The following is a 54,728-nucleotide window of genomic DNA, read 5'->3' as shown; positions in this document are numbered from 1 at the left end:
CACTCCTCGACCTCGATCTCGGCGGCACTGGGCATGGCCATCGCCCGCCAGTCCGAAGGCGACGACCGCAAGATCGTGGCCGTGATCGGTGACGGCGCGATGACCGCCGGCATGGCGTTCGAAGCGCTGATGCATGCCGGCGGCATGGAGCCGGAACCGAACCTGCTGGTGATCCTCAACGACAACAACATGTCGATCTCCGAGGCGGTCGGCGGCCTGACCAAGATGCTCGGCCGTGCTACCGGCAGCCGCACGCTCAATGCGCTGCGCGAAGGCGGCAAGAAGATCCTCGGTGACAAGAAGAACAACCCGGCGCGCTTCGTGAAGCGCTGGGAAGAACACTGGAAGGGCATGTTCGTGCCGTCCACGATGTTCGAGGAAATGGGTTTCCACTACACCGGCCCGATCGACGGCCACGACATGCCCGCCCTGCTGTCCACGCTGAAGACGCTGCGCGCCTCCAAGGGCCCGAAGCTGCTGCACGTGATGACGACAAAGGGCAAGGGCTACGAGCCGGCTGAAGGCGATCAGATCGGCTACCACGCGGTGGGTCCGTTCGATCCGGACAAGGGCCTGGTGGCCAAGGCCGGTGCCAAGAAGCCGACCTACACCGATGTGTTCAGCGACTGGCTGTGCGATGCCGCCGCCGCCGAACCGCGCCTGTACGGCATCACCCCCGCGATGCGCGAAGGCTCCGGCCTGGTGCGTTTCAGCAAGGAATACCCGCAGCGCTACTTCGACGTGGCCATTGCCGAACAGCACGCGGTCACCCTCGCCGCCGGCATGGCGACCCAGGGGGGCAAGCCGGTGGTGGCGATCTACTCGACCTTCCTGCAGCGCGCGTACGACCAGTTGGTGCATGACGTGGCCATCCAGGACCTGGATGTGCTGTTCGCGATCGACCGCGCCGGCGTGGTCGGCCCGGACGGCGCGACCCATGCCGGCAACCTCGACCTGAGCTTCCTGCGTTGCGTGCCGAACATGGTGGTGATGGCCCCCTCCAACGAAGCAGAATGCCGGCAGATGCTCAGCACCGGCCTGCAGCACCCCGGCCCGGCAGCCGTGCGTTATCCGCGTGGCACCGGCACCGGCGTGGCTGCCGGCACCGACCTGTCCACCCTGCCGATCGGCAAGGGCGAGCTGCGCCTGCAGGGCAGCCGCATCGCCCTGCTGGCCTTCGGCAGCACGGTGGCCGCCGCCGAGCAGGTCGGCCGCGAACTGGGCCTGAGCGTGGTCAACATGCGTTTCATCAAGCCGCTGGACCGCGAGCTGTTGCTGGCTGTGGCCGCCCAGCACGAGGGCCTGGTGACGATCGAAGACAACGTGGTGGCCGGTGGCGCCGGCTCCGGCGTCGGTGAGCTGCTCAACGCCGAAGGCGTGCTGCGCCCCATCCTGCACCTGGGCCTGCCCGACAGCTACCAGCACCACGCCAGCCGTGAAGACCTGCTGGCCGAAGCCGGTATCGATGCCGCGGGCATCCGCGCGGCGGTACTCAAGCGCTGGCCGCAGCTGGCCGCCGGCACACCGCCGCTCAGCGCGGCCGGCTGAGGCCGATTGCCAATCCGTGGATCCACGCATGGCGTGGATCTACTGCGGAACAGAGGCGCAGACCCACGCCAGATGCAAAGTAGATCGACGCCATGCGTGGATAGCGGGGTCCCAGAACCGGATCTGGCCGGAAGCCCCAACCCTCAGCCGTAGCTGACCGCTTCCACGAAGGCGCCGCTGGCTTCCACCCGCACCGCAGCGCGCTGCCCGGTGTCGACGAAGTGGAGACGTGCAAGGGTCTCGGCGAAATCATAGGCTCTGGCACCGTCGCGGAACTCGATCGGTTCGGGCCGGTCCGGGTGCAGCACGCGCCATTGGCGTTGCTCGCATTGCAGGCGGATCAACATGCAGCTCACTCCTTGAGGCAGCGTATCGACGGTGGCGGGATGGGCGTGCCGGTTACGGCAGACGTCATCGCGACGGATCAGGGGCACGCAGGGGTGCCCTGATTCGCAGAAGATACGACGTTCAAAATGTGAGCTGTATCAGATTATTCTGATTTTCGAGGGGCGCGCTCAATTCACCTGGAACTGCGCCCGGCAGCCGTCGCTGACCCAGATGCCACGGCGGTCCCAGCCCCAAGTCTGGCCTTCGATGCAGGCACTGCGTGAATCCTGGCGGACCAGGCGCACGCCACGGCGGATGCGGGCATCGCAGTATTCCTGGCGGTGACCGTTGGAATGGCAGGTGATCACCTCGCCCCCGCCCCAGCCATTGCCACCATTGCCCCAGCCGTTGCCATGGCCACCACCCCAGCCACCGCCGCGGCGGTACTCGCCGACGAACTCGGCACGGCAGCCCTGGGTGACCCAGACGCCGTAGCGCGATTGCCCCCAGGTCTCGCCTTCCACGCACGGCGAGCCGGACAACTGACGGATCATCCGGGCACGGCCTTCCAGGCGGCATTCATTGCTGCGGTTCTTGATCGATTCGCAGCGTACGATGCCGCCGCCGTCGCGACCGCCATAGCGATCGTCGTCATAACCGTAGCCATAGCTCTGCGCCTGCGCGCCGCCTGCGGCGGCCAACATCGGCAGCAGCGTGCAGGCCAGGGTGCGCCAGGTGAGTGCCTTGCCCATCGGAATCTCCACATGAATACGATGGCGCAAGCATCCGGGATTCGCGGCGCGGCGGACAGGGGGCGCCCCCAAGGCGGTTCTTTCCCCATTCAAACAGCTCAACCGTGGCTGACTGCACCTCGGCCGGGTGGTGTCAACGTCCGAAGTGGAGTGCGTCCACGGAATTGCCAAGCGCCTCGACCCGTACCGTGCTGCACTGGCCGGTGCGGCGGTGGTGCTCCTGGGCCCGCGCTGCGGCGACATCGAAGGCCTCGGCGCCCCGTGCATAACGGGTTGCATCATGCGCCTGCGGGTCCAGTACGGACCAGTGCCGGGCATTGCATTGAACGGTAATGACCATTGGAGACTCCTGCGGAATGGGTCAAGCCGGCGACGGAAGGCCCTGAGCACCGGTACCCCATCAGGCTAGCGATCGCCTCCGGGATGGCCCATCAGATTTGTACGAAAATGCCGCGCCGCGCTGTCAGGGCCCCCGCCATCACATCCCTGAGGCCGTTTAGTGAGTCCCCTTTCGTGACCCTTGTCACGGAGTTGGCGGAGCTTCACACTACCGTCACCAACAGGGGCCCCTTCCACATGCGCACCTTCTTCTCGCAGCAGCGTTGGACGCTGCTGAAGTTCTACTTCGTGGCCAGCTACCTCGTGCTGATCGAGGAACTGATCCGCGCCGCCATGCACTGAGCGCTTGCTGCAGGGCTATTTGCGGCAGACACTGTCGCTTTAGGCACGGAGCCCGCCCGATGAAAGCGCTTCTTCTGATTCCAGCCCTGCTGGTGCTGTCCGCCTGTGCCAACCAGCATCAGGCCGCTGCGCGTGCCGATACGGCGGCCACTTCGCCTGCAACGCCGAAGGTCGGTGGCGACCGCGATGCCCACGGTTGCATCGGTTCGGCCGGCTACCAGTGGTGCGAGCACAGCCAGCGTTGCGAACGTCCGTGGGAACTGGCGCAGGCACAGGGTCTGGCCAACACCGCCGAAGCCATCGATGCCTACTGCGCGAAGCCGGCCAGCCCGGCGCGCAAGTGAGTCGCGCCGCCCATGGCCGAGCTGAGTCCGCTACCCACCCTGGCCCCGGGCCGCTACCGCCACTTCAAGGGCGGCGAGTACGAAGTGCTCGACATCGTCCGCAGCAGTGAGACCCTGCAGCCGATGGTGCTGTACCGCGCGCTGTATGGCGAAGGTGGCCTGTGGGTACGCCCGTACACCATGTTCGTCGAGCAGGTGCCGGGCGAGCACGGACCGCAACCGCGTTTCGCCCGCATCGACGCATGATGGCTCCGCTGCCGGCCTTGGCCGGCAGCGCGCGGCAACGCGGTGGGCCTGCGCTACAGTCGTACCGTCCAGTCGGTTTCTTCCCGCCACGCCGGTATCCGCTCCTGTTCGCGCTGCAAGGCAGCCGACCGCGTGCGCCAATCACTGCTGCGGGCCACCATCGAAGTAGCCTGCCGTAATGGCTTGGCTGCTGGTGGATGAAGCCACCGGCGCGCTGATCGGCGATTTCGAAGCGCGGGCAACCCGATGGAACCAGCGCTGCCTGCGCTTGACGTCCTGGAAGCGTGCGATGCTGGCCGAATCCTGGCGACGCCAACGGTACGCGGCGCGCTGCACGCTGCCAATGGCTTCTGGGCCACGGCCTACCCGCTGGACGCGCAGGAACGTGCCAGCGCATTGACCATGGCCGAACAGGCGCTGAAACTGAGCGCAATGAGCTGGAGCGGTCAATGAATTCCTATCTCTACCTTGCCGCTGCCATCGTGCTGGAAGTGATTGCCACATCACTGCTGAAGGCGTCCGACGGCATGAGCCGGCTGGCGCCGACACTGGGCGCACTGGTCGGCTATGGACTGTGCTTCTACCTGTTGTCGATGACCATGAAGTCGATCCCGACCGGCATCGCCTACGCGATCTGGTCCGGCGTCGGCATCGTGCTGATCTCGCTGATCGGGCTGGTGGTGTTCAAGCAGCGCCTGGATGCACCCGCGCTGATCGGCATCGGCCTGATCTGCGCCGGTGTACTCGTGATCAACCTGTTTTCGCGCAGCAGCGCGCACTGAGCACGCTGCTGCGCGATCAACGCTAGCTGACCTTCTTGGCCACGGTCATGCCGAGCAGGAACAGCACCACGGCGATGATGATGCCGGCCCAGAACAGGAACTTGGCGATGCCGACCGAGGCACCGGCGATGCCACCGAAGCCGAGCACGCCTGCGATCACACCGATGATGGCGAAGATGATGGCCCACTTGATCATGTCAAACCTTTCCCTGCGGGGACTGCGTACTGGATGATCAGGCTAGGCCGTCACCGATGCGGCAGTCGTGAACAGGCCGCGTGCGCGGCGTGAATCAGCGCGGACGAAAGCGCAGCAGCGCGACGGCAAACGCCAGGAACACGCTACCGACCAACCGCTCGAACCAGCGTCGCGCAAAGGGTTCGGCCAGCCAGCGGCGCAGGCCATGGCCACCGGCTGCATACATCACGTACCAGAACAGTTCGCAAGCGGCGAAGGTGGCCACCAGCACGCTGTACTGAAACGCCTGGCCACGTGACGGGTCAACGAACTGCGGCAGGAACGCCGCCGCGAACAGCAGCAGCTTGGGATTGCTCAGGCCCACCAGAAGGCCACCACGGAACACGGTCCAGGCACCAAGCGTCGGCATCATCGGCAGTGCGGCATCCACCGTCACCGTAGGCGCGGGACGACAGCTGTCGCGCCATGCCTTCAGGCCCAGCCAGGCCAGGTAGGCCACGCCCAGATAGCGCAGCACTTCGAACAGCATCGGCGAGGAATGAAGCAATGCGCTCAGGCCAGCAGCGGACGCGGCCAGCACCAGCAGCATCGCCAGCAGGCAGCCGGCCATCGCCGGTACACTGCCGCGGAAGCCGAGTCCGACGCTGCGGCCGAGGATATGCAGCATGTTCGGCCCCGGCGTGCCACACAGAACGAACACCGTGGCGAGGAACCACCACCAGGTATGCAGGGCCATGGCGCACATCCACTTCAGAAGACCGTACGAGCATAGCGTGCGTCTGCAACGCGCGGCACATACAGCACAGCGTGGATGCGGTGGTTACAGAGGCAGGCTCAGGCCGCGTGCTCATCGCGCCGTACCAGTACCTGGTCGATCAGGCCCCATTCGCATGCCTGCTCGGCACTCATGAAACGATCGCGGTCCAGGGTCTGCTCGACCTCCTCGACACTGCGTCCGCAATGCTGCGCATACAGCCGGGTGATGCGCTGCTTGGTGCGCTGCATTTCCTCGGCGTGGATGAAGATGTCCGAAGCCTGGCCCTGTACCCCGCCCAGCGGCTGGTGCACGTGCAGGCTGGCATTGGCCAACGCCGCGCGGTGACCCGGCTCGCCGGCCATCAGCAGGAACGACCCCATCGACCGCGCGGTGCCCATGCACAGCGTATGCACCGGAGCAGAGATGTATTGCATCGTGTCGTACATCGCCAAGCCGCTGGAAATGACTCCGCCTGGCGAGTTGATGTACAGATGGATCGGCTTCTCCGGGTTTTCCGATTCCAGGAACAGCAGTTGCGCGCAGACCAGCGCCGATACGGTGTCATCGACTTCGCCGTTGAGAAAGATGATGCGCTCGCGCAGCAGCCGCGAGTAGATGTCATAGGAACGCTCGCCGCGCTCGCTGCGTTCCACCACCATCGGTACCAGCTGCATCCTGTCCCGCATGTGCCTGCTCCCTATAGCGTTCGATCCAAGCGCTGGTTCAAGCCGCGCGCATCACCGTGCGATGCTCATCGTTGGAAGCCGGCCGGATCAGAGAACGCCGGTCAGTGAGCCGATGCACGATGGTCAGCACCGTCCCTCCACCCTCATCCGCGCGCAGCCGGAAACACACCAGACTGTGCAGATGTGGGGGCTGCGCATCGCGCAAGCGGAAGCCCAGCTCCCGTCCCTCCTCGCAGAGGCAGGGCTGCGGGTCGGCAAGATCGGCCGCAGGCAACCAGCGCTCACGCAGCGCCGGGTCCAACAGTGCGCGCCAGACCCGTTCCGGTGGCGCTGGCAGCCACTGCTCCATCACCAACGCAGGAGCCGCTTCGTTCAGAACGTCGTCCATCAATCCATCTCCTTCAGCAGATCCTGCAAGGCATCCATACGCGCGGGCCAGTAGGCCCGGTATCGCTGCAGCCAGTTGCCGATGTGGGCCAGTCCGCGCGGATCGACCTCGTAGTAGACGAAGCGGCCTTGGCGCTGTTCGCTCACCAGCCCGGCATCGCGCAGCACCGCCAGGTGCTGGGACATCGCAGACTGGCTGATCGCCATGCCCTCGCGCAGCGCGCTGGCATGCTGCCCGCCCTCGGCCAGCTTTTCGAAGATGTGGCGGCGGGTGGGGTCGGCCAGCGCTTTGAAGAGGGCGTTCTCGATCATGACCAATACATTAGCAATCACTAATGTGTAGTGCAACTCCCGCATCGGCTGTGCTGCAATGACGGCTCCCCGGCATGGAGCTGTGCATGAAGACCCTTGGCCTGATCGGCGGCATGAGCTGGGAAAGCTCGGCGCAGTATTACCGGCTCATCAACGAGGACGTGCGGCAGCGCCTCGGTGGCGCACATTCGGCGCAGCTGCTGCTGTGGTCGGTGGACTTCGCCCCGATCAAGCAGCTGCAGCACGACGGCGACTGGGATGCACTGGGCGACCACATGGTCGAGGCCGCACGGCGCCTGCAGGCCGGTGGTGCCGAACTGCTGCTGGTCTGCACCAACACCATGCACCAACTGGCCGACCGCATCGAGGCGGCCTGCCCACTGCCACTGCTGCATATCGCCGACCCCACCGCCCAGGCCATCGTGCAGGCAGGGGCGCGAAAGGTGGGCCTGCTCGGCACCGCCTTCACCATGGAGCAGGACTTCTACCGCGGCCGGCTGCAGGATCGCTTCGGATTGGAGGTCCTGGTTCCCGAAGCCGATGATCGTCGCAGCGTGCACGACATCATCTACCAGGAACTGATCGCCGGCGTGGTCAGCGAACACTCACGACAGGTCTACGCCGGCGTGATCGAGAGACTGGTCGCGCGCGGCGCCGAGGCCATCATCCTCGGCTGTACCGAGATCATGCTGCTGGTACGGCCGGAGGACAGCACAGTGCCGCTGTTCGATACCACTGCACTGCATGCGCGGGCCGCCGTGGACGCGGCGCTGGCGTGAATCAATGCGCGCCGGAACGCGGAATCAGTCCGCGCCCTGCACTTCCAGCGCGGTGATCAGCCATTCGACCACCGCCTGGGAATCGCACAGGAAGAAGATGGCATCGCCGGAGCGCGCTTCGGTAAGCAGGCGATAGACCGTGATCGCCACCGCCGACTGGTTGGCGATGAACACTTCCGGGCTGCGCGGCCCTTCGCTGTGGCCGGCAACCGCGTGCAGCGCCTTGCGTGCGGCCACGGTCGCAACCGGGTCCGCGCTGCGGGTCAGTTCCGGCCCGCGCAGGCCCCAGGCAGTGAACACGTGCTTGCCCTTGAACGTGGTGTCCAGGACCCGCACCTCGGCGCCGCCTGCGTCGGCCGAGCGATGAATGACGGTACTGCTGATCAACGCAACCCCCTGTGGTCGTCGTGGTCCGCGCATCCTCCCGCACAGGCCGCCCGCACACCAGTGACGGCAGCCACAGGCTGCGCCGACAGGCGTGGAAGACATGTAAGAAGGTGTAAACCGATGCGATCGGATGTGCAGCGATGATACGGGATGTAAGCCTCTGCATGGGCCCGTGCGCACTACTAAATCCTTACTGAGCCACTTCCGGAACGATGCGTTCCGACGGCCCCGTGCTGGGTCATTCTTGCCGCCCGAATCCCCCGCTCGAGGCTCCCCATGACCCTTCGCCCGCTGCTGCCGATCACCGGTGCCGTCCTTGCCCTGCTGCTGGCCGCCACCGCCGTGGCCGCCCAGGACCACGACACTGATCACATTCCAGCGCTGCGCTGCGAATCCCAGTTCAACAAGACCGAGCAATGCCCCATTGAGGGCCCGATGCGCCTGGCCAGGCAACTGTCGGTCACCCGCTGCGTGGAGAACCAGAACTGGGGCCAGAGCCGCCGCACGTTATGGGTGACCGACGGCTGCCGCGCCGAGTTCGTCGCCGACGGATACGGGCGCTGGCCGGGACGTGGCCGTGGCCGTGATCGCGACAACGAGGGTGAACGCCTGGTCTGCGAGTCCTACGAGAACAAGGGCAAGGAGTGCCGCATCCGCGTCCGCCACGAGGTGCGGCTGGTCAAGCAGAAATCGGTGACGACCTGCATCGAGGACCGCAACTGGGGATGGGACCGTCGCGGCGTGTGGGTCAGCGACGGCTGTCGTGCCGAGTTCCGGGTGTATTGACTGCCTGCCACGCGCTGGCTGTGGCGCATGCGCGGACACGGCCGACGTGATCGATAGACTGGGCGCAACCAGCCCAGGAGCTTCGATGGTGCCGCCCGATCCTTCCTCGACGACGCTGCATATCCGCGAGGCAACGCCCGCCGACGTTCCCGCGTTGATCGCGCTCGACAGCGTTGCGGCCCACGATCCGCGGCGCGCACGGCAGATCAGCGACTGGCAGGCCAGCGGTGGCATGCACGTGGCCGAACGGTCCGGCCAGCTGGCCGGTTACCTGGTCATCCATCGTCACTTCTTCGGCGAAGCCTTCGCCGAGATGCTCATGGTGGCGCGCGAACAACGCAGACAGGACGCCGGCGCCGCCCTGCTGCGCCATGCCATCGCGCTGCAGGGGCAAGGCAAGCTGTTTACTTCGACGAATGCATCCAACACCAGCATGCAATGCCTGCTCGCCGCCTCGGGTTTCATCGAAAGTGGCATCGTGCATGGATTGGACGAAGGCGATCCGGAACTGATCTACTGCTTTGCCGGCAGCTGATCGAGATACACGGCCACCTTGGCGTCCAGCAGGTCCATCAACAGCGGATCCATGCAGCGATAGTCGTCGGGGATGTCCAGGCAATGCAGGCGCTTGTGTTCCAGCAGTCGCGCGTACGTGGCCTGCAGGCGATGCTGGTGCTTGGCCTCCATCGCGAAGATGACATCGGCCCAGCGGATATCCGCCGGGCCGATGGGGCGTCGTGCGTGCGGGCTGGTACCGGCCGACAGCGCGTTGAAGCCGGGCCGCCGTCGCCACATGGCTTCGGCGGTCGGGCTGCGCAGCTGGTTGCGGCTGCAGACGAACAGCAGGTTGATCATTCCTGTTCCTGCAGTTGGCGGGCGCTGAGGACCGGATAGGTGAAGCCCAGCTGGCGTGCGCGCGCGAGCTTGGCATCGCGCGTATACAGCAGCTTCCAGTTCTTCTCGGGCTTGTAGCTGTAGGCGGTCGTGGCGCGGTCGCCACCATGGTTGCGGGCCTGGCTGCGACGCCAGGCACGGTTTCTTGCAGATTCCATGATGTGTTCTCGTGAGTACCGGGTTCAGCAGCCGCGGTAGTACGAGTGGCGCGCAGCATACACCGCACGCACAAAAAAAACCCACGCATCGCTGCGCGGGCTTCTTGATTCATCACAGTGGTCGGGACGGCCGGATTCGAACCGACGACCCTCTGTCCCCAGGCATCATCACTGGTTGCCCCATCCCGTTGATCTATAAGGGTTTCAGGCCTGCACCGGGCCTCCCAGAAGTGCCGATTGAGGCCCAATTCAATCAATTACTTCCGCGCTGATAGGGTTGCAGCCACCGGGACTAAACATGGCTCCGCATCTGCTGCGGCCCTGCCCTCATCTACGCCCTACGGGCGTCGCTCGGACGGAGCTTGGTCACCGGCGGCGGCTTGGCGGGCTCCAATGACCGCACCCTCCTGCCTCGGACTATTCCGGCGGAGAAAAACCGTGTGCTTGACCCAAAACGAAAAACTTGTACGCGTTCGGGAATCGAACAGCGCCTGGATGTGAGCTGGCCGCCAACTCTAGTGCGTACGAAAGAGATGAGACATTCTTGCCGGGGACCGGCGGATGCCGCAGCGCCATGCCCTTGTCGTCAGTAAAATGAGTGAACTCGTGGACCATCGTGCCAACCTTTGAGGGTTCACCAATGTGATTGGCGGGCAGCATAGATAGGGACCAAAATACAGGGCATGCGTGAATTACGTATGGAGCACCTGACTGCACATAAGCAATGGTGTCTGCCGGCACTTCGTCAGCATTGCACCGGCAGGAGAGGGACACCGGCGGCTTCGGGGGTCACTCCGTCTCCCGAAATTCTCCAGATGATCGCCATCAAAGTGCTATCAACCAGCGCATCATCTTCGTTGACATCTTCACCGGCAACGACGTTGACGTCCGGGCCATGCTCCCCGAAATAGCGCGTATAGTGAACTGAGGGGCTGAACCTCAGCCACAACTCAGTTTCAGATGTTGTATCGACCTCAGTCATCTGCTGGAGCTGGCTCAGCGCATTTCCTGCACCAATCGTTACCCCAGCCAATACACTCTGGAAAATTGCACTTTTTTGGCCGAAGGCGGGGTGCCGGCCGGATCGACACATGCCACAGGTTCAAGAAACTCCCCCGCCCGGGCTTGCTTCATTGTTCTTCCAGTAACGGGTACAACAACCGTGCGGGGTGCGGGATACGCACTTTGCCACTTGCCTGATTGCCGCTTTATGGGCCCAGCTTCCGCATTCCTGCCGTCGGCGGTGCGATAGGAAATCGGGGCTCGCAAGCCAATGGTGTAACCCAGCCCTGGCGACAGACTATAGCCACTTGCAAGATTTATATCTAGGCTGAAACTGCCGCCAGGAGGTATGGACAAAGAACTCGGAGTTTCGGAGAGCGTATCCCTCATTATCCCGAAGAACTGGACTTCGCGCCCATCCTGCTGTTTCACTATGAAGGGATCATCCAACAACATTTTGCGAGCATTGAGCGTCGGCAGAGAAGACTCAGCGACTACCGCAACCTGGTCACCGACATTCGAGAGCTTCAACGCGATTGAAGTTTCTCCCAGGTCGCCCTTCAGCGGAACTATTTCGACTTGTAGCCGAGCGTCGGCCATCGCAACATTGCTGCTACAAAGCGCGATGAACAGCATTGCCACTTTAATGGGTGATTTCATTCCGCCACCCGCCTTCTTCCATGATTCAGGATGCGTTATTAACATACAGATCAGCATTTTCCAACCCGAACCTCAGCCATCGATCTGTAGGACTTCCCCGAACCGCAGATTAAATTTTCGAACCGCCATAAGAATCACGTTTTTGCAGGCACTGACCTCCAGGATCTTTTGCTACCGCGCCTACGCCACTGTGCCGAGCTCGGCCATCATCGCAAAGGCCATCGCCGGCGAGACCGTTGGACTTCAGTGAAGCGTCGAAGAACTACGCCTTTCGCCTGGCAATCGAGCGCATCAGCGGAGAGCCGCGAGTTCCAGGACGTCCGCGAGTCAATCAGCTTGGATCGGCATGCATCAGGTGTCACTCCAGGAGATCCGCAGGCTTGGCGGTGCTCTTCCACACAACCGTCGAGGTTGGTCGGAAGAACAAGTGCAGCACCTTCTCACACACAGCTCGCCGGCGATGACCGAGGTGTATCTGGAAGGCCACGAAAGGCCGTGGACCGAGATCAACACGGGCATCCTCGCCATTCGATAGGATGGCGATAGGGTGCACAACGAAGAAGGGCCTGCACCGTATGGCGCAAGCCCTTTTTCTATCGCTGCTTTTGGTCGGGACGGCCGGATTCGAACCGACGACCCTCTGCCCCCCAGGCAGATGCGCTACCAGGCTGCGCTACGCCCCGACTGATGCTGCGATGTGCCCGCCAGTGCGGCGGGCCGTGAAGTATAGCGGATTACGATGGAAATGGGATCAGCGGCGCAACAACTGCAGCACTTCTTCCAGTTCCATGCGCACCTGCTTGATGATCTGGTTGCTCAGCGCCGATTCCTCGCGGGCATCGGGGCCGTCCAGACGCAGGCGTGCACCACCGATGGTGTAGCCCTGTTCGTACAGCAGGCTGCGGATCTGCCGGACCATCAGCACGTCGTGGCGCTGGTAGTAGCGGCGGTTGCCTCGGCGCTTGGCCGGCTCAAGGCTGGGAAACTCGGTTTCCCAGTAGCGCAGGACGTGCGGCTTGACGTCGCACAGCTCGCTGACTTCACCGATGGTGAAGTAGCGCTTGGCCGGAATCGGCGGTAGTTCGCGGTTACTGCCCGGATCCAGCATAAGCTTCCACCCTCTCCTTGAGCTTCTGGCCCGGACGGAAGGTGACCACCGTACGGGCGGAAATCGGAATTTCCTCGCCGGTCTTGGGGTTGCGACCCGGGCGCTGGTTCTTGCGCCGCAGATCGAAATTACCGAAGCCCGACAGCTTCACCTGACGTCCCTGTTCCAATGCTTCACGCAGCACATCGAAAAACGCGTCGACGAATTCCTTGGCTTCCCGCTTGTTCAGACCGACTTCGTCGAACAGCTTTTCCGCCATCTCCGCCTTGGTCAATGCCATTGCCTGCTACCCCCGAGTGCTGCCCGCTCAGCCGCGGATCCGGGCGTGGTGTTCACGCTCGATGGCAGTGACCGCCTCGGCCACCACCGCTTCCACGTCGCGGTCCGTCAGAGTGCGCGACTTGTCCTGCAAAATCAAGCCCATAGCGAGACTCTTGAATCCCGGCTCGACGCCCTGGCCGACATAGCGGTCGAACAGGTTCAGGTCGCGCAGCAACGGGCCGGCGACCTGGCGGACGGTCGCCGCCAGATCGGCCCAGGCCACCTGTTCAGGCACCAGGAATGCCAGGTCGCGGCGCACCGCCGGGAAGCGCGACAGTTCGCCGGCACGCGGCAGGCGGCGGGCGGTCAGCGGTTCCAGGTCCAGTTCGAAGGCGTAGACGTCGGCTTCGATGTCCATCGCCCTGGCCAGGCGCGGGTGAACCTGGCCGATCCAGCCGATCGCCACGCCATCGCGCAACACCTCGGCCGAACGCGCCGGGTGGCCGTAGGCGCGGGTGGACGGACGGAACTCCAGCTGCGCGCCACTGGCGGCCGCCAGCGATTCGAGGTCACCCTTCAGGTCATGGAAATCGACCTTGCGGGTCGGCAGGCCCCACTGCACCGCCTGCGCATCACCGCAGACCGCAGCGGCCACGCGCGGGGTTTCCAGCGGTGCCGGCTGGCTTTCGCCAAGCGACGCATCTCCGGCCTGCTGGGCGAACACCCGACCCAGCTCGAACAGGCGCACGCGGCCGAGCTGGCGAGCGGCATTGCGGCCCAGGGTGGCAACCAGGCCCGGCAGCAGCGACGGGCGCATCACCGCCAGTTCGGCCGACAGCGGGTTGGCCAGCGGCACCAGGGCGTCGCGCAGCTGCCACTGGGCCAGCAGTGCGTCGTCGACGAAAGCGAAATTGACGGTTTCCTGCAGGTCGCGGGCGATCAGCTGGCGGCGCACGCTCAGCGCGTCCAGCTGGGTCTCGCTCGGCATCGCCACGCGCGAGGCACCGCCCGGCAGCGTGGTCGGGATCTGCTCGTAACCGTGGATGCGGGCCAGTTCTTCGATCAGGTCCTCTTCGATGGCGATATCGAAGCGGCGGCTCGGCGCGGTGACCTGCCAGCCGTCGGCGGTGGCGGCCACGTCCATGCCCAGCGCACGCAGGATGCGCTCGACTTCGGCATCGTCAATGGTGATGCCAAGCACGCGGGTGATGCGCGTGCGGCGCAGCACGATCGTGGCCGGCTGCGGCAGATCGGCCTCGCGCACAGCTTCGGTGACCGGCGCCGGGGTACCGCCGGCCAGGTCCAGCACCAGGCGGGTGGCGTACTCGATCGCGGTACGCGGCAGTGCCGGATCGACACCGCGCTCGAAGCGGTGGCCGGCATCGGTGTGCAGGCCCAGCTTGCGGCCACGGCCCATGATCGCGGCCGGCGCGAAGTGCGCGGCCTCCAGGAACACGGCGGTGGTCGCGTCGGTGACACGGGTGTCGAAGCCGCCCATCAGGCCGGCCAGGCCGACCGCACGATCGGCATCGGTGACCAGCAGGAAGCTGTCGTCCAGCGCGGCATCGCGGCCGTCCAGCAGCTTCAGCGTCTCGCCCGCGCGCGAACGGCGCACGGCAATGCTGCCCTGCAGGGTGGCCAGGTCGTAGGCATGCATTGGCTGGCCCAGTTCCAGCATCACGTACTGGGTGATGTCGACCAGCAGCGAGACCGGGCGCACGCCACTGCGGCGCAGGCGCTCGGCCATCCACAGTGGGGTCTTGGCGGCAGCGTTGACGCCCTCGATCACACGGCCCAGATAACGCGGCGCTTCGGCGCCAGCGTCGAGCTGGATGGCCAGCTCACGGCTGCCGGCAGCCGGAATGGCGTCGGCGGCGAAATCCAGCACTTCACTGCGGGTAGCGGCGGCGACGTCGTAGGCGATGCCGCGCAGGCTGAAGCAATCGGCGCGGTTCGGGGTCAGCTTGATTTCGATACTGGCGTCCGGCAGGCCCAGGTACTCGACCAGGGCCTGGCCGACCGGGGCGTCATCGGGCAGTTCCAGCAGTCCGGAGGCATCGTTGTCCAGGCCCAGCTCCTTGGCCGAGCACAGCATGCCGTTGGACTCGACGCCACGCAGCTTGGCCGGCTTGATCTTCAGCTCGCCGATCTGCGCACCGACCATCGCCAGTGGCGCGACCAGGCCCGCGCGGGCGTTCGGCGCACCGCAGACGATCTGCAGCAGCTCGCCCTGCCCGGCATCGACCTTGCACACCTGCAGGCGATCGGCTTCCGGGTGGCGCGCGGCCTCGACGATGCGTGCCACGACCACGTGGTCGAGGCCTTCGCCCAGCGCGGATACTTCTTCCACTTCCAGGCCGATGGCGGTCAGCACCGCGCTCAGCTCATCGCGCGAGGCGGAGGTCGGGACGTGGCTGCGCAGCCAGTTTTCGGAGAATTTCATGGTGTCACCCTGGTGGGAGGCGTGCCTCCCGTTGCGGTTTTTGTGGTCGCCCAGCGCATGCGCAAGGAGGCGTCCATCCAGAAAGGCAGCCGAGCATGGCCCGGCTCTACATGGTTGCGGCTTACGCGAACTGCTTCAGGAACCGCACATCGTTCTCGAAGAACGCGCGCAGGTCGTTGACGCCGTAGCGCAGCATCGCGAAACGCTCCACGCCCATGCCGAAGGCAAAGCCGGTGTAACGCTCCGGATCGATGCCGACATTGCGCAGCACGTTCGGATGCACCATGCCGCAGCCGAGCACTTCCAGCCAGCGGGTGCTGCCATCGGGCTGCTGCCAGGCGATGTCCACTTCCGCACCCGGTTCGACGAACGGGAAGTAGCTGGGACGGAAGCGCATCTCGAAATCGCGTTCGAAGAACGCGCGCACGAATTCCGCCAGCGTGCCCTTCAGGTCGGCGAAGGTCGAGTGCTCGTCCACCAGCAGGCCTTCGACCTGATGGAACATCGGCGAATGGGTCTGGTCGCTGTCGCTGCGGTACACCTTGCCGGCAGCGATCATGCGCAGCGGCGGCGCGTGGTCGCCCATGTAGCGCACCTGCACACCGGAGGTATGCGTGCGCAGCAGGCGGCCGTCGCCGAAGTAGAAGGTGTCGTGCATGGCGCGCGCCGGGTGGTGCGGCGGGAAATTCAGCGCCTCGAAATTGTGCCAGTCATCCTCGATCTCCGGCCCTTCCGACAGCTCGTAGCCCAGCCGGCCGAAAATACCGGTGATGCGTTCCAGGGTACGGGTGATCGGATGCAGGCCAGCACGGTCGCCATTGCGGCCCGGCAGGGTGATGTCGATGGCTTCGGCAGCCAGCCGCGCGTCCAGTGCGGCGTCTTCCAGCAGCGCCTTGCGCTCGGCCAGCGCACGGGTCAGTGTGTCGCGGGCCTGGTTGATCGCTTCACCGGCGGCCTTGCGCTCCTCGGCCGGCAGGGTACCGAGCTGCTTGAGCTGCGAGGTGATGCTGCCGCTCTTGCCAAGCAGGGCCACGCGCAGCTGTTCCAGCACGTCAGGGCTCTGTGCGGCGGCCACATCGGCCAGCGCCTGGGTGGTGAGGGATTGGATGTCGCTCATGGGGGGCCGGAACTCCAGTCGATCTGCCATCGCGATGCGCGAAGGGCCGACCCCTGTCGCCACCGCCGTCCCCGCGCTGCCGCTGTGGCCGCACCGGGACCCAAAAAAGAATGGGGAAGGACTTGCGCCCTTCCCCATGCATTGCCTTGACCTGACACCGTTCCGAGTGAACGGTTACGGCATCGGGAAGGACTTATGCCGCCAGCGCGCCCTTGGCCTTTTCGGCCAGCGCGGCAAAACCGGCTGCGTCGTGCACGGCGATGTCAGCCAGGACCTTGCGATCCAGGGTGATGCCGGCCTTCAGCAGGCCGTTCATGAAGCGGCTGTAGCTCAGGCCGTTGATGCGGGCAGCCGCATTGATGCGGGTGATCCACAGCGAACGGAAGTTGCGCTTCTTCTGCTTACGGCCGATGTAGGCGTACTGCTGTGCCTTGATGACCGCCTGCTTGGCAACGCGGAAGACCTTGCGACGGGCGTTGTAGTAGCCCTTGGCGAGATCCAGAATCTTCTTGTGGCGGCGACGCGCCTGTACGCCACGCTTAACTCGTGCCATTTTTCAGTTCCTCAGAGGTAAGGGAGCATGCGGTCCAGACGGCCTGCGTCTTCTGCACGGACATGGCCCGTCTGACGCAGATTACGCTTACGCTTGGTCGCTTTCTTCGTGAGGATGTGGCTACGGTTGGCGTGGCCGCACTTGTACTTGCCCGAGGCGGTCTTGCGGAAACGCTTGGCCGCTGCCCGGTTGGTCTTGATCTTGGGCATTGCAATGTCCTTGATGGGATTTGACCCTGGTTTCTGACTGATCTGGCGGCGGCCTGGGCCGCTCTTTCCGTCCTGCCATGATCGGCGTACGACCCGTCCTGGGTGGGTCGAGCCGGGCATGATACAGGCAAAACGGCCCTGCCACCAGCCCCTGCCCGCCTTTCATCCGCAACCCGCCGGCCCGCCACAAAAGCAAAGGGACGCCAGCGGCGCCCCCTTACCCTGAACCATTCAGCCAGGCGCCCCGAAAGGCAGCCCGTCAGGCCTCAGGTCTTCTTCTTCGGCGCGATCATCATGACCATCTGACGCCCTTCCAGGCGCGGACGGGATTCAATGACGATGTCCTCGCCCAGATCGGCCTCGATCCGGTTGGCCATTTCGCGGCCCAGTTCCTGATGGCTCATTTCACGGCCACGGAAGCGGATGTTGACCTTGATCTTGTCACCATCTTCGAGGAACCCGCGCATCTTGCGCAGCTTGATCTGGTAGTCGCCCTCGTCCGTGACCGGACGGAACTTCACTTCCTTGATCTCGACCTGCTTGGTCTTCTTCTTGGCCTCGCTGGCCTTCTTCTGCGCTTCGAACTTGAACTTGCCGAAGTCCATGATCTTGCAGACCGGCGGATCGGCCTGCGGCTGGATTTCGACCAGGTCCAGACCTTCATCTTCGGCCATGGACAGCGCTTCGTCGCGCGACAACACGCCGATCATTTCTCCGTCACTGCCGATCACGCGGACGCGCGGCACACGGATTTCCTGATTCTTGCGGTTCTGTTTGTTGTCAGGGGTGCTGATATTACGTTCTCCCAAGGGTATCGAACCGGCCCGGGTGCCTGTGCCCCCGGACCGGACCTTTGCTTACGCGCCCTCGGCGTGGAGCCGCTCGATGAAGGCCTGCAGGCTCATGCTGCCCAGGTCTTCGCCAGAACGCGTACGCACCGCCACAGCCCCATTTTCCTTCTCGCGGTCACCGATGACCAGCAGGTAGGGCACGCGCTGCAACGTATGCTCGCGGATTTTATAGCCGATCTTCTCGTTACGCAAATCCGAGCTGACGCGGAAGCCTTGCTCCGCAAGGGTTTTGGTCACGCCCGAGACATAGTCGGCCTGGGCGTCGGTGATGTTGGCCACCACCACCTGGGTCGGCGCCAGCCAAGCCGGGAACTGGCCGGCATGGTGCTCGATCAGGATGCCCAGGAAACGCTCCATCGAGCCGACGATGGCCCGGTGCAGCATCACCGGGTGCTTCTTCTGGCTGTTCTCGTCCACGTACTCGGCGCCCAGGCGGCCGGGCATCATGAAGTCGACCTGCATCGTGCCCAGCTGCCAGGTACGGCCGATGGCATCCTTCAGGTGGTACTCGATCTTCGGGCCGTAGAAGGCGCCCTCGCCCGGCAGCTCCTGCCATTCCACGCCACAGGCGGTCAGTGCCGAGCGCAGCGCGCCTTCGGCCTTGTCCCAGGTGGCGTCGTCACCCAGGCGCGATTCCGGGCGCAGCGCGATCTTGATCTGGATCTCGTCGAAGCCGAAGTGCTGGTAGACCGCCAGCGCCTGCTGGTGGAAGGCAGTCACTTCCGACTCGATCTGGTTTTCCGTGCAGAACACGTGGCCGTCGTCCTGGGTGAAGCCACGCACGCGCAGGATGCCGTGCAGCGCGCCGGACGGCTCGTTGCGGTGGCACGACCCGAACTCGCCGTAGCGGATCGGCAGGTCGCGGTAGCTGTGCAGGCCCTGGTTGAACACCTGGATGTGGCCCGGGCAGTTCATCGGCTTGACCGCGTAAGTGCGTTTCTCCGATTCGGTGAAGAACATGTTGTCCTGGTAGTTGTCCCAGTGGCCGGACTTCTTCCACAGGCTCACGTCCAGAATCTGCGGGCAACGCACTTCGCCATAGCCGCTGTTGCGGTAGACCTTGCGCATGTACTGCTCCACCACCTGCCACAGCGCCCAGCCCTTCGGGTGCCAGAACACCAGGCCCGGGGCTTCTTCCTGCAGGTGGAACAGGTCCTGCTGCTTGCCGATGCGGCGGTGGTCGCGCATTTCGGCTTCTTCGATGCGCTTGATGTACGCCTCCAGCTGCTTCTTGTCGGCCCAGGCGGTGCCGTAGATGCGCTGCAGCTGCTCGTTCTGCGCGTCACCGCGCCAGTAGGCGCCGGAGATGCGGGTCAGCTTGAAGGCCTTCAGGAAGCGCGTGTTCGGCACGTGCGGGCCGCGGCACATGTCCACGTATTCCTGGTGGTAGTACATGCCCATCGCCTGGATGTCGTCGGCCATGTCCTCGATCAGGCGCAGCTTGTAGTCCTCGCCACGGGCCTTGAAGATCTCGACCACTTCGGCGCGCGGCGTCATCTTCTTGATGACGTCGTAGTCCTGGGCGATCAGTTCACCCATGCGCTTCTCGATCGCGGCCATGTCGTCCGGGGTGAACGGGCGCTCGGAATAGATGTCGTAGTAGAAGCCTTCGGCGATCACCGGACCGATCACCATCTTCACATCCGGGTACAGCTGCTTGACGGCGTGGCCGACCAGGTGGGCGCAGGAGTGGCGGATGATCTCCACGCCCTCCTCGTCCTTGGCGGTGATGATGCGCAGGCTGGCGTCGTGGTCGATGACGTCGCTGGCATCGACCAGCACGCCATCCACGGCACCGGCGATGGTGGCCTTGGCCAGGCCGGCGCCGATCGACTGGGCAACCTCCATGACGCTCACAGGGTTTTCGAATTCGCGGCGGCTGCCGTCGGGAAGGGTAATGTTGATCATCGCAGTGGCTTCGTGCGGGGCCCGCCGGGCGGGCTGGAAAGCGTTCCCGGGCCGTTGCCCGGGCAATAAAAAAGCGCCGCGAGGGCGCCTGGAACGCAGGGCCTTCGGGGGCAGGTCAACAGTGGGCGGTGGTAGTGCTCATGTCGCACGCTCGGCCGGCGCTGGGCGCGGGCCACCTTGTTCCAGTCAGGGGTTCTGCGATGATCTTAAACCAGCGCACCGGAAAGCCCAAGGGCCACCGTACGGCCCGCTGAATGAGCCGCGCTGGCGGCGTGAAAACGCAATGATTACCATGTGCGCGCAGCCCGCCCCGTGCCAGCCTGCCCGCTTTCCCCCAGGACCTCGTGATGCGCCACCCGCTTCGACCGGCTGCCGCCGGCCCCGCCCGTGCCCCGCGTTCGCCGACCCGCCGCCGCGCAGGCTGCCCGCGATGATCACCGTCGGCCTCTCCACGCTGGGTTTCTGCAGCCTGGGCATGCTGGCGGCGATGTTCTCGGCACTGGCCTTCTATGCGGCCTCGCCCCACTGCCGCTGGCCGCGCCTGCGCCGCGCCGGCCGCCTGGGCCGCCAGATCGGCCTGGTCGCCGCTGCCGCCGCGCTGTGGCTGTGGATGGCCGAGCTCGGCTTTGCCGCCGGCCTGGTGGCGATGTTGTGCACCTGGATGCTCGCGGCGATGCTGCTGCCGGCGCTGGCCGCCTGGCACCGACCGGGCACGGAGTTGCCCTGATGTGGGCGCGCGCCTTCGCCGGCATCATCGTCGGCTTCCTGCTTGCAGCCGCCGTTACCGGCCTGCTGGCCTGGCTTCCGCCGGGCCCTTGGCAGCGAGCGCTGGTACCTACCCTGATCGCCTTCATCCCGCTGTGGATGCTGGCCGCCCTGTGGGCGTTCAGCTTCCGCAGCGCGCTGCGCGCCTGGCTGGTGCTGGGCGGCAGCGCCGCCACCGGCTTCGTCGTGCTCGGGCTGCTGCGCCTGACCGGCGCGGTGCAATGAGATCCACGCCATGAAGTTCAGTTCGCAGACCCTGCGCACGTTCACCACCCTGCACACCTGGGTCGGCCTGGCGGCCGGCTTCGGCCTGTTCGTGGCTTTCTACGCAGGCTCGCTGACCCTGTTCCACCATGACCTGCCGCAGTGGCAGACACCGGGCGCCGCCACGGCACTCCCGGCCAGCCTGGATGACGCCCAGTACCTGCTGGAGGACGTGCTGGCGGCGCATCCGGAAGCGCGCCGCCACGTCGGCATGACCTTCCCCGGCACCGAACACCCGCAGCCTCTGGCCTACTGGCAGGCCGATGACGGCAGCTGGCGCTATGCCTGGCCCGGCCAGATCGCCGGCAGCCCCACACCACCGCAGACCGGACTGGCCGAACTGGTCAACGAGCTCCATTACAGCCTCGGCCTGCCCGTGGCCGGGATCTACGTGATGGGCATTGTCAGCCTGCTGTACGGGATGGCACTGCTCAGCGGCCTGGTGATCCATCTGCCGAAGCTGCTCGGCGACCTGTTCGCGCTGCGTCCGGGGCGCAACCTGAAGCAGCTGTGGCAGGACGCGCACAACGTGGTCGGTGTGCTCAGCCTGCCCTTCCACCTGATGTTCGCGGTCACCGGCGCCCTGCTCTGCCTGGTGTTCGTGCAGATGGCCCTGCTCAACCCGCTGATCTACGACGGCAAAGCGCTGCAGGCAGTACCGACTGCGATGGACACCGCGCCGGTGCGCAATGCCAGTGGCATCCCGGCACCGCCGGGCAGCCTGCGCGTGCTGCATGCGCGCGCACTTGAAGTGGCCCGCGCACAGGGCGTGGCCAACTTCGAACCGGCCTATCTGAAGCTGGCCAATGGCGGCGATGCCAACGCGACGATCGAGATCACCGGCGAGGCCAGTGGCACCCTCGGCCCGCTTGGTGCCGTGGCATTGGACGTCGCCACCGGCAATCTGCTCGCGTCGCAGCTGCCGGGCCAGCGCGACGCCAACCACGCCACGCTCAGCGCCGCCTACGCGTTGCACTTCGGCGAATTCGGCAATGGCGTGGTGGTCTGGCTGTACTTCCTGCTCGGACTCGGCGGTGCGTTCCTGTTCTACTCCGGCAACCTGCTGTGGATCGAGTCGCGGCGCAAGCGTCGCCAGCCGCAACAGCCACGTGCCGGTGTGAACATGGCGCGGGCCACGGTCGGCGTGTGCATCGGCCTGTGCGTGGCGATCTCGATCGCGTTCGGCACCGCACTGGTGCTGGAGCGGCTGGCACCGTCGGCGGTCGACCACGGCATCCGCTGGGCCTGCTTCGGCAGTTGGGCGGCCTGCGCGCTATGGGCCGCGCTGCGCCGCCCGGCGCAGGCGGCACGCGAACTGCTGTGGGCGGCGGCGGTCAGTACCGCGCTGGTGCCGGTGCTGCACGGCGCACTCAATGGTGACTGGCTGTGGCGCGCCGCCGCAGGGGGGCACTGGCCGCTGTTCTGGGTCGATGCCATCGCGCTGGCGATGGCCTTCGGCTTCGCGCGTCTGGCCGTGGCCAGCCAACGCCGCGCCCGCAACGGCGATCCCAACAGCGTCTGGGCCGATTGAGCCTTCGCCGGGCATGGCCCGGTGCTACTGGAAGTCGGCTTGGCATGGGCAACGACGTACACCGCAGTGTGTGTATCAGATCGGTGACGTTGCGGCATGGGCCCAGCACGACGCGCCACCCGACACTCAATCGCCGATGCGCGCCTTCTGCCAGGGGCCCAGCATGGCATTGAGCAGGCTGGCCTGTTCGTCATCGCCGGTCAGTTCCCACATGAACACCCCGGCCAGGCCCTGCTCACGGGCGAACTGCGCACGCAGCCCGATCGAGCGCGGGTCTTCATAGCTGATGAAGATCTTCTGCGCGGCGTTGTACAGCCACGGGCTCTGCGCCTGCGGCTGCCAGTGTTTCGTCCAACCCGGCTGGTCGAGATAGCGCGCCTTGATCACCCGCCAGTCGCCCGCATCGGCCGGTGCGCTGTAGGGCTGGTACAGCCCATCCGGGGCGTCGCCGGTGACCTTGAAGCCGCGCCCGTAGAACGGTACGCCCAGCACAAGCTTCCCGGCCGGCACGCCGTGCTCGCGGTAGAACTGCACCGCGCCGGCCACGTTGTTCCAGCGCCGCAGCTCCGGCGCCAGCGGATCGGCCGGCACTTCATGCAGAGGCGCATTGAAGGTCGACACCGAGGAGAAGCCGGTGCCCATGTCGTAGCTCATCAGGTTGATGAAATCGAACACCTTGGCCAGCGCCGGCAGGTCGTAGCTCGCCGCCGGATCGTAGGGGCCATCGGTCTGCAGGCGACCGGCGGCCAGCGCGGCGGTCAGCAGCATCGGCTGTCCCATCTTGCGACCGCGCGCATCGAGTGCCACGCGGAACGCCTGCGCGAGCCGGGTCAGGTTGGCGCGGTCCTGCGGGCGGTGCGCCAGCTCCTTCGGGCCACCACTGACCGGGAACTCCCAGTCGATATCCACGCCATCAAAGCTGCCGGCGTGACGATCAAAGAACAGCGCCATGCACGAATCGACCAACCGCTTGCGGCTGGCCTCGCTCAGCGAAGCATCGGAGAACCCACCCGCACCCCAGCCACCGATCGAAATCAGCGTGCGCAGGTGCGGATGCGCCTTCTTGAGTTCGGCCAGTGCGGCGAAATTCTTCGGCGCTTCCGCACCGATCGTGCAGCGCCCGTCCTCGATGGTGGAGAACGCATAGAACAGATGTGTCAGGCGCTCGGCTGGAATGCTCGAGACCGGATAGCGTTCGGCCGAGCCGCCCGGGTAGTAGGCGCCGAAGATCGGCGGCTGCGCGGGCGCCGCGTGCGCGGCGATGGGCAAGACACCGGCAATCAGCACGGCAAGGACGGCCACGGTCTGGCGGAACATGGAGATCTCCCGGTTCGAAGGCGCCGCCACGTTAGCAAACCGATGGGGCTGCGGTACGGGTATCGCGGCATGTCGTCCCATGGACAGGCGCGATCCGTACAACCGAGACAGAACGATGGCCGCGTGGCGGCGATCATGCACTGCAGCAGGACATGCAGCGACCTGGATGAGCTTCTTTTCGCAACATCGAGGCAAAGAAAAAGCGGGCCGAAGCCCGCTTTTTCATTTGCGAAAGCGTGAGGACCAACGGTCCTCACCCACCGCACGATCAGCAGTACCGATTATTCGGCGCTGGCGCCTTCGCCTTCTTCGACTGCCTTCATCGACAGGCGGATACGGCCCTGCTTGTCGACTTCCAGCACCTTGACCTTGACCACATCGCCTTCCTTCAGCTTGTCGCCGACCTTCTCGACGCGCTCGCTGGAGATCTGCGAGACGTGGACCAGGCCATCCTTGCCCGGCAGGATGGTGACGAACGCACCGAAGTCCATGATCTTGGCGACCTTGCCTTCGTAGATGCGGCCCGGCTCGACGTCCGAGGTGATCTGCTCGATGCGGGCCTTGGCAGCCTGGGCAGCGATGGCGTTGACCGACGCGATGACGATGGTGCCGTCGTCCTGGATGTCGATCTGGGTGCCGGTTTCCTTGGTGATGGCCTGGATGGTCGAGCCGCCCTTGCCGATCACTTCGCGGATCTTGTCCGGGTGGATCTTGATGGTCAGCAGGCGCGGCGCGTAGTCCGACAGCTCTTCACGCGGAGCGGTCAGGCCGTGGGCCATCTCGCCCAGGATGTGCAGGCGGCCAGCCTTGGCCTGCTGCAGGGCCTGCTTCATGATTTCTTCGGTGATGCCTTCGATCTTGATGTCCATCTGCAGGGCGGAGATGCCCTCAGCGGTACCGGCGACCTTGAAGTCCATGTCGCCCAGGTGATCTTCGTCACCCAGGATGTCGGACAGGACCACGAAACGATCGCCTTCCTTGACCAGACCCATGGCGATACCGGCCACCGGGGCCTTCACCGGCACGCCGGCGTCCATCAGGGCCAGCGACGAGCCGCAGACCGAGGCCATCGACGAGGAACCGTTCGACTCGGTGATTTCCGAAACGACGCGGATGGTGTACGGGAAGGCTTCCAGCGACGGCATGACAGCCAGCACGCCGCGCTTGGCCAGACGACCGTGGCCGATTTCGCGGCGCTTCGGGCCCATCATGCGGCCGCACTCGCCCACCGAGAACGGAGGGAAGTTGTAGTGGAACAGGAAGTTTTCCTTGTATTCACCGGCAACGGCGTCGATGACCTGGCCATCACGGGCGGTGCCCAGGGTGATGGTCACGATGGCCTGGGTTTCGCCGCGGGTGAACAGCGAGGAACCGTGGGTACGCGGCAGCACGCCGGTCTTCACGGTGATCGGGCGGACGGTGTCCAGCGCACGGCCGTCGATGCGGACCTTGGTGTCCAGCACCGAGTCACGCATGGTGCGGTATTCCAGCTCGCCGAACTCCTTCGACAGCTCGGCCGGGTTCCAGCCTTCGGCGGCCACGCGGCCCGCCAGGGCTTCGAACACGTCCTTCTTGATCGCCGAGATGGCGTCGCGGCGCTGCAGCTTGTCACGCACCTGGAAGGCTTCGCCCAGGCGCGGGCCGATGGCTTCCTTCAGGGCGGAGATCAGCGCGTCGTTCTTGGCCGGGGCTTCCCAGGTCGACGGCTTGGTGCCGGCTTCGACGGTCAGCTCGTTGATCGCGTTGATGACCTTCTGCATTTCGCGGTGACCGAAGGTCACGGCGCCCAGCATCACTTCTTCGGACAGCAGCGCGGCTTCGGATTCGACCATCAGCACGGCGTTGGAGGTACCGGCGACGACCAGTTCCAGCTGCGAGTCAGCCAGTTCGCTGACGGTCGGGTTCAGGATGTACTCGCCGTTCTTGTAACCGACCTTGGCAGCGCCGATCGGACCCATGAACGGGGTACCGGCCAGGGCCAGGGCAGCCGAGGCACCGATCAGGGCCGGGATGTCACCGTCCACGTCCGGGTTCAGCGACATCACGGTGGCGATGATCTGCACTTCGTTCTTGTAGTCCTCCGGGAACAGCGGGCGGATCGGACGGTCGATCAGGCGCGAGATCAGCGTTTCCTTCTCGGTCGCACGGCCTTCACGCTTGAAGAAACCACCCGGGATACGGCCGCCGGCGTAGAACTTTTCCTGATAATCGACGGTCAGCGGGAAGAAGTCCTGGCCTTCGCGCGCGCTCTTGGCGGCGACGGCGGTGACCAGCAGTACGGTGTCGTCCATCTTGACGATGACGGCACCGCTGGCCTGGCGGGCGACTTCGCCGGTCTCAAGCGTGACGGTGTGCTTGCCGTACTGGAAGGTTTTGGTGATTTTTGCCACGGAGGGTGTCCTTGGGGATGCTGTCTGCGAATTTGGACCGTCGGCGACCCTTGCCGCCAGCGGGTGACCGGATCGTTCCGGCCTGAATCGGGGATTGCGGTACTACAAAACAAAACCGCGGCGCATCGCTGCGCCGCGGGGAATTCGTTGCTTAGCGACGCAGGCCAAGCTTCTCGATCAGGGCCTTGTAACGCTCGACGTCCTTCTTCTTCAGGTAGTCGAGCAGGCTGCGACGGCGGTTGACCATCTGCAGCAGGCCGCGGCGGCTGTGGTGGTCCTTCTTGTGGGTCTTGAAGTGGCCGGTCAGCAGTTCGATGCGGGCGGTCAGCAGGGCCACCTGGACTTCCGGGGAGCCGGTGTCAGCGGCGCTGCGCTTGTTGTCTTCAATGACCTTCTGGGTGTCGATCGACATTTCTTTTTTCTCTGTGATGCGTGGCCGGCAGGAACGCGCTTCGCGCACCGCCAGGCTCGCCGTGGACTACGAGGATGAAACCTGCACGAGGCAGGCTGCCGGAAAACGGCCGCGAAATTGTAACGGCCAGAGGCTTCCGGGACAAGGACCGGGGCTGAACCGCCCTGGCCCCAGTCAGAGGTTGAAACGACGCTGCGGAGCCAGCAGGCCACTGCCATCGACCTGGCCCAGCCCCTGGACAGTATCGCCCGGACCGAACACCGCCACCAGGCCGTGGGGCCAGGACGGGTCGCGCTGGCGCTGGCCGACGCAGAAGCGATGGGTCTGGTCGGCATCGAGATCGACCCGCGGGTATTCAGCCAGGCCGGCCGCCAGCGGCAGCAGCAGCGCATCCATGGCCGCCTCGTCGCCGGCCTCGGCCATCGCCCGCAGCTGGTCCAGGGTGACCATCGCCGGTTCGCGGAACGGCTCCACCCAGAGCCGGCGCAGCGCACTGATGTGTGCGCCACATCCCAGCGCCTCGCCCAGGTCGCGGGCCAGGCTGCGGATGTAGGTGCCCGAACCGCAGGTCACGCGCAGCCGCAAGCGCTCAGGCTGCTGCTCCAGCACGTCGATGGCGTGCACCTGCACCTCGCGTTCCGGCGCCTCGATGACGTCACCACGGCGGGCCTTCACATACAGCGGCTCACCACCCTGCTTCAGTGCCGAATAGACCGGGGCACGCTGGCGGATGTTGCCGGTCAGCGGCGCCAACGCGGCCTGCAGGGCCTCGGCACCGATCGCCGGAACCGGGCGCTGCAGCAGCACCTGGCCCTCGGAATCGTCGGTATCGGTCGTCTGGCCGAGCACGATCTCGGCATCGTAGGCCTTGGCCGACCCCAGCAGCAGCCCAGCGATCTTGGTCGCCTCGCCGAAGCACAGCGGCAGCAGACCGGTGGCCAGCGGGTCGAGGCTGCCGGTGTGGCCGCCCTTCTCGGCACGGAACAGGCGACGGGCCACCTGCAGGGCGGCGTTGGAGCTCATGCCGGTCGACTTGTCGAGCAGCAGGATGCCATCCAGGCGGCGGAACTGAATTCGGGTCATGACAGATACGGGTAGCGCCGGGCCATGCCCGGCGAGCGCGAAGCGCGGCCAGCGTCCGGCCTCGCACGGTCAGAATGAAAAGACGCCGGGCATGGGCCCGGCGCTGGCTTATTCTTCGTCGCTCTCGCGACGCTTCTCCGCGGCCAGCGTATCGGGCAGGTCGCGCAGGAGGTTGTCGATATGCTCGCCACGATCGACCGAGTCGTCGTAGTGGAAATGCAGCTCCGGCACATGGCGCAGCTTCATCGCCCGGGCCAGGTCCATGCGCAGGCGGTAGCCCAGTTCCTTCAGGCCGGCCACCGCTTCCGCCGAACGCTCCGGCATCAGCGCGGTGACGAAGACCTTGGCATGAGCCATGTCGCGGGTGATTTCCACGTCGGACACGCTCACCGAGGGCAACCCGTGCTCGCGCACGGCGTTGTGCACCAGGGTGCCGAGTTCGCGGCGCAGCTGGGCAGAGACACGGTCGGTTCGATGGAAAGTCTTGGGCACGAGGAGCTCTTGGTTCAGTTGTCGCCCGACCAACGGTCGGGCGCTACCTTTGATTCGATTGTCGCCCGGCCAACGGTCGGGCGCTATCTTTGATTCGATTGTCGCCCGGCCAACGGTCGGGCGCTACATCTACCATGGTACCCGACCGTTGGTCGGGTTCTACATCACGGTAGGGCCCGACCGTTGGTCGGGCCGCCTTGCAGCATTACAGGGTGCGCGGCACTTCGATACGCTCGAAGCACTCGATCTGGTCACCCGGCTTGACGTCGTTGTAGGCCTTCACCGCGATACCGCATTCGGTACCGTTGCGGACTTCCTCGACGTTCTCCTTGAAGCGACGCAGCGATTCCAGCTCGCCCTCGAAGATCACCACGCTGTCGCGCAGCACGCGGATCGGCTTGTTGCGCTTGACCACGCCCTCGATGACCATCGAGCCGGCAACAGCGCCCAGCTTGGAGCTGCGGAAGACGTCGCGGACCTCGGCGATACCGATGATCTCTTCGCGGATCTCCACGCCCAGCAGGCCGGAGGCCACCTGCTTCACCTGATCGATCACGTCATAGATGATCGAGAAGTAACGCAGGTCCACGCCGTTGGATTCGATGATGCGACGGGCCGAAGCATCCGCACGCACGTTGAAGCCGATGACGGTGGCCTTCGAAGCGGCCGCCGAGTTGGCGTCCGACTCGGTGATGCCACCCACGCCGGAGTGGATCACGTTGATGCGGATGTCGTCGTTGGACAGCGCGACCAGTGCCTGGCTCAGGGCCTGCACCGAACCCTGCACGTCGGCCTTGATGACCAGGTTGAGGACCTGCTGGCCCTCGCCCTTGCCCAGGGTCGCCATGATGTCTTCCATGCGGCTGCCCGCGGTGGCGACCAGGCGCGATTCACGGCGCTTGGTCTCACGCTGCTGGGCAACGTCCTTGGCCAGGCGCTCGTCCTCGACGACCACGAAGTCGTCACCGGCTTCCGGCACGCCGGACAGGCCCAGGACCTGCACCGGGATGGACGGGCCGGCGAACTCCGGCTGCTTGCCGGTTTCGTCGAACAGCGCACGCACGCGGCCGTACTGGATGCCGCACACCAGGTAGTCGCCCTTCTTCAGGCGACCCTGCTGCACCAGCACGGTGGCGACCGGGCCACGGCCCTTGTCCAGCGACGATTCGATCACCACGCCCGAGGCCCGGCCTTCGTCGACCGCCTTCAGTTCCAGCAGTTCGGCCTGGATCGAGATGGCGTCCAGCAGGTCGTCGATGCCCAGGCCGGTCTTGGCCGAGATCTCCACCATCTGGGTGTCACCACCGAAGTCCTCGGCCACGACCTGCTCGGACAGCAGTTCGTTCTTGACCCGCATCGGGTCGGCGTCGGACTTGTCGATCTTGTTGATCGCCACGATCAGCGGCACACCCGCCGAACGGGCGTGCTGGATCGCTTCCTTGGTCTGCGGCATGACGCCGTCATCGGCAGCAACGACCAGCACCACGATGTCGGTCAGCTTGGCGCCGCGCGCACGCATCGAGGTGAACGCCGCGTGGCCCGGGGTATCCAGGAAGCTGATCACGCCCTTGGGCGTATCCACGTGGTAGGCACCGATGTGCTGGGTGATGCCGCCGGCTTCGCCGGTGGCAACCTTGGTGCGGCGGATGTAATCCAGCAGCGAGGTCTTGCCGTGGTCGACGTGGCCCATGATGGTGACCACCGGCGGACGCTGGGTGGCTTCGCCCTGGTTTTCACCGGCCGAGGCCAGCAGCGCGTCTTCGGCGTCGTTGTCGTTGGCACGGATCGCCTTGTGGCCGAGTTCTTCGGTCACCAGCGCGGCGGTGTCATGGTCGATGGACTGGGTGATGGTGGCCATCACGCCCATCTTGAACAGCGCCTTCACCACCTCGCCACCCTTCAGCGCAAGCTTCTGCGCCAGGTCGGCCACGGTAATGGTGTCGCCGATCGCCACTTCACGCACCACCGGTGCGGTCGGACGTTCGAACGCGTGCGGGCCGGCGTTGTTGCCACCACGCGACATGTCGCGACGGCCACCGGCCTGGTTGCGGCCGCCCGGACGACCACGGGTGTTGCTGTTGTTGCTGTTGCCACGACGCGCACGATCGGCCGCAGACAGGTGCATCTGGCCGGCGAAACGATCACCCGGGCCACGCTCGTTGCGCGGCGCGCTGCGGTTGTTGCGGTCGTCGTTGCGCGGCGGCGGCGCAATGCGCGGCGCAGCCGGGGCTGTCGCCGGGGCGCGCGGCGGGCGCGGCGCGGTTTCGTCGATCGGAGCACGCTTGGGCTTGCTGGCAGCCAGCGTCTCGGCCGCCTTGGCGGCAGCCGCAGCTTCCTCGGCGGCCTTCTTCTCGGCCTCGGCGCGTTCCTTGGCGGCGGCCTCTTCCTCGCGGGCACGGACGATGGCTTCGTCGCGCAGACGATCCTTTTCGGCCAGCGCCTGCTGTTCGGCGAGGTTGCGCGCACGCGACTCTTCCAGCTTGCGCAGGATGTCGGCGCGCTCTTCGTCCGGCGTCATGGCGCGAGCACCATCCTTGACGTAGGTACGCTTCTGGCGCACCTCGACATTCACGGTCGTCTTGCTGCGACCGGAACTGACCGTCACTTCCTGCTGTTTCCGGCGGTTGAGCGTGATCTTCTTTGCAGACTGATCCGTCTCTTCCGGGGCCTGCTCGGGCTTGCCGTGCGAACGACGAAGGAAGCCCAGGAGCTTCACCTTCTCGGTACTGGTCACGACCTGGTCGGGACCGCTGAACTTCATGCCGGCACCGGCCAGCTGTTCCAGCAGTTTTTCGACCGGCGTGTTGACCAGTTCGGCAAGCTTGCGGATGGTGGTTTGCTGCGACATTCGGATCCTATGATCTTGTGGGCGCCCCCCCGCATCTGGAGGTGGCGCGGATTCTACGCCCTGAGCGGCTCAGGGCCCTGTTCATTGCCGGCTCATTCGCCGCGTTCCAGTCGGGCGATCTCCTCGGCACGCGCGGCCAGGATCAGCGCCGCAGCGCGCTCCTGGTCCAGCCCTTCAATGCCGAAGTCCATGACCTCGTCGGCGGCCAGGTCGGACAGGTCCTCGCTGGTACGCACGCCGTGGCCGGCCAGCGCATACGCGGTGGCTTCGTCCATGCCCCTCAGGGACAGCAGGTCCTGCGCCGGCTGGCCGTCTTCAAGGCCTTCCTCGACTGCCAGGGCCTCATTGAGCAGCGCATCGCGGGCACGAGCGCGCAGCTCTTCGACGATGTCTTCGTCGAAACCTTCCACGGCCAGCAGTTCGCCGACCGGGACATATGCGATTTCCTCGACGGTGCCGAAGCCTTCGCTGACCAGGATGCCGGCGATCTCTTCGTCCACTTCCAGCTTGTCCATGAACAGCTGGCGTGCGGCGGCCTGCTCGGCCTCCGACTTGGCGGTGACCTGGTCCTGGGTCATCACGTTGAGCTGCCAGCCGGTCAGGCGGCTGGCCAGGCGCACGTTCTGGCCGCCCTTGCCGATCGCCTGGGCGAGACGGTCTTCGGCAACGGCCAGGTCCATCGAGTGCTTGTCTTCATCGACGATGATCGACTGGACTTCGGCCGGCGCCATCGCATTGATGACGAAGTTGGCCGGATTGTCGTTCCACAGCACGATGTCCACGCGCTCGCCGTTGAGCTCGTTGGACACGGCCTGCACGCGCGAACCGCGCATGCCGATGCAGGCACCGATCGGATCGGTGCGCTGGTCGTGGGCCAGCACGGCGATCTTGGCGCGATCGCCCGGATCGCGCGCACAGGCCTTGATTTCCACCAGGCCCTGGCCGACCTCCGGCACTTCCAGCTTGAACAGCTCGATCATGAATTCCGGGGCGGCGCGGCTGATGAACAGCTGCGGACCACGCGGTTCCGAACGGACCTCGGCCAGGTAGCCGCGCACGCGGTCACCGGCGCGCAGCACGTCGCGCGGGATGCCCTTGTCCTTCGGAATGAAGCCTTCGGCGTTGCCGCCGAGGTCGACATAGATGTTGCCACGCTCGGCGCGCTTGACCACGCCGGTGATCAACTCACCGACACGATCCTTCCACGCGTCCACGACCTGCTGGCGCTCGGCTTCGCGCACGCGCTGGACGATGACCTGCTTGGCGGCCTGGGCAGCAATGCGGCCGAAGTCCGGGTTCTCGATCTGTTCTTCGATGTAGTCGCCGACCTCGACGCCTTCGGCTTCGTCGACGGCATCCATCAGGCGGATCTGGCGGTCGGGCGACTCCATGACCACATCATCGGCCACCACTTCCCAGCGGCGGAAGGTTTCGTAGCTGCCATCCTTGTGGTCGATGACCACGCGGGTCAGCACTTCCTCGTCGGGATAGCGCTTCTTCGCTGCCGAGGCCAGAGCGGCCTCGATGGCATCGAAGATCACTTCACGCGGCACGCCCTTCTCGTTGGCGACTGCGTCGACTACCAGCAACAGTTCCTTGCTCATTGGCTCACTCCGCGCGCGGCTTCTTTGCCGCCGGCTCGTTGGAAGAAGAATTCGTGTTCGGCTTCGGACGCTTCGGTGCCGGACCGGTCGGCTTGCTCGGGGCCAGCCCCAGCGCCACCCAGTCGGGCATGATCCGTGCCTTGTCGATGTTGTCGGCCGACACCACCACTTCGGCCTTGTCGACGATGAAGGTGATGGTGCCCGCAGCCTCGTCGGTCGCCTCGATACGCCCCTGCAGGCGACGACGGTTGTCCTGCGGCAGCTTCAGCGTGACCTTGGCCGATTCACCCTGGTGGCGAGCGAACTGCTCCAGGTTGAACAACGGGCGATCCACGCCCGGCGAGGACACTTCCAGCGTGTAATTGCCGCTGATCGGGTCTTCGACGTCCAGCTGCGCCGACACTTCGCGGCTGACCCGCTCACAGTCGTCGACATTGATGATGCGCTCGGGCTGTTCAGCCAGTGGCACGTCGATGTAAAGGCGCAGGGTCGCACCGCCGGGGGCCGGCAGATACTCAACGCCCAGCAGCTCCAGGCCCAGCGACACAACGGTCGGGGCGAGCAGATTCGCGATGTCGGTTGCCTTGTCGCTCACAGCCTGCCTTGATCTCTTGGTTGGGTGCCGGCCTTGGCCAGCGTGAAAACATGACGCCCCGGAAACGACAAAGGGCCCGCTGGGCCCCTTTTCCGGAAAGACTCCGGTGACTGGATTCCGGTTGCAACCTGCATTGCCTGCCGGTCGCGGCCCTCCTTCCGGATCCGGACTCCCGCTGGGAGGCCGCCTTCAGGGGTACTGCTAGGCCGCTGATGATAGCGGCTGCACCGCGCTGGTGCAAGGTGCGGGCCTGGGGGCAGCCCCTTTTCCGCACCGGCAGTCGGGCATGGCTCGACTCTACAGAAACGGGCCACAGCCCAAAGAAAAACGCCTTCGAAGGAGGACTTCGAAGGCGATCTCTTTACTTGGTAGCGGGGGCAGGATTTGAACCTGCGACCTTCGGGTTATGAGCCCGACGAGCTGCCAGACTGCTCCACCCCGCATCAGGAGCGGAATTATGAGCGATTGCTTCGAAACATGCAAGCTTTCCCTCATCCATCAAATCGGTTGGCGCCGATCCGACGTTGGTAGCGGGGGCAGGATTTGAACCTGCGACCTTCGGGTTATGAGCCCGACGAGCTGCCAGACTGCTCCACCCCGCACCGGAAGTGTTTGAACTGTTGCCGCGCTCTTTCGAGGACGGCTACCGCAACGATGTTCTGGCTGAACCGCTGCAGTGACAACTCAGGCTGCGCATATTACACGAATCGCGCAGCTTTGTGTCAATTTTTATGCAAGATGCGCAAATGCCTGCTGGCACCAGACCATGATCGGGTTCCAGGCAAGGCCCAGCGCCAGCAGTGCCAGCGCGTTCACGCCCAGCACCAGGCCCAGCACGCGGTCGTTGCTGCGCGGCATGGCCTCGCCCACCGGCTCATCGAAGTACATGACCTTGATGACGCGCAGGTAGTAGAAGCAGCCCACCACGGCGCACAGCACGCCAAGGATGGCCAGCCACAGCAGGCCGCCGTTGACGGCCGCGCCCAGCACCGCCAGCTTGGTCCAGAACCCCAGGAACGGCGGGATGCCGGCCAGCGACGCCATGATGCACAGCACCAGGCCGGCCATCCACGGATTGCGGGCGTTGAGCCCCTTGAAGTCCTCGATGTTCTCGGCTTCGAAACCGGCGCGCGACAGGGCGATGATCGCACCGAAGGCAGCGGTCGACATGATGGCGTAGGCCAGTGCGTAGAACAGCGCGGCGGCATAGCCCTGCGCGCCGCCACCGGCGATGCCCATCAGCAGGAAGCCGATGTGCGAGACGGTGGAGAACGCCAGCATTCGCTTGAGGTTGCTCTGCGCGATGGCCATCAGGTTGCCGATGACCAGCGAGACTGCGGCCAGGCCGGCAATGAGCAGCTGCAGCTCGGTCGACAGCGGCCCCACGCCCATTTCCAGCAGGCGGTAGGCCATGCCGAAGGCCGCCAGCTTCGGCGCCGAGCTGATGAACAGCGCGATCGGTGCCGGGGCACCCTGGTAGACGTCCGGCAGCCACATGTGGAACGGCGCGGCGCCCAGCTTGAAGGCGACGCCGGCGATCATGAACACCGCACCGGTGATCAGCAGCACGCGCTCTTCCGAGTGCGGGATGGCATCGCGGATGACGTCCAGGTGCAGGCTGCCGGTGGCGCCGTAGATCAGCGACATGCCGTACAGCAGCAGGCCCGAGGCCAGCGAGCCCAGCACGATGTACTTCATCGCCGCTTCCGAGGCCAGGCCGTTTTCACGGTTGCTGGCGACCAGGGCGTAGGAGCACAGCGCCAGCAGCTCCAGGCCCAGGTAGACCATCAGCAGGCTGCCGGCCGAGACCAAGATCATCATGCCGGCGGTACCGAACAGGATCAGCACCGGGATCTCGCCCTGGAACAGGTTGCGGTCACGCAGGTAGCGCCAGCCGTAGATCAGGGTCAGGCCGCTGAGCAGCACGATCCCGGTCTTCATCACGTCCGCGGCGGTATCGCGCACGAACATGCCATGGAAGACCTCCCCCTGCCCGCCCACGCCGGTGGCCAGCATGAACAGCACCACGGCCAGCGCAGCGAGCGCGAACAGGTGGGTGACGATCTTGTTCCGGTTGCTGACGAACAGGTCGAGGATCATCAGGGCGAAGGCGCTGCCGATCAGCACCAGCTCGGGAGCGAGCGGTGGCAGGTCAGCGGCGGTCAATGGCAGCAGCGGCGAGGTGGTCATCATCAAATCCTGGAATTACAGCAGCTTGCTGGATGCGATCTGCATCGCCAGCTTCGCGATCGAGGGCTCCATCAGGTCGGTCAGCGGCTTGGGGTAGATGCCCAGGGCCAGCACGCCGATGGCGAACACGCCCAGCACCAGCCATTCGCGGCCGTTGATGTCCTTCAGTTCGGCCACATGGCTGTTGGCCACTTCGCCGAAGAAGATGCGCTTGTACAGCCACAGGGTGTAGGCGGCGCCGATGATCAGGGTGGTGGCCGCGCCCAGGGCGATCCACGGATTACGCTGGAAGGCCGAGAGGATGACCATGAACTCGCCGACGAAACCGCTGGTACCCGGCAGGCCAGCATTGGCCATGAAGAACAGCATGGCGAAGGTGGCGAACCACGGCATCACGTTGACCACGCCGCCGTAATCGGCGATGCGGCGGCTGTGCATGCGGTCGTACAGCACGCCGACGCAGGAGAACATGGCGCCGGACACGAAGCCGTGCGAGATCATCTGCACCATGGCGCCCTGCAGGCCCAGGCGGGCGGCATCGGCGTTGCCGGCTTCACGCACCAGCCACAGGGCGATGAAGGTGCCGAGGGTGACAAAGCCCATGTGCGCGATCGACGAGTAGGCGATCAGCTTCTTCATGTCGTCCTGCACCAGGGCGACCAGGCCGACATAGATCACTGCGATCAGCGACAACGCGATCACCAGCCAGGCCCATTCCTGCGACGCGTCCGGAACGATCGGCAGGTTGAAGCGCAGGAAGCCGTAGCCACCGATCTTCAGGGCGATCGCGGCCAGGATCACCGAACCGGCGGTCGGCGCTTCCACGTGGGCGTCCGGCAGCCAGGTGTGGACCGGGAACATCGGCACCTTGACCGCGAAGGCGATCAGGAAGGCGAAGAAGATCCAGGTCTGTTCCTTGGCCGACAGCGGCAGTGCGTACAGGTCGGCCAGCTGGAAGCTTCCGCCCTTCATGTACAGGTAGATCAGCGCCACCAGCATCAGCACCGAGCCGAGGAAGGTGTACAGGAAGAACTTCAGCGCGGCGTAGATGCGGCGCGGGCCGCCCCAGACACCGATGATCAGGAACATCGGAATCAGCATCGCTTCGAAGAACACGTAGAACAGCATCGCGTCCGTCGCAGCAAAGATGCCCACGGTGACGCCTTCCAGGATAAGGAAGGCCGCCACGTACTGGTTCACGCGCTTGTCGATGGCGCTCCAGGCGCCGATCAGGGCAAGCACGCTGACCAGGGTGGTCAGCAGGATCAGCGCCACGGCAATGCCGTCCACGCCCAGGTTGTAGCCGATCTTGTACGCCGGGATCCAGGCGTGGGTCTCGACGAACTGCAGACCGTCGACGCCCGCGTTGTAGCCGCTCAGCAGCGAGAGGCTCGCCACGAACGTCAGCACCGCTACGCCCAGCGACGCCCAGCGGGCGGTCTGCGCATCACGGATCGCAAGGATCAGGGCGCCACCGATGATCGGCAGCCAGATGAGGACACTGAGTAGAGGCCAGTTCGACACGTCTTCTTATTCCGTACAGGTCATCAACGCAGGTAATGCATCAGCACGCCCAGCAGGGCAATCAGGCCGATGATCATCGCGAAGGCGTAGTGATAGAGGAAACCGGATTGGGTACGACGCAGCACGCCGGCTGCGACGTCCACAACACGTGCCGAGAGATTGACCACGCCGTCGACGATGTTGCTGTCGATCCAGCGCGAGACCTTGCCCAGCTTGACGCTGCCACCGGCAAAGCCATCGATCCACAGCTTGTCGAAGCCGTACTTGTTTTCCAGCACCGAAACCAGCGGAGCGAAGGTCTTGCGGGCCTTGCCCGACAGGTCCGGCTTCCACAGGTAGAACAGTGCGGCCAGCAGGAAGCCCGCAACGGTCAGCACGAACGCCGGCGCCATCATGCCGTGCAGCGCGAACGCGACCGGGCCATGGAACTCCTCGCCCAGGAAGCCGATGGTGTTCTTGGCCGGATCGTAGAAGTCGACGATGCCAGTGAAGAACGTATGCGCCTGTCCCTTGATGGCGTCGTGCGCGTGGTGGCCGGCCCAGTCGGTGCCATACAGCATCGGACCGATGCTGAAGAAGCCGATGGCGATCGAAGGGATGGCCAGCAGGATCAGCGGCAGGGTCACCACCCACGGGGTTTCGTGCGGCTCATGAGGACCGTGGCCATGGCCGTGGTCGTCGTGATGCGCATCGCCGTGGTGGGCGTCGGCGGCATGGTGCTCGTCATGGCCATGGCCATGCGCGTGGTCATCATGCGTGTCGCGGAATCGTTCCTTGCCATGGAAGGTCAGGAACAGCAGGCGGAAGCTGTAGAAGCTGGTGACGATCACGCCGCCCAGCACGGCCCAGTAGCCGTAGGTGGCCACCCAGTTGTTGGACAGGTGCGCGTGCAGCTCGGCCGCCTCGATGATGGTGTCCTTCGAGTAGAAGCCGGAGAAGAACGGCGTACCCACCAGCGCCAGGGTACCGATCCACATGGTGATGAAGGTGATCGGCATGTACTTGCGCAGGCCGCCCATCTTGCGCATGTCCTGCTCGTGGTGCATCGCGATGATGACCGAGCCGGCGCCCAGGAACAGCAGGGCCTTGAAGAAGGCGTGGGTCATCAGGTGGAACACGGCGGCCGAATAGGCCGACACGCCCAGTGCAACCGTCATGTAGCCCAGCTGGGACAGCGTGGAATACGCGACGACGCGCTTGATGTCGTTCTGCACGATGCCGATCAGGCCGGTGAAGAACGCGGTGGTGGCACCGATGAACAGCACGAAGTTCAGCGCGGTCTGCGACAGCTCGAACAGCGGTGACATGCGGGTGACCATGAAGATACCGGCTGTCACCATCGTCGCGGCGTGGATCAGTGCCGAGATCGGGGTCGGGCCTTCCATCGAGTCCGGCAGCCACACATGCAGCGGGACCTGGGCCGACTTGCCCATGGCACCAATGAACAGGCAGATGCAGATGACGGTGGCGATCGACCAGATCACCGGCTCGTTCAGCAGCTGCATGCCCAGGATGGTGCCGTCCCAGATCTGCAGCTGGGCGCGCGGGTCAGCCAGCATGCCGGCCTGCGAGAACACCTGCGAGTAGTCCAGGGTGCCGAACACCCACAGCACGCCGGCGATGCCCAGCAGGAAGCCGAAGTCACCGACGCGGTTGACCAGGAACGCCTTCATGTTGGCGAAGATCGCGGTCGGGCGCTTGAACCAGAAGCCGATCAGCAGGTACGACACCAGGCCCACCGCTTCCCAGCCGAAGAACAGCTGCAGGAAATTGTTGCTCATCACCAGGGTGAGCATCGAGAAGGTGAACAGCGAGATGTAGCTGAAGAACCGCTGGTAGCCCGGGTCGTCCTGCATGTAGCCGATCGTGTAGATGTGGACCAGCAGCGACACGAAGGTCACCACCACCATCATCATCGCGGTCAGCTTGTCGACCATGAAGCCGACGTGCGCCGAATACTGGCCGACTTCAAAGAACGTGTAGATGTTCTGGTTGAACGGCTGCGCGCCGCCCCACATCAACTGGTAGAACGTGTACATCGACAGGCCGCAGGCCACCGCGACGCCGAGGATGGTGATGGTCTGCGCGCCGAAGCGCTTGACCTGGCGACCGAACAGGCCGGCGATGATGCTGCCGAACAGCGGTGCGAGCACCACTGCGATCAACAGACTCTTGGAGAGAGTGATTTCCATCTGTGGATCAGCCCTTCAACGAATCGACTTCGCCGACATTGATCGTGCGGCGGGTACGGAACAGGGTCACCAGGATCGCCAGGCCGATGGCGGCTTCCGCGGCGGCGACGGTCAGGATGAAGAACACGAACAGCTGGCCGGACGGATCGCCCAGCTGGCGCGAGAAGCCGACGAAGTTGATGTTCACCGACAGCAGCATCAGTTCGATCGACATCAGCAGGACGATGACGTTCTTCCGGTTGAGGAAGATGCCGGCCAGGCTGATGGCGAACAGCACCGCGCCAAGCGCAAGGATGTGGCCAAGGGTAATCACGGCTGGGTCTCCTCGCCGGTGGCCGGCTTGCTGTTGCTGTGCACGACCGGGGCCTCGGCACCCATCTTGACCATGCGCAGACGCTGGCCGGCCTTGACCATGGTCTGCTCACCCGGGTTCTGGCTCTTGACGCCGGTGCGGCGACGCAGGGTCAGCATCACGGCAGCAACCACGGCCACGGTCAGGATGACGGCGGCGAACTCGAACGGAAGCAGGTACTCGGTGAACAACGTGCGCGCCAGCCAGGTGATGTTGGACGTGTCGGCGGCGACCGCAGCGGCGTTGTCGGCCGGGAACGGCGTGGCCGAACGCGCCTTGACGCCGATCAGGATCAGCATCTGCACCAGCATCGCGACGGCGACGATGAGGCCGACCGGCAGGTAGCGCACCCAGCCCTCACGCAGCTTGGTGGGGTCGATGTCCAGCATCATCACCACGAACAGGAACAGCACCATCACCGCGCCGACGTAGACCAGCACCAGCGCCACACCGAGGAACTCGGCGCCCACCAGCAGCCACACGCAGGCAATGGAGAAGAAGGTCAGCACCAGGCAGAGCACGGCGTGAACCGGGTTGCGCACGCTGATCACCGCACCGGCCGAAACCGTCGCCGCGATGGCGAACACCCAGAAAGCGATATTTACCCAATCCATCTCTCGACCTCAGCGGTAAGCGGCATCGGCGGCACGACGCTCGGCGATCTCGTTTTCGAGACGGTCGCCCAGGGCCAGCAGCTGCGGCTTGGTAACGATGTTTTCGCCACGATTCTCGAAGTGGTACTCGAGGATGTGGGTTTCGACGATCGAGTCCACCGGGCAGCTTTCCTCGCAGAAGCCGCAGAAGATGCACTTGAACAGGTCGATGTCATAGCGCGTGGTGCGGCGGGTGCCGTCCTCGCGCTTGGCCGAGTCGATGGTGATGGCCAGCGCCGGGCACACCGCTTCGCACAGCTTGCAGGCAATGCAGCGCTCTTCGCCGTTGGGGTAACGGCGCAGCGCGTGCAGGCCACGGAAGCGCGGCGACTGCGGGAACTTCTCCATCGGGTACATCATCGTGTACTTCGGCTTGAAGCTGTACTTCAGCGTCAGCCAGAGGCCCGCCAGCAGTTCGAGCAGCAGCAGGCTCTTGAAGTAATGGGTAATCCTGTTCATCACTTTAGACGCCCTTTTGAATCACGCCGAAGAACACCATGACGGCGGTAACCGCGATCCACAGAATGGCCAGCGGGATGAAGACCTTCCAGCCCAGGCGCATGATCTGGTCGTAGCGGAAGCGCGGGAAGCTGGCACGGAACCAGATGTAGGCACTGGCGAAGAAGAACACCTTGACGAACAGCCACGGCGCGCCGCCCTTCCAGACCCAGTCGACCAGCGGCGAGACATCGCCGAAGTTGACCCAGCCCTGGACCGGGCTCAGCCAGCCGCCGAGGAAGAAGATCGAGATCAGGAAGCTGATCAGGATCATGTTCGCGTATTCGGCCAGGAAGAACAGGGCGAACGCGCCGCCGGAGTACTCGACCATGTGGCCGGCGACGATTTCCGATTCGCCTTCCACCACGTCGAACGGCGCGCGGTTGGTTTCAGCCACGCCCGACACCCAGTAGATGACGAACAGCGGGAACAAAGGCAGCAGGAACCAGTCGAAGAAGCCGGAACTGCCGGCCTGCGCCATCACGATGTTGCTCAGGTTCAGGCTGCCCGAGGCGATCATCACGCCGACCAGGGCAAAGCCCATGGCGATTTCGTAGCTGATCATCTGTGCCGAGGCGCGCATCGCACCCAGGAACGCGTACTTCGAGTTGGACGCCCAGCCGGCCAGGATGATGCCGTAGATGCCCAGCGAGGTCATCGCCAGCAGGTACAGCAGGCCGGCGTTGGCGTTGGACAGCACGATCTGCGAATCGAAGGGGACCACCGACCAGGCCGCGAAGGCCGGGGCCAGGGTGATCAGCGGGGCCAGCAGGTAGATCGCCTTGTTGGCGCTGCTCGGCTGGACCACTTCCTTGAACAGCAGCTTGAAGACGTCGGCGAAGGCCTGGAAGATGCCCATGCCCACATACATCGGGCCGTGGCGGACGTGCATCCAGCCGATCAGCTTGCGTTCCCAGACCACGTAGAAGGCCACCGAGATGATCACCGGAACGGCGATCACCAGGATCTTCAGGATGATCCAGATCAGCGCGCCGATGTCACCGAGGCCCAGCAGCCACTGGTGCAGCGGGTCGACCGCGTTCAACAGCAATTCGTTCATGCAGCCACCACCGATACGCGAGCGGCACCCAGCGGCGCGGTCGCGCCGTGGCCCGATTCAATCCAGACCGAACCCGCTGCGACGCGGGCGTCGACCACCACCGGCAGGGTGGCCTTGCCGGCATCGGTGCCGACCTTGGCCATCTGCCCTTCCTGCAGCTGCAGGCGAGCGGCATCTTCAGCGTTCAGCACGATGCGCGGGGCGTTGTTGAGCGGATGCGACTGCAGCGCCGGCGCGCGACGGACCACCGCATCGGTGCGGTAGATCGCGGCGGTCGAAGCCACTTCCAGGCCCTCACCGGCAACCGCCGGCTGTGCCGAAGCGGCAATACTGACCGACACGGGGGCCAGGCTGGCACGCAGTCCGGCCAGGTCGGTGAAGTCGAAACCGGCCAGCGCCATGTCGCCGCCCAGGGCGCGCAGCACGCGCCAGCCTTCACGGGCCTCGCCCGGCAGCTTGCCGCCGGCACGGGCCGATTGCTCGCGACCATCGAGGTTGGTCAGGGTGGCATCGATTTCCGGCAGCGCACCGATCGGCAGGATCACGTCTGCAACGTCGCGGGTCGAGGCGCAGGCGAAGTGGCTGAACGCCACCACCTGGGCACCCACCAGCGCCTTGCGCGCGGCCGGTGCATCGGCGAAGTCCAGGCCCGGCTCCAGCCCGTACACCACGTAGGCCTGGCGCGGCTGCGCCAGCATCGCGGCGACGTCCTTGCCGGCCGGCAGCACGCCGGCGCGGGTCAGGCCCACGGCGTTGGCGCCCTGCGGGATGCGGCACAGCTTGGCACCGGTCGCTGCGGCGAAGTCACGCGCCGCGGCGCGGATCGCGGCAGCCTGCGGGTGATTCTCGGCGATGCCACCGACGATCAGCACGGTGTTGTTGCCGCCCTGCACTGCCGAACGCAGCTCGCTGCTGGCCAGCGCATCGACGAACTTGGACGGTGCGACGATCTGCTTGCCGGCAATGCTGAAGGCAAAGTCGAAGTCCACCGGATTGATGACGTGGATCTTCGCGCCCTTGGTGGTCTGCGCCTTGCGCAGGCGGGCGTGCAGCAGCGGCAGTTCGTGGCGGATGTTGCTGCCCAGGACGACGATGCGGTCGGCGCCTTCGATCTCGGCCAGCGGCAGGCCGAACACTTCGGCGGTTGCGGCGTCGGAGAAATCGCGGTTGTTGATGCGGTGGTCGATGTTGCCCGAGCCCAGGCCCTTGGCCAGGCGGGCCAGCAGCGCACCCTCCTCGTTCGAGGTCGACGGATGCACCAGCACGCCCAGGTTGTCGCCCTGGTTCGCCTTGAGGATCTCGGCGGCTGCGGCCAGGCCTTCGGCCCAGCTCACTTCCTTCCACTCGCCATTGACCTTGCGCAGCGGCTTGACCGCGCGGTCTTCGCTGTACAGGCCCTGGTGCGAGTAGCGGTCGCGGTCGGACAGCCAGCACTCGTTCACCGCTTCGTTGTCGCGCGGCACGGTGCGCAGCACTTCGCCGCGACGCACGTGCAGGAACAGGTTCGAACCCATCGCGTCGTGGTAGCCCAGCGACTCGCGCGCGGTCAGCTCCCACGGGCGGGCGCGGAACTGGAACACCTTGTTGGTCAGCGCGCCGACCGGGCAGACGTCGACGACGTTGCCCGACAGCTCGGTGGTCAGCGGCTTGCCGTCGAAGGTGCCGATCTGCAGGTTCTCACCGCGGTACATGCCACCCAGTTCGTAGGTACCGGCAACGTCGGCGGTGAAGCGGACGCAGCGGGTGCACTGGATGCAACGGGTCATCTCGGTGGCCACCAGCGGCCCCATGTCCTCGTCCGGCACCACGCGCTTGCGCTCGTTGAAACGGCTGACCGAACGGCCATAGCCCAGCGATACGTCCTGCAGTTCGCACTCGCCGCCCTGATCGCAGATCGGGCAGTCCAGCGGATGGTTGATGAGCAGGAACTCCATCACCGAGCGCTGGAACTTCAGTGCCTTCTCACTGCGGGTGGCGACCTTCATGCCGTCCATCACCGGGGTAGCGCAGGCCGGCGCCGGCTTCGGCGACTTCTCCACGTCCACCAGGCACATGCGGCAGTTGGCGGCGATCGGCAGCTTCTCGTGGTAGCAGAAGCGCGGAATCGGAATGCCGGCCTTGTCGGCTGCCTGGATGATCATCGAACCCTTGGGCACGACCAGCGACTTGCCATCGATCTCGATGGTCACGTGGTCTGGTGGCACGTTCGGGTTTACGGGTTGCGCGCTCATGCGGCGGCTGCCTCCACCTTCTTGCCGTCAACCATCGAATGACCGTTGACGATGTAGTACTCGAATTCGTCCCAGAACTGGCGCAGGAAGCCCTGGATGGGCCATGCAGCCGCTTCACCGAACGCACAGATGGTGTGGCCTTCGATCTGGCCGGCCACCGCCTTCAGCTGGTGCAGGTCTTCCATCGTGGCCTTGCCGGCGACGATGCGCTCCAGCACGCGGTGCATCCAGCCGGTACCTTCACGGCACGGCGTGCACTGGCCGCACGATTCCTTGTGGAAGAACTGGCTGATGCGGCAGGCGAACTTGACGCAGCAGACGCTGTCGTCGAGCACCACGATGGCCCCCGAACCCAGGCCGGAGCCCAGCGCACGGATGGTGTCGTAGTCCATCGGCAGGCCCTTCAGCTCGGCCGCGGTCAGCACCGGCATCGACACGCCGCCCGGAATCGCGCCCTTGAGCTTGCGGCCCGGACGCAGGCCACCGGCCATTTCCAGCAGGTCGTCGAAGGTGGTGCCCAGCGGTACTTCAAAGTTGCCGCCGTTCTGCACGCAGCCGGACACCGAGAAGCACTTCGGGCCGCCGTTGGCGGTCAGGCTCAGGCCCTTGAACCACTCCGGGCCGTTGCGGATGATCGCCGGCACCGAACCGTAGGTTTCGGTGTTGTTGATCGTCGACGGCTTGCCGTAGAGGCCGAAGTTTGCCGGGAACGGCGGCTTGTAGCGCGGCTGGCCCTTCTTGCCTTCCAGCGATTCCATCAGCGCGGTTTCTTCACCGCAGATGTAGGCGCCGGCGCCCAGCGCACCGTAGATGTCGATGTCCACGCCGCTGCCGAGGATGTTCTTGCCCAGCCAGCCGTTCGCATAGGCGTCGGCCAGGGCCTGCTCGAAGTGCTCGAACGGCTCGTGGTGGAACTCACCGCGCAGGTAGTTGTAGCCCACGGTCGAACCGGTGGCGTAGCAGGCGATCGCCATGCCCTCCACCACCGAGTGCGGGTTGTAGCGCAGGATGTCGCGGTCCTTGCAGGTGCCCGGCTCGGATTCGTCCGAGTTGCAGAGGATGTACTTCTGCATGTTGCCCTTGGGCATGAAGGACCACTTCAGGCCGGTCGGGAAGCCTGCGCCACCGCGGCCGCGCAGGCCCGAGGCCTTGACCATCTCGATGACCTGCTCCGGCGGGATCTTCTCTTCGAGGATCTTGCGCAGGGCGGCGTAACCACCGGTCTTCAGGTAGCTTTCGTACGACCACGGGGTGTCGTAATGCAGGGTGGTGTAGACCACCTGGTGCGGCAGCGGCGCGGGGCCGACCGGACCCTTGGATTCGTGGTGATGTGCCATGCCCTTACTCCAGCCCGTCCAGCAGCTCGTCGACCTTTTCCAGGGTCAGACGCTCATGGTAGTGACCGTTGATGACCATCATCGGTGCGCCGCCGCAGCCGGCCAGGCACTCTTCCTCGCGCTTGAGGTAGACGCGGCCATCCGGGGTCGATTCACCGTGCTTGATGCCCAGCTTCTTCTCGCAGTGGCGCACGATGTCTTCGGCGCCATTGAGCCAGCAGCTGATGTTGGTGCAGATGGCCACGTTGTTGCGGCCCACCTTCTCGGTCTCGAACATCGAGTAGAAGCTGGCGACCTCGTAGGCCCAGACCGGCGGCAGGTCCAGGTACTTGGCCACGGCGGCGATCAGCTCGTCGGTCAGCCAGCCCTGGTTCTGCTCCTGGGCCGCATGCAGGCCCTGCAGCACGGCAGAGCGCTTGCGATCCGGCGGGAACTTGGACAGCCAGTGATCGATGTGAGCGCGGGTCTTGTCGCTCAGCACCACCATCGGGTCGACGTCGCGCGCCGCCTCGAAATTACCTGTCGCCTTCATCGGCCGACCTCAGCGAAATGCATAACGTGAAATTCCAGAAACTGCGGCGCCGGCTTGCGCCGGCTGCCTGCAGCGGGCGTTGGCGTAGCGGACGGCATTACCGGTCAACCTCGCCGAACACCAGGTCGTAGGTACCGATCATCGCCACCACGTCGGCCAGCATGTGGCCGCGCACGACCGAATCGATCGAGGACAGGTGGGCGAAGCCCGGCGCGCGCAGGTGCACGCGGAACGGCTTGTTGGCGCCATCGGAGACCAGGTAGCAGCCAAACTCGCCCTTCGGGGCCTCCACCGCCGAGTAGGTCTCGCCGGCCGGTACGCAGTAGCCTTCGCTGAACAGCTTGAAGTGGTGGATCAGCGCTTCCATGTCGTCCTTCATGTCCTCGCGCCTGGGCGGAGCGACCTTGAAGTTCTTCACCATCACCGGGCCCGGGTTGGCCTTCAGCCACGCCACGCACTGCTTGATGATGCGGTTGGATTCGCGCATTTCGGCAACGCGGACCAGGTAGCGGTCGTAGCAGTCACCTTCCTTGCCCAGCGGGATGTCGAAATCGACGGCATCGTACTTGGCGTACGGACGCTTCTTGCGCAGGTCCCAGGCAATGCCAGAGCCGCGCAGCATCACGCCGGTCATGCCCCACTGATGGGCCAGCTCGGGAGTGACCACGCCGATGCCGACGGTACGCTGCTTCCAGATACGGTTGTCGGTAAGCAGGGTTTCGTATTCGTCGATGCGCTTGGGGAACTCGACGGTGAAGTTCTCCAGGAAGTCCAGCAGCGAGCCTTCGCGCGAAGCATTGAGCTGCTTCAGCGCCTTGCCCTTGTGCCAGCGCGATTCCTTGTACTTCGGCATGTGGTCCGGCAGGTCGCGGTAGACACCGCCCGGACGGTAGTACGCCGCGTGCATGCGCGCGCCGGAAACCGCTTCGTAGCAGTCCATCAGCTCTTCGCGTTCGCGGAAGGCGTACAGCATCACCGCCATCGCGCCCAGGTCGAGCGCGTTGGAGCCCAGCCACATCAGGTGGTTGAGGATGCGGGTGATTTCATCGTACATGGTGCGGATGTACTGGGCACGCTCCGGCGCCTCGATGCCCATCAGGGTCTCGATCGCGCGCACGTAGGCGTGCTCGTTGCACATCATCGACACGTAATCCAGGCGATCCATGTAGCCGATCGACTGGTTGAACGGCTTGGACTCGGCCAGCTTTTCGGTACCACGGTGCAGCAGACCCACGTGCGGGTCGGCGCGCATGATGGTTTCACCGTCCATTTCCAGGATCAGGCGCAGCACACCGTGAGCGGCCGGATGCTGCGGGCCGAAGTTCATGGTGTAGTTGCGGATTTCCTGCCGGCTTTCGGCGGCGTTGCTGGCCAACGCTTCGCCAGCCTGGTGTACGTGGCTCACTTCACTGCCTCCTGCGCGCGCTCACCTTCTGCGGTCTGCAGACGGGCGTCGTCGCGGATCACGCGCGGCACGCCGACACGCGGCTCCACCGAGGTGACCGGTTCGTAGATCACGCGCTTCTTTTCTTCGTCGTAGCGGACTTCGACATTGCCGATCAGCGGGAAATCCTTGCGGAACGGATGGCCGACGAAACCGTAGTCGGTCAGGATCCGGCGCAGGTCCGGGTGGCCTTCGAAGATCACGCCGTACAGATCGAACGCTTCGCGCTCGAACCAGTTCAGGCCCGGCCAGATGCCGGTCAGCGAGGACACCACCGGCAGCGCTTCGTCAGGGGCGAAGCAGCGCAGGTGCATCATCAGGTTGTGCTGGTACGAACGCAGCTGGGCGACCACGGCGAAGCGCTGGGTCGGCATGTGCTGCGGGCGGGCACCGTCGGCACCGTTTTCCTCGGTGGGGAACTCGCCCCACGCGAAGCGGCCCTGGGCCTTGCCTTCGACGCCACGGCTGAAGCCCTGCGAGGACACATCGGCGGTGTCCCACTCGTCGGAGCCGTAGCCGAGGTAGTCGACGCCGCACAGATCCACGGCCTGCTCGAAACCAAACTCGTCACGCAGCGCCAGGGCGGTGGCGTGCCACTCGGCGGCAGGCACTTCCAGCGTCACTTCGCCGCGGGGTTCGACCACGATGACCTTCGCACCAGCGAAACGTGCGGACAGTCGGTCGATGAAGGATGCTTGCTCTGCCATGGGGGCTTGGCGCGCTCTTGTCAGGTGAAGGGGTCAGCGGGCGATGGTCTGTGTACGCCAGATCTTCTTCTGCAGCTGCAGGATCCCGTACACCAGCGCCTCGGCGGTCGGCGGGCAGCCCGGGACGTAGACGTCCACCGGCACCACGCGATCACAGCCGCGCACCACAGAATAGGAGTAGTGGTAGTAGCCGCCACCGTTGGCGCAGCTACCCATCGAGATGACCCACTTCGGGTCCGGCATCTGGTCGTAGACCTTGCGCAGCGCCGGGGCCATCTTGTTGACCAGGGTGCCGGCCACGATCATCACGTCGGACTGACGCGGCGACGGGCGGAACACCACGCCGTAGCGGTCGAGGTCCAGGCGCGCGGCACCGGCGTGCATCATCTCGACGGCGCAGCAGGCCAGGCCGAAGGTCATCGGCCACATCGAGCCGGTGCGCGCCCAGTTCAGCAGTGCATCGACGCTGGTAGTGACGAAGCCCTTCTCCAGCAGCGGGTTGTCGCCTTCCGGCCGCAGGATGTCATCAACCCGGCCTTCCGGCGTGGGGTTGTTCATGAGGCCATCGAGAGTCTGAATCACTCCCATTCCAGCGCTCCCTTCTTCCAGACGTAAATGAAACCGAGGAACAGCATGCCGACGAACAGGCCCATGGTGATGAGCGAGCGGGCGCCCAGTTCCATGAAGACCTGGGTCCACGGCACGATGAAGATGATTTCCAGGTCGAAGACGATGAACTGGATCGCGATCAGGTAGTAGCGCACATCGAACTTCATGCGCGCGTCTTCGAAGGCCTCGAAGCCGCACTCGTACGGCGAGAGCTTTTCCAGATCGGGGCGGCGGGGACCGAGGAATCGACCAACCAGCATCAGCGTAACGCCGATACCGGTGGCAACGATCAGAAACAGCAGAGACGGCAAATATTCGGCCAGCACAGCGATTCTCTCTTGCCTCTGCCGCCGCGCCTGCAGGCGCTTTGGCATGGGGGAGTGGACGGGAATCTGCCTGGCGCCTTGCGCGCCAGACGAACCCGCTTTACTTACAAATGGTGCCCAAGAGGGGACTCGAACCCCTACGACTTGCGTCGCTACCACCTCAAGGTAGTGCGTCTACCAATTCCGCCACCTGGGCAAACGATCACATCAGACTATCTTCCCGATGCGCCGCGTATTGTAACCGGCTTCAGTGTTTCTGGGAGCCTTCCGAAGGCTTTTCTTCACCAGAAACCGAAGATTCCGCCTGAGCCGGCACATTCGCCGCCGGAACCGGGGCGGCCGGGACCGCATCGGCCTTCGGAACGGCCGGCAGTTCGCCCGCCGGAGCCGCCGGCGCGCTGGCCGCCGGGGCGGACATCAGGCCCAGATCCTGGTCGGCCGCCGGGCGGCTACCGTGACCGGCATACCAGGCCATGAAGAGACTGATGCCGAAGAACACCACGGCCAGCCACTTGGTCGACTTGGACAGGAAGTTCGAGGCGCCGCGCGCACCGAACACCGTGCCCGAGGCACCAGCACCAAAGCCCGAACCTGCCGCCGCACCCGAGCCACGCTGCATCAGGATCAGCGCGATCATGGCCACAGCGACCAGCACGTAGACGACATTGAGGATCAACATCAGCATTGGAAACCGCCCTCGGACAATACTTCTAGGATTAGTTCGCGGCCGCCGCCCGTGCGATGGCCAGGAAGTCCGCGGCCACCAGGGAGGCGCCGCCGACCAGCCCACCATCGACATCCGGCTGCGCGAACAGTTCCCCGGCATTGTCGGGCTTCACGCTACCGCCGTAAACAATGGGCAGTGAATCAGCGATTCTAGCATCGATGCGCGCGACTTCGCCACGGATGAACGCGTGCACCTGCTGTGCCTGTTCCTTGCTGGCGGTACGGCCGGTACCGATGGCCCAGACCGGCTCGTAGGCGACCACAGCATTGGCGAAACCTGCCGCGCCCACCAGCTCCAGCACCGGCGCCAGCTGGCTGGCGATGACCGCTTCGGTCTGCCCGGCCTCGCGCTGTTCCAGGGTCTCGCCCACGCACAGCACCGGCACCAGGCCGGCGTGCTGGGCGGCGGCGAACTTGCGCGCGACCAGCTCGCTGCTCTCATGGTGGTACTGGCGGCGCTCGGAATGGCCGACCAGGCCATAGCGGGCCCCAACCTCGACCAGCATGGCCGCGCAGACCTCGCCGGTGTAGGCGCCCTTCTCGTTGCTGCTCACGTCCTGCGCGCCGAAGGCCAGGCCGGTCTCGCCGAAGTCCTCGACCAGCTCCCCCAAGTAGGGCAGCGGCGGCAGGATCACCACGTCCACCCCCTCCAGCGGCAGCCCGGCAGCCACCTGCCCCAGCAGTTCATTGGCGAATTGACGGCTGCCATGCAGCTTCCAGTTTCCGGCGACGATCTTGCGGCGCATGAGCGGGTGGCTCCTGTGTGAAGTCAGCCGGTCATGATACCCGTTACGGCAAAAATCCGTTTCCTTGTAAGCGGTTACATGGATTTTCAGCCAACGGCGCAGCCCCTCGTGGCGGAGGGGGGGGGCGGGGTTTGGTTGGTCGCGGAGAGCCCGGCTAGATCTGGGGCTTGGCCGGGCGGGTGGGACTGCGCAGGGGGCGCTGCAAGTACGTCCATGTAAGCTCGATCGCCGCATCCATGCGGCTCACGCCCCTGCGCAGCCCCACCCGCCCGGCCTTTGACACATTCCGGCGGTTCCGCCCGCCACGGAAAGAAAAAAAGAAGAGCAAGAGCAAAGGCAAAAGCTGCATCCCGGGTTGATGCTGGCTGGACCAACCCCTACCCCACTTCGATCCGACAGATTTCATCCACGCAAGGCGTGGATCTACCGCGTCGACCAAGGTCGACACCCACCGGGAATCGCGATTTACCCACCGTCACCGGGAAACTGTCGAAGGCGGGGAGGTGTCGGATGGCGGGGTGTCCGCGGCAGGATGCCGCGGCCAAGCCCCCAGGGATGGGTCCACGGCGTCCCCGCCATCCGACACCTCCCCGCCTCCCCACGGAACACCCCAGAGCCGCTTTGGCTTTGACTTTGGCTTTGGCCTCTGCGGGTGCAGGGTGCAGCCCTGCAAAGAAAAAGGCCGCCTTTCGGCGGCCTCACTTCTCTTTACTTCAGCTTGATCTCGCGCAGGCGCTCCTCGAGGAAGCCGTGGGCGGTGATCGGCTCCGGGTACCGGCTCGGGTTCTCCGGGGTGATGCACGAGGGCAGCACGTCGATCAGGAAGTCCGGGTTCGGGTGCAGGAAGAACGGCACCGAGTAGCGCGGCTGGCGCGCCAGCTCGCCCGGGGGATTGACCACGCGGTGGATGGTCGACGGATACACGTGGTTGGTCAGGCGCTGCAGCATGTCGCCGATGTTGACCACAATGGTGTCCGCGTCTGACGTGAACGGCACCCACTCGCCATCATGCGACTGCACTTCCAGGCCTGCGGCACTGGCACCGACCAGCAGGGTGATGAAGTTGATGTCGCCATGGGCACCAGCACGCACGTTCGGGATGTCGTCGGTGGTGATCGGCGGGTAATGGATCGGGCGCAGGATCGAGTTGCCGAAGTTGGTCTTGTCGGCGAAGAAGTCTGCAGGCAGGCCGATATGCAGGGCCAGCGCCGACAGGACGCGCGACCCCAGGTTGTCCAGTGCCTGGTACAGGCCGTAGCCGCGCTCACGGAAGCCCTCGACCTCGGTCGGCCACAGGTTCGGCGCCATCACATCGCGGTACTTGGAGTCGTCGGCGATCTCGCGGCCGATGTGCCAGAACTCCTTCAGGTCGAAGTGCTTGGAGCCCTTGGCGGTCTCCACCCCAAACGGGGTGTAGCCGCGGGCGCCGCCGCTGCCGGCCACGTGGTACTTGCGCTTGACCTCTTCGGGCAGGGCGAAGAAGGCCTTGAAGGCATCGTAGGCCGCATCGATGTCGGCCTGCGGAATGCCGTGGTTGCGGATGCCCGCGAATCCCCATTGGCGGTAGGCCGCGCCCAGCTCGGCCACGAAGGCCTCGCGGTCGCTGTCGAAACGGGTGATGTCGAGGGTGGGGATCTGGCTCACAGCGGTTCCTGGCTTGTCATTGGGTCTGGGGGGCCAGCGCATTCATGGCCCACCTGAACATTGTGACAGATCGCCCGGGGGACGCCACACGATACGAAGAAACAAACAGATACAATGCGCGACCCGCGCGCGGCCCCACGATTCCGTCACCCCGGGGATCCCGCCGCCTGCATCACCCGCCGCCCCAGTCCCTCATGCGCCCTGCTGCTCCCTCTGCCGACACCGCCCTGCCCTCCGGCCCCGCACGCCACTGGCGCCGCCTGGCCTGGTGGTCGCTGTTCGTGGCCGGCAACGCGCTGCTGGCCATGGCGATCACGCTCGGCAACGTACCGCTGGCAGACAACCCCGGGGGCAGCGTGGGCCTGGCCTATCTGGCCGTTGCCCTGCCCGGTCACCTGCTGGCATTCGGCGCCCTCGCCGGCCTGCTGCCGCTGCTGATGGGCCTTTGGCCGCGCAGCGCACGCCCCCTGAGCCTCAGCGCCGTGCTGCTGCAGGGCCTGTGGCTGTGCCTGTTGCTGGTTGATGCAAAGGTTTTCACTCTGTATCGGTTTCACCTCAATGCCATGGTGGTGAACATGGTGTTCGGCGGTGCGCTGCAGGACCAGGTCGCGTTGTCGTGGAAGACCTGGCTGCAGGCCGGACTGCTGGTGGCCGCCATCTTCACGGCTGAAGGACTGTTGGCCTGGGCATGCTGGAAGCTGCTGCCCGCCCGGCCGCGCCGCCGCCGGGTCCTGCAGGGGTGGGCCATCGTTGCGCTGCTGATGGCCGGCGGCCAAGCCGCCACGGCCTATTACGATGCCCGCGGCGACCGTGCCGTCATCGCGCAGTGGAACTATCTGCCTTGGGCACAGCCGATCACCGCCAAGAGCTTCATGCGCAGGCTCGGGGTCATAAGCGAACAGCAGGCGGGCCTGCCCGACCCGCGCCATGCGCAGCTGCTGTATCCGCTCCAGCCCCTGCGTTGCCAGAACCCACACCGCCCCAATGTGCTGATGGTGGTGCTGGAATCGCTGCGCCAGGACGTGCTGACGCCGCAGCTGATGCCCAACACGTCGGCGCTGGCGCAGGACGCGCGCGTGTTCGATCGCCATTTCAGCACCGGCAATGCCACCCGCTACGGCCTGTTCGGCCTGCTCTACGGCCTGCCCGGCGGCTACTGGCAGAGCATGCTGGACGAACAGCGCGGCTCGCAGCTGTTCCAGGTGCTGGGCCAGCAGGGCTACGACCTGCACCTGTACGGCAGCGCGCCGTTGTACAGCCCGGAATTCGATCGCACGGCATTTGCCGATGTGCGCGACCGGCTGCACCAGGGCCCTTCCGCCATGACCCCCGACAAGCGCGACGCAGCCATCGTCGCCGCGCTGCGGAATGACATCCGCAGCAGCCAGGCGGCGCAGCACCCATGGTTCGGCTTCGTGTTCCTCGACTCCACCCACGCCGGCTACCACCTGCCCGCCAGCTACCCACCGGTAGCCACGCCGATGGCCAAGGAGATCGACTTCCTGTCCTTCGGCCCGGACCACGACCCGACGCCGGAACTCAACCGCTACCGCACTGCCGTGCACTATGCCGACAGCCTGATCGGTTCGCTGCTGGACGACCTGCGCGCGCAGGGCCTGGCCGAGGACACCATCGTGCTGGTCACCGGTGACCATGCCGAAGAGTTCAACGACCTCAAGCTGAACTACTGGGGCCACAACGGCAACTTCTCCGATTACCAGCTGCAGGTCCCGTTCGTGCTGCATTGGCCAGGCAGGGCCGCTGGCCGCGACGTCCGCACCAGCTCGCACGAAGACTGGGTACCGACGCTGATGCGCCATGCGCTGGGCTGCGAGAACGCATTGACGGACTTCAGTACCGGCCAGGACCTGCTGGCCACGCCCGCCGCCAGCGAACGTGCACTGGTGGTGGAGAGCTGGTCGCAACGCGCTGTACGCCATGGCGATGCCATCTACGTATTCGACAAGTTCGGCAACGCCACCGCGCTCGACCGGCACTACCGCCCGCTGCCGCAACAGGCTCCGGACGCCGCAGCCATCCGCTCTGCATGGGAAGCGCTGACCCGCTTCCGCAACCGCTGATCTTCAAGGACCGATCCTGCATGAACCGTCCTCTGCGCATCCTGCATACCGAAGCCGCCAAGGGAATGGGCGGGCAGGAGATCTACATCTTCCGGCACATGCAGGTGATGCGCGCGCGTGGCCATGAGGTGTCATTGCTGTGCCAGCCCGATGCACGCCTGGCCACACTGGCACGCGAGGACGGATTCACCGTGCATACGCTGCGCATGGGTGGCCTGGCACGCCTGCTGCGCGGCATGTGGTCGGTATCGCGGCTGGTGCGCCGCGAACGCTTCGACGTGGTCAATACCACCAGCCGCCGCGATGCGCTGATCGCCGCCGCCGGTGCACGCCTGGGCGGCACGCCGCTGGTGGTGCGCTCGCGCCATCTGATGAGCCCGGTCAACTCGTTGCTGACCTATACCAAGCTTCCACACCGGGTGCTGACCGTCAGCAGCTTCG

General features: G+C 65.2%; 60 protein-coding genes and 5 tRNA genes (2 of these 65 only partly in view). 13 read left to right on the top strand and 52 right to left on the bottom strand.

Going from position 1 to position 54,728, the window contains the following annotated elements; translation table 11 throughout:
• Positions 1-1,548, top strand: partial view of a 1-deoxy-D-xylulose-5-phosphate synthase gene (gene dxs, locus AC5P65_RS06675; RefSeq protein WP_032953273.1) — the 3' portion only. 360 nt of this gene lie to the left of the window's left edge; the window shows 1,548 of its 1,908 coding nt (coding positions 361-1,908); the start codon falls outside the window, past its left edge; it ends in the stop codon at positions 1,546-1,548.
• Positions 1,549-1,691: 143 nt separating this feature from the next.
• Here the strand turns inward: dxs and AC5P65_RS06670 are convergent, their stop codons facing one another.
• The 3 genes from AC5P65_RS06670 to AC5P65_RS06660 all read right to left on the bottom strand — a co-directional run bounded on the left by AC5P65_RS06670 (position 1,692) and on the right by AC5P65_RS06660 (position 2,967).
• Positions 1,692-1,895, bottom strand: coding sequence for a hypothetical protein (locus tag AC5P65_RS06670; RefSeq protein WP_005417823.1), 204 nt, complete (start codon positions 1,893-1,895; stop codon positions 1,692-1,694).
• A 168-nt stretch (positions 1,896-2,063) separates the two neighbouring features.
• Positions 2,064-2,627 carry a DUF3011 domain-containing protein gene (locus tag AC5P65_RS06665; RefSeq protein ID WP_010486507.1) on the bottom strand — a complete coding sequence of 188 codons (564 nt, stop codon included), beginning with the start codon at positions 2,625-2,627 and terminating at the stop codon, positions 2,064-2,066.
• 133 nt (positions 2,628-2,760) lie between these two features.
• Positions 2,761-2,967, bottom strand: coding sequence for a hypothetical protein (locus AC5P65_RS06660; RefSeq protein WP_021202175.1), 207 nt, complete (start codon positions 2,965-2,967; stop codon positions 2,761-2,763).
• A gap of 400 nt (positions 2,968-3,367) precedes the next feature.
• Here AC5P65_RS06660 and AC5P65_RS06655 point away from each other — a divergent pair, with 400 nt between their 5' ends.
• The 4 genes from AC5P65_RS06655 (at position 3,368) to AC5P65_RS06640 (ending at position 4,680) form a co-directional block, all read left to right on the top strand.
• Entirely contained in the window at positions 3,368-3,652 is a 285-nt protein-coding gene (locus AC5P65_RS06655; RefSeq protein WP_005410420.1) for a hypothetical protein, read from the top strand.
• A gap of 12 nt (positions 3,653-3,664) precedes the next feature.
• Entirely contained in the window at positions 3,665-3,898 is a 234-nt protein-coding gene (locus AC5P65_RS06650; protein WP_021202177.1) for a DUF1653 domain-containing protein, read from the top strand.
• Between the two features lie 246 nt (positions 3,899-4,144).
• The gene (locus tag AC5P65_RS06645; RefSeq protein ID WP_227853529.1) at positions 4,145-4,351 is read left to right on the top strand and encodes a hypothetical protein; all 207 of its coding nucleotides are present in this window, start codon (positions 4,145-4,147) and stop codon (positions 4,349-4,351) included.
• On the top strand, positions 4,348-4,680 hold the full coding sequence (locus AC5P65_RS06640; protein WP_019660551.1) for an SMR family transporter: 333 nt from the start codon (positions 4,348-4,350) through the stop codon (positions 4,678-4,680). Before AC5P65_RS06645 ends, AC5P65_RS06640 begins: the two co-directional genes overlap by 4 nt.
• Before the next feature lie 22 nt (positions 4,681-4,702).
• Here the strand turns inward: AC5P65_RS06640 and AC5P65_RS06635 are convergent, their stop codons facing one another.
• The 5 genes from AC5P65_RS06635 to AC5P65_RS06615 form a co-directional block, all read right to left on the bottom strand.
• A complete protein-coding gene (locus AC5P65_RS06635) occupies positions 4,703-4,876 on the bottom strand; it encodes a DUF1328 domain-containing protein (protein ID WP_021202178.1) in 174 nt (57 codons plus the stop codon).
• A gap of 94 nt (positions 4,877-4,970) precedes the next feature.
• On the bottom strand, positions 4,971-5,612 hold the full coding sequence (locus AC5P65_RS06630; RefSeq protein ID WP_019660553.1) for a LysE family translocator: 642 nt from the start codon (positions 5,610-5,612) through the stop codon (positions 4,971-4,973).
• 98 nt (positions 5,613-5,710) lie between these two features.
• Entirely contained in the window at positions 5,711-6,319 is a 609-nt protein-coding gene (locus AC5P65_RS06625) for an ATP-dependent Clp protease proteolytic subunit (protein ID WP_021202179.1), read from the bottom strand.
• A gap of 37 nt (positions 6,320-6,356) precedes the next feature.
• Positions 6,357-6,707 carry an SRPBCC family protein gene (locus AC5P65_RS06620; protein WP_021202180.1) on the bottom strand — a complete coding sequence of 117 codons (351 nt, stop codon included), beginning with the start codon at positions 6,705-6,707 and terminating at the stop codon, positions 6,357-6,359.
• A complete protein-coding gene (locus AC5P65_RS06615; protein WP_021202181.1) occupies positions 6,707-7,018 on the bottom strand; it encodes an ArsR/SmtB family transcription factor in 312 nt (103 codons plus the stop codon). Before AC5P65_RS06615 ends, AC5P65_RS06620 begins: the two co-directional genes overlap by 1 nt.
• A gap of 86 nt (positions 7,019-7,104) precedes the next feature.
• Here AC5P65_RS06615 and AC5P65_RS06610 point away from each other — a divergent pair, with 86 nt between their 5' ends.
• Positions 7,105-7,797 carry an aspartate/glutamate racemase family protein gene (locus AC5P65_RS06610; protein ID WP_026347077.1) on the top strand — a complete coding sequence of 231 codons (693 nt, stop codon included), beginning with the start codon at positions 7,105-7,107 and terminating at the stop codon, positions 7,795-7,797.
• A gap of 24 nt (positions 7,798-7,821) precedes the next feature.
• Here AC5P65_RS06610 and AC5P65_RS06605 read toward each other — a convergent pair whose 3' ends face one another.
• Positions 7,822-8,217, bottom strand: a complete 396-nt coding sequence (locus AC5P65_RS06605) for a hypothetical protein (RefSeq protein WP_019660558.1) — start codon at positions 8,215-8,217, stop codon at positions 7,822-7,824.
• A gap of 243 nt (positions 8,218-8,460) precedes the next feature.
• Between AC5P65_RS06605 and AC5P65_RS06600 the strand changes: the two genes are divergently transcribed.
• The gene (locus AC5P65_RS06600; RefSeq protein ID WP_021202182.1) at positions 8,461-8,970 is read left to right on the top strand and encodes a DUF3011 domain-containing protein; all 510 of its coding nucleotides are present in this window, start codon (positions 8,461-8,463) and stop codon (positions 8,968-8,970) included.
• 85 nt (positions 8,971-9,055) lie between these two features.
• On the top strand, positions 9,056-9,505 hold the full coding sequence (locus AC5P65_RS06595; RefSeq protein ID WP_021202183.1) for a GNAT family N-acetyltransferase: 450 nt from the start codon (positions 9,056-9,058) through the stop codon (positions 9,503-9,505).
• Here AC5P65_RS06595 and AC5P65_RS06590 read toward each other — a convergent pair.
• The 15 genes from AC5P65_RS06590 to thrS all read right to left on the bottom strand — a co-directional run bounded on the left by AC5P65_RS06590 (position 9,484) and on the right by thrS (position 20,134).
• The gene (locus AC5P65_RS06590) at positions 9,484-9,825 is read right to left on the bottom strand and encodes a low molecular weight protein tyrosine phosphatase family protein (RefSeq protein ID WP_021202184.1); all 342 of its coding nucleotides are present in this window, start codon (positions 9,823-9,825) and stop codon (positions 9,484-9,486) included. The genes AC5P65_RS06595 and AC5P65_RS06590 overlap by 22 nt on opposite strands.
• Positions 9,822-10,022: a hypothetical protein gene (locus AC5P65_RS06585; RefSeq protein WP_021202185.1), complete on the bottom strand. Its 201-nt coding sequence runs from the start codon at positions 10,020-10,022 to the stop codon at positions 9,822-9,824. The genes AC5P65_RS06590 and AC5P65_RS06585 overlap by 4 nt, the downstream gene beginning before the upstream one ends.
• A gap of 118 nt (positions 10,023-10,140) precedes the next feature.
• A tRNA-OTHER gene (locus AC5P65_RS06580) sits at positions 10,141-10,210 on the bottom strand.
• Positions 10,211-10,439: 229 nt separating this feature from the next.
• Entirely contained in the window at positions 10,440-10,739 is a 300-nt protein-coding gene (locus tag AC5P65_RS06575) for a M35 family metallo-endopeptidase (protein WP_456115567.1), read from the bottom strand.
• A gap of 28 nt (positions 10,740-10,767) precedes the next feature.
• Complete coding sequence (locus tag AC5P65_RS06570; RefSeq protein WP_031269379.1) at positions 10,768-11,004, bottom strand: hypothetical protein; 237 nt, start codon at positions 11,002-11,004, stop codon at positions 10,768-10,770.
• Between the two features lie 38 nt (positions 11,005-11,042).
• On the bottom strand, positions 11,043-11,684 hold the full coding sequence (locus AC5P65_RS06565) for a hypothetical protein (RefSeq protein ID WP_146256788.1): 642 nt from the start codon (positions 11,682-11,684) through the stop codon (positions 11,043-11,045).
• Positions 11,685-12,290: 606 nt separating this feature from the next.
• Positions 12,291-12,367: transfer RNA gene (locus tag AC5P65_RS06560), tRNA-Pro, on the bottom strand.
• A 68-nt stretch (positions 12,368-12,435) separates the two neighbouring features.
• Positions 12,436-12,792 (bottom strand): MerR family transcriptional regulator, encoded by a 357-nt coding sequence (locus tag AC5P65_RS06555; RefSeq protein ID WP_005410431.1) that lies wholly within the window; start codon positions 12,790-12,792, stop codon positions 12,436-12,438.
• Positions 12,773-13,072, bottom strand: coding sequence for an integration host factor subunit alpha (locus AC5P65_RS06550; RefSeq protein WP_005410432.1), 300 nt, complete (start codon positions 13,070-13,072; stop codon positions 12,773-12,775). Before AC5P65_RS06550 ends, AC5P65_RS06555 begins: the two co-directional genes overlap by 20 nt.
• A gap of 27 nt (positions 13,073-13,099) precedes the next feature.
• Positions 13,100-15,496 (bottom strand): phenylalanine--tRNA ligase subunit beta, encoded by a 2,397-nt coding sequence (gene pheT / locus AC5P65_RS06545; RefSeq protein WP_111097928.1) that lies wholly within the window; start codon positions 15,494-15,496, stop codon positions 13,100-13,102.
• Positions 15,497-15,617: 121 nt separating this feature from the next.
• Positions 15,618-16,613, bottom strand: a complete 996-nt coding sequence (gene pheS, locus AC5P65_RS06540; RefSeq protein ID WP_021202188.1) for a phenylalanine--tRNA ligase subunit alpha — start codon at positions 16,611-16,613, stop codon at positions 15,618-15,620.
• Positions 16,614-16,806: 193 nt separating this feature from the next.
• Entirely contained in the window at positions 16,807-17,166 is a 360-nt protein-coding gene (gene rplT / locus AC5P65_RS06535; protein WP_005410435.1) for a 50S ribosomal protein L20, read from the bottom strand.
• 11 nt (positions 17,167-17,177) lie between these two features.
• A complete protein-coding gene (rpmI, locus tag AC5P65_RS06530) occupies positions 17,178-17,375 on the bottom strand; it encodes a 50S ribosomal protein L35 (protein ID WP_005410436.1) in 198 nt (65 codons plus the stop codon).
• A 266-nt stretch (positions 17,376-17,641) separates the two neighbouring features.
• Positions 17,642-18,184, bottom strand: a complete 543-nt coding sequence (gene infC / locus AC5P65_RS06525; RefSeq protein ID WP_019660568.1) for a translation initiation factor IF-3 — start codon at positions 18,182-18,184, stop codon at positions 17,642-17,644.
• 48 nt (positions 18,185-18,232) lie between these two features.
• Positions 18,233-20,134 carry a threonine--tRNA ligase gene (gene thrS / locus AC5P65_RS06520; RefSeq protein ID WP_058979607.1) on the bottom strand — a complete coding sequence of 634 codons (1,902 nt, stop codon included), beginning with the start codon at positions 20,132-20,134 and terminating at the stop codon, positions 18,233-18,235.
• Between the two features lie 430 nt (positions 20,135-20,564).
• Between thrS and AC5P65_RS06515 the strand changes: the two genes are divergently transcribed.
• Genes AC5P65_RS06515 through AC5P65_RS06505 form a run of 3 tightly spaced genes read left to right on the top strand, consistent with a single transcriptional unit; the run spans position 20,565 to position 22,694 of the window.
• Complete coding sequence (locus AC5P65_RS06515) at positions 20,565-20,861, top strand: hypothetical protein (protein ID WP_021202190.1); 297 nt, start codon at positions 20,565-20,567, stop codon at positions 20,859-20,861.
• Positions 20,861-21,124, top strand: coding sequence for a hypothetical protein (locus AC5P65_RS06510; protein ID WP_111097927.1), 264 nt, complete (start codon positions 20,861-20,863; stop codon positions 21,122-21,124). Before AC5P65_RS06515 ends, AC5P65_RS06510 begins: the two co-directional genes overlap by 1 nt.
• A gap of 10 nt (positions 21,125-21,134) precedes the next feature.
• Positions 21,135-22,694, top strand: a complete 1,560-nt coding sequence (locus AC5P65_RS06505) for a PepSY-associated TM helix domain-containing protein (protein ID WP_111097926.1) — start codon at positions 21,135-21,137, stop codon at positions 22,692-22,694.
• Between the two features lie 126 nt (positions 22,695-22,820).
• On the opposite strand, the gene AC5P65_RS06500 is transcribed toward AC5P65_RS06505, so the two are convergent.
• The 28 genes from AC5P65_RS06500 to AC5P65_RS06365 form a co-directional block, all read right to left on the bottom strand.
• A complete protein-coding gene (locus AC5P65_RS06500) occupies positions 22,821-24,011 on the bottom strand; it encodes a glycoside hydrolase family 18 protein (RefSeq protein WP_111097925.1) in 1,191 nt (396 codons plus the stop codon).
• A gap of 281 nt (positions 24,012-24,292) precedes the next feature.
• Positions 24,293-26,401 (bottom strand): polyribonucleotide nucleotidyltransferase, encoded by a 2,109-nt coding sequence (gene pnp, locus AC5P65_RS06495; RefSeq protein ID WP_005417884.1) that lies wholly within the window; start codon positions 26,399-26,401, stop codon positions 24,293-24,295.
• Positions 26,402-26,552: 151 nt separating this feature from the next.
• Positions 26,553-26,813 (bottom strand): 30S ribosomal protein S15, encoded by a 261-nt coding sequence (gene rpsO / locus AC5P65_RS06490; protein ID WP_005417886.1) that lies wholly within the window; start codon positions 26,811-26,813, stop codon positions 26,553-26,555.
• 174 nt (positions 26,814-26,987) lie between these two features.
• A complete protein-coding gene (gene truB, locus AC5P65_RS06485) occupies positions 26,988-27,896 on the bottom strand; it encodes a tRNA pseudouridine(55) synthase TruB (protein WP_111097924.1) in 909 nt (302 codons plus the stop codon).
• Between the two features lie 108 nt (positions 27,897-28,004).
• Positions 28,005-28,388 (bottom strand): 30S ribosome-binding factor RbfA, encoded by a 384-nt coding sequence (gene rbfA / locus AC5P65_RS06480; protein WP_019660575.1) that lies wholly within the window; start codon positions 28,386-28,388, stop codon positions 28,005-28,007.
• A 205-nt stretch (positions 28,389-28,593) separates the two neighbouring features.
• Positions 28,594-31,236: a translation initiation factor IF-2 gene (infB, locus tag AC5P65_RS06475; protein ID WP_111097923.1), complete on the bottom strand. Its 2,643-nt coding sequence runs from the start codon at positions 31,234-31,236 to the stop codon at positions 28,594-28,596.
• Positions 31,237-31,328: 92 nt separating this feature from the next.
• Entirely contained in the window at positions 31,329-32,840 is a 1,512-nt protein-coding gene (gene nusA, locus AC5P65_RS06470; protein WP_495215530.1) for a transcription termination factor NusA, read from the bottom strand.
• A gap of 4 nt (positions 32,841-32,844) precedes the next feature.
• Positions 32,845-33,435, bottom strand: coding sequence for a ribosome maturation factor RimP (gene rimP / locus AC5P65_RS06465; protein WP_019660578.1), 591 nt, complete (start codon positions 33,433-33,435; stop codon positions 32,845-32,847).
• A gap of 366 nt (positions 33,436-33,801) precedes the next feature.
• A tRNA-Met gene (locus tag AC5P65_RS06460) sits at positions 33,802-33,878 on the bottom strand.
• Between the two features lie 82 nt (positions 33,879-33,960).
• Positions 33,961-34,037, bottom strand: a tRNA-Met gene (locus tag AC5P65_RS06455).
• Between the two features lie 127 nt (positions 34,038-34,164).
• Positions 34,165-35,625 (bottom strand): NADH-quinone oxidoreductase subunit NuoN, encoded by a 1,461-nt coding sequence (nuoN, locus tag AC5P65_RS06450; RefSeq protein WP_019660579.1) that lies wholly within the window; start codon positions 35,623-35,625, stop codon positions 34,165-34,167.
• A 15-nt stretch (positions 35,626-35,640) separates the two neighbouring features.
• Entirely contained in the window at positions 35,641-37,149 is a 1,509-nt protein-coding gene (locus tag AC5P65_RS06445; protein ID WP_019660580.1) for an NADH-quinone oxidoreductase subunit M, read from the bottom strand.
• 23 nt (positions 37,150-37,172) lie between these two features.
• Positions 37,173-39,341, bottom strand: coding sequence for an NADH-quinone oxidoreductase subunit L (gene nuoL, locus AC5P65_RS06440; RefSeq protein WP_019660581.1), 2,169 nt, complete (start codon positions 39,339-39,341; stop codon positions 37,173-37,175).
• 7 nt (positions 39,342-39,348) lie between these two features.
• Positions 39,349-39,654 carry an NADH-quinone oxidoreductase subunit NuoK gene (gene nuoK / locus AC5P65_RS06435; protein ID WP_005417921.1) on the bottom strand — a complete coding sequence of 102 codons (306 nt, stop codon included), beginning with the start codon at positions 39,652-39,654 and terminating at the stop codon, positions 39,349-39,351.
• The gene (locus AC5P65_RS06430) at positions 39,651-40,307 is read right to left on the bottom strand and encodes an NADH-quinone oxidoreductase subunit J (protein ID WP_019660582.1); all 657 of its coding nucleotides are present in this window, start codon (positions 40,305-40,307) and stop codon (positions 39,651-39,653) included. Before AC5P65_RS06430 ends, nuoK begins: the two co-directional genes overlap by 4 nt.
• A 9-nt stretch (positions 40,308-40,316) precedes the next feature.
• Positions 40,317-40,805, bottom strand: coding sequence for an NADH-quinone oxidoreductase subunit NuoI (nuoI, locus tag AC5P65_RS06425; protein ID WP_005410456.1), 489 nt, complete (start codon positions 40,803-40,805; stop codon positions 40,317-40,319).
• A gap of 4 nt (positions 40,806-40,809) precedes the next feature.
• Entirely contained in the window at positions 40,810-41,904 is a 1,095-nt protein-coding gene (gene nuoH / locus AC5P65_RS06420) for an NADH-quinone oxidoreductase subunit NuoH (RefSeq protein ID WP_058982298.1), read from the bottom strand.
• Complete coding sequence (nuoG, locus tag AC5P65_RS06415) at positions 41,901-44,135, bottom strand: NADH-quinone oxidoreductase subunit NuoG (protein ID WP_021202064.1); 2,235 nt, start codon at positions 44,133-44,135, stop codon at positions 41,901-41,903. Before nuoG ends, nuoH begins: the two co-directional genes overlap by 4 nt.
• Positions 44,132-45,472, bottom strand: coding sequence for an NADH-quinone oxidoreductase subunit NuoF (gene nuoF / locus AC5P65_RS06410; protein ID WP_005417934.1), 1,341 nt, complete (start codon positions 45,470-45,472; stop codon positions 44,132-44,134). Before nuoF ends, nuoG begins: the two co-directional genes overlap by 4 nt.
• Before the next feature lie 4 nt (positions 45,473-45,476).
• On the bottom strand, positions 45,477-46,004 hold the full coding sequence (nuoE, locus tag AC5P65_RS06405; RefSeq protein ID WP_014647867.1) for an NADH-quinone oxidoreductase subunit NuoE: 528 nt from the start codon (positions 46,002-46,004) through the stop codon (positions 45,477-45,479).
• 97 nt (positions 46,005-46,101) lie between these two features.
• Positions 46,102-47,409, bottom strand: coding sequence for an NADH-quinone oxidoreductase subunit D (locus AC5P65_RS06400; RefSeq protein WP_111097921.1), 1,308 nt, complete (start codon positions 47,407-47,409; stop codon positions 46,102-46,104).
• Positions 47,406-48,155 carry an NADH-quinone oxidoreductase subunit C gene (locus AC5P65_RS06395; protein ID WP_005410462.1) on the bottom strand — a complete coding sequence of 250 codons (750 nt, stop codon included), beginning with the start codon at positions 48,153-48,155 and terminating at the stop codon, positions 47,406-47,408. Before AC5P65_RS06395 ends, AC5P65_RS06400 begins: the two co-directional genes overlap by 4 nt.
• Positions 48,156-48,188: 33 nt before the next feature.
• A complete protein-coding gene (locus tag AC5P65_RS06390; RefSeq protein ID WP_005410463.1) occupies positions 48,189-48,743 on the bottom strand; it encodes a NuoB/complex I 20 kDa subunit family protein in 555 nt (184 codons plus the stop codon).
• Positions 48,734-49,090, bottom strand: a complete 357-nt coding sequence (locus tag AC5P65_RS06385; RefSeq protein ID WP_010486426.1) for an NADH-quinone oxidoreductase subunit A — start codon at positions 49,088-49,090, stop codon at positions 48,734-48,736. The genes AC5P65_RS06390 and AC5P65_RS06385 overlap by 10 nt, the downstream gene beginning before the upstream one ends.
• A gap of 111 nt (positions 49,091-49,201) precedes the next feature.
• Positions 49,202-49,286: transfer RNA gene (locus AC5P65_RS06380), tRNA-Leu, on the bottom strand.
• A gap of 51 nt (positions 49,287-49,337) precedes the next feature.
• Positions 49,338-49,775 carry a preprotein translocase subunit SecG gene (secG, locus tag AC5P65_RS06375; RefSeq protein WP_019660586.1) on the bottom strand — a complete coding sequence of 146 codons (438 nt, stop codon included), beginning with the start codon at positions 49,773-49,775 and terminating at the stop codon, positions 49,338-49,340.
• Positions 49,776-49,806: 31 nt separating this feature from the next.
• Positions 49,807-50,562 carry a triose-phosphate isomerase gene (gene tpiA / locus AC5P65_RS06370; protein WP_021203422.1) on the bottom strand — a complete coding sequence of 252 codons (756 nt, stop codon included), beginning with the start codon at positions 50,560-50,562 and terminating at the stop codon, positions 49,807-49,809.
• Between the two features lie 708 nt (positions 50,563-51,270).
• Positions 51,271-52,248 (bottom strand): isopenicillin N synthase family dioxygenase, encoded by a 978-nt coding sequence (locus AC5P65_RS06365; RefSeq protein ID WP_050563262.1) that lies wholly within the window; start codon positions 52,246-52,248, stop codon positions 51,271-51,273.
• A 152-nt stretch (positions 52,249-52,400) separates the two neighbouring features.
• Between AC5P65_RS06365 and AC5P65_RS06360 the strand changes: the two genes are divergently transcribed.
• Both AC5P65_RS06360 and AC5P65_RS06355 read left to right on the top strand, forming a co-directional pair.
• Positions 52,401-54,287 (top strand): DUF3413 domain-containing protein, encoded by a 1,887-nt coding sequence (locus AC5P65_RS06360; RefSeq protein WP_111098602.1) that lies wholly within the window; start codon positions 52,401-52,403, stop codon positions 54,285-54,287.
• A 20-nt stretch (positions 54,288-54,307) separates the two neighbouring features.
• Positions 54,308-54,728, top strand: partial view of a glycosyltransferase family 4 protein gene (locus tag AC5P65_RS06355; protein ID WP_058981121.1) — the 5' portion only. The gene runs 725 nt beyond the window's last position; 421 of the gene's 1,146 nt are visible here — the first part of the coding sequence; it begins with the start codon at positions 54,308-54,310; its stop codon lies beyond the right edge, outside the window.

This window comes from Stenotrophomonas sp. YJH_SMC_48-3 (assembly GCF_059369375.1).
This window is presented reverse-complemented; position numbering and strand designations above follow the sequence as displayed.

Bases quoted from the DNA above. Each gene is read 5' to 3' on its own strand.
- AC5P65_RS06670 (WP_005417823.1), bottom strand. From the start codon at position 1,895: ATGTTGATCCGCCTGCAATGCGAGCAACGCCAATGGCGCGTGCTGCAC.
- AC5P65_RS06665 (WP_010486507.1), bottom strand. From the start codon at position 2,627: ATGGGCAAGGCACTCACCTGGCGCACCCTGGCCTGCACGCTGCTGCCG.
- AC5P65_RS06660 (WP_021202175.1), bottom strand. From the start codon at position 2,967: ATGGTCATTACCGTTCAATGCAATGCCCGGCACTGGTCCGTACTGGAC.
- AC5P65_RS06655 (WP_005410420.1), top strand. From the start codon at position 3,368: ATGAAAGCGCTTCTTCTGATTCCAGCCCTGCTGGTGCTGTCCGCCTGT.
- AC5P65_RS06650 (WP_021202177.1), top strand. From the start codon at position 3,665: ATGGCCGAGCTGAGTCCGCTACCCACCCTGGCCCCGGGCCGCTACCGC.
- AC5P65_RS06645 (WP_227853529.1), top strand. From the start codon at position 4,145: ATGGAACCAGCGCTGCCTGCGCTTGACGTCCTGGAAGCGTGCGATGCT.
- AC5P65_RS06640 (WP_019660551.1), top strand. From the start codon at position 4,348: ATGAATTCCTATCTCTACCTTGCCGCTGCCATCGTGCTGGAAGTGATT.
- AC5P65_RS06635 (WP_021202178.1), bottom strand. From the start codon at position 4,876: ATGATCAAGTGGGCCATCATCTTCGCCATCATCGGTGTGATCGCAGGC.
- AC5P65_RS06630 (WP_019660553.1), bottom strand. From the start codon at position 5,612: ATGGCCCTGCATACCTGGTGGTGGTTCCTCGCCACGGTGTTCGTTCTG.
- AC5P65_RS06625 (WP_021202179.1), bottom strand. From the start codon at position 6,319: ATGCGGGACAGGATGCAGCTGGTACCGATGGTGGTGGAACGCAGCGAG.
- AC5P65_RS06620 (WP_021202180.1), bottom strand. From the start codon at position 6,707: ATGGACGACGTTCTGAACGAAGCGGCTCCTGCGTTGGTGATGGAGCAG.
- AC5P65_RS06615 (WP_021202181.1), bottom strand. From the start codon at position 7,018: ATGATCGAGAACGCCCTCTTCAAAGCGCTGGCCGACCCCACCCGCCGC.
- AC5P65_RS06610 (WP_026347077.1), top strand. From the start codon at position 7,105: ATGAAGACCCTTGGCCTGATCGGCGGCATGAGCTGGGAAAGCTCGGCG.
- AC5P65_RS06605 (WP_019660558.1), bottom strand. From the start codon at position 8,217: ATGCGCGGACCACGACGACCACAGGGGGTTGCGTTGATCAGCAGTACC.
- AC5P65_RS06600 (WP_021202182.1), top strand. From the start codon at position 8,461: ATGACCCTTCGCCCGCTGCTGCCGATCACCGGTGCCGTCCTTGCCCTG.
- AC5P65_RS06595 (WP_021202183.1), top strand. From the start codon at position 9,056: ATGGTGCCGCCCGATCCTTCCTCGACGACGCTGCATATCCGCGAGGCA.
- AC5P65_RS06590 (WP_021202184.1), bottom strand. From the start codon at position 9,825: ATGATCAACCTGCTGTTCGTCTGCAGCCGCAACCAGCTGCGCAGCCCG.
- AC5P65_RS06585 (WP_021202185.1), bottom strand. From the start codon at position 10,022: ATGGAATCTGCAAGAAACCGTGCCTGGCGTCGCAGCCAGGCCCGCAAC.
- AC5P65_RS06570 (WP_031269379.1), bottom strand. From the start codon at position 11,004: ATGACTGAGGTCGATACAACATCTGAAACTGAGTTGTGGCTGAGGTTC.
- AC5P65_RS06565 (WP_146256788.1), bottom strand. From the start codon at position 11,684: ATGAAATCACCCATTAAAGTGGCAATGCTGTTCATCGCGCTTTGTAGC.
- AC5P65_RS06555 (WP_005410431.1), bottom strand. From the start codon at position 12,792: ATGCTGGATCCGGGCAGTAACCGCGAACTACCGCCGATTCCGGCCAAG.
- AC5P65_RS06550 (WP_005410432.1), bottom strand. From the start codon at position 13,072: ATGGCATTGACCAAGGCGGAGATGGCGGAAAAGCTGTTCGACGAAGTC.
- pheT (WP_111097928.1), bottom strand. From the start codon at position 15,496: ATGAAATTCTCCGAAAACTGGCTGCGCAGCCACGTCCCGACCTCCGCC.
- pheS (WP_021202188.1), bottom strand. From the start codon at position 16,613: ATGAGCGACATCCAATCCCTCACCACCCAGGCGCTGGCCGATGTGGCC.
- rplT (WP_005410435.1), bottom strand. From the start codon at position 17,166: ATGGCACGAGTTAAGCGTGGCGTACAGGCGCGTCGCCGCCACAAGAAG.
- rpmI (WP_005410436.1), bottom strand. From the start codon at position 17,375: ATGCCCAAGATCAAGACCAACCGGGCAGCGGCCAAGCGTTTCCGCAAG.
- thrS (WP_058979607.1), bottom strand. From the start codon at position 20,134: ATGATCAACATTACCCTTCCCGACGGCAGCCGCCGCGAATTCGAAAAC.
- AC5P65_RS06515 (WP_021202190.1), top strand. From the start codon at position 20,565: ATGATCACCGTCGGCCTCTCCACGCTGGGTTTCTGCAGCCTGGGCATG.
- AC5P65_RS06510 (WP_111097927.1), top strand. From the start codon at position 20,861: ATGTGGGCGCGCGCCTTCGCCGGCATCATCGTCGGCTTCCTGCTTGCA.
- AC5P65_RS06505 (WP_111097926.1), top strand. From the start codon at position 21,135: ATGAAGTTCAGTTCGCAGACCCTGCGCACGTTCACCACCCTGCACACC.
- AC5P65_RS06500 (WP_111097925.1), bottom strand. From the start codon at position 24,011: ATGTTCCGCCAGACCGTGGCCGTCCTTGCCGTGCTGATTGCCGGTGTC.
- rpsO (WP_005417886.1), bottom strand. From the start codon at position 26,813: ATGTCGATCGACACCCAGAAGGTCATTGAAGACAACAAGCGCAGCGCC.
- truB (WP_111097924.1), bottom strand. From the start codon at position 27,896: ATGACCCGAATTCAGTTCCGCCGCCTGGATGGCATCCTGCTGCTCGAC.
- infB (WP_111097923.1), bottom strand. From the start codon at position 31,236: ATGTCGCAGCAAACCACCATCCGCAAGCTTGCCGAACTGGTCAACACG.
- nusA (WP_495215530.1), bottom strand. From the start codon at position 32,840: ATGAGCAAGGAACTGTTGCTGGTAGTCGACGCAGTCGCCAACGAGAAG.
- nuoN (WP_019660579.1), bottom strand. From the start codon at position 35,625: ATGACCACCTCGCCGCTGCTGCCATTGACCGCCGCTGACCTGCCACCG.
- nuoL (WP_019660581.1), bottom strand. From the start codon at position 39,341: ATGGAAATCACTCTCTCCAAGAGTCTGTTGATCGCAGTGGTGCTCGCA.
- AC5P65_RS06430 (WP_019660582.1), bottom strand. From the start codon at position 40,307: ATGGATTGGGTAAATATCGCTTTCTGGGTGTTCGCCATCGCGGCGACG.
- nuoI (WP_005410456.1), bottom strand. From the start codon at position 40,805: ATGAACAGGATTACCCATTACTTCAAGAGCCTGCTGCTGCTCGAACTG.
- nuoH (WP_058982298.1), bottom strand. From the start codon at position 41,904: ATGAACGAATTGCTGTTGAACGCGGTCGACCCGCTGCACCAGTGGCTG.
- nuoG (WP_021202064.1), bottom strand. From the start codon at position 44,135: ATGAGCGCGCAACCCGTAAACCCGAACGTGCCACCAGACCACGTGACC.
- nuoF (WP_005417934.1), bottom strand. From the start codon at position 45,472: ATGGCACATCACCACGAATCCAAGGGTCCGGTCGGCCCCGCGCCGCTG.
- nuoE (WP_014647867.1), bottom strand. From the start codon at position 46,004: ATGAAGGCGACAGGTAATTTCGAGGCGGCGCGCGACGTCGACCCGATG.
- AC5P65_RS06395 (WP_005410462.1), bottom strand. From the start codon at position 48,155: ATGGCAGAGCAAGCATCCTTCATCGACCGACTGTCCGCACGTTTCGCT.
- AC5P65_RS06390 (WP_005410463.1), bottom strand. From the start codon at position 48,743: ATGGGAGTGATTCAGACTCTCGATGGCCTCATGAACAACCCCACGCCG.
- secG (WP_019660586.1), bottom strand. From the start codon at position 49,775: ATGCTGATGTTGATCCTCAATGTCGTCTACGTGCTGGTCGCTGTGGCC.
- tpiA (WP_021203422.1), bottom strand. From the start codon at position 50,562: ATGCGCCGCAAGATCGTCGCCGGAAACTGGAAGCTGCATGGCAGCCGT.
- AC5P65_RS06365 (WP_050563262.1), bottom strand. From the start codon at position 52,248: ATGCGCTGGCCCCCCAGACCCAATGACAAGCCAGGAACCGCTGTGAGC.
- AC5P65_RS06360 (WP_111098602.1), top strand. From the start codon at position 52,401: ATGCGCCCTGCTGCTCCCTCTGCCGACACCGCCCTGCCCTCCGGCCCC.